Raw genomic sequence first — 56,604 nt, 5'->3', positions numbered from 1 at the left:
GTCGGCTGCCACCAGCTCGGCGAGCCAGGCGGTGCCGGTTCCCGCACCGACGCCTATTCCCAAGCCGCTCAGAATCCGCGCGATGTTTAGCCACGCGACATTTTCGGCGAACAGGAAAAACAGCGCACTGACAACCGCCACAATCATTGCCGCCAAGGCGGCCGGCCGGCGGCCAATGACATCCGATAAGCGCCCGAACATCAACAGCGCCGCCAGGTTGCCCACCACATAGACGGCATAGACCAGGGTAAGCGTGATCTGCGAAAAACCGAACGCCTGTTTATAAATGACGTAAAGCGGCGTCAGCACCGTGCTGCCGGCGAAAAGAACCGCAATCATGGCAGCAACGGCAGATATTGCGGCGCCGCCGCCGAGTTCGTGATCGCGCGTCATGGCTGGGGCATTGACCGTCATTTCGACCTCTTACTGTCCGGGATCGCGACGCCAACGCCTTTTCACGTCATGGGTTCCCTCTGGCCGGACCTGCTCCTGACAGGTTCGGCGCCCTGACCGTGGTTCTCTATGTCGCCCTGCCAGACTTCCGCCGCCAGTCGCTAGGCGTCATGCTATACTGATTGCCGTGATCAGCCGGACAGCAAGTCAAGCGCTGATCGAAAGCCGGCGTTCCTATCCTCGCATCGCTTTCAGCTTTTCCGCCACCGAGGCCGCAAGGTCGGCATAGCGTTCCTCCAGCCGCTCGGCTGCCTCGATCACCGAAAAATCATGGCCGAATTTTTCCAGCGCCATGCGCAGCTTTTCAACGAACTCCGCCTGTTTTTCGAGCGCCGAAAACAGCGTCTTCACTTGCGCTTCGCTGATATCGGGATTGGAAAGCATCTGCGGCACTTCGCGGCTCATCTGGTCGCCGGTAGCGGTCTGTTCTTTCAGGATCTCGATCCAATCGGTCAATTAGCAAATCTCCTTTTTGTCAGGACAGCATGCGCAGCGCCTGCCGATGCGGTCAACCCGAGGACGCCAAAGCGGGCTTGCGCGAGGCCCTCGCCGCGTTAAGCTCGGCACAACTCGAAGAGGACACTATTGCGATGACCACCGACGCCGAAATCCAGAGCGCTTTGCCTGCCCTTGCCTCCGGCAATGTTGCCGTCATCACCGGCGGCGCCAGCGGCATCGGCCTGGCCGCGGCCAAACGATTCGCCGCCATGGGCATGAAAACCGTCATTGCCGACATCGGCGGCGCGCGCCTCGATCAGGCCCGGCAAGCGCTTGCCGCGATCGGCGGCGACGATGCCGTTCGTGCCGTTGACGCAGACGTTTCCTATATCGACGATGTCGACCGGCTGGCGGATGCTGCCTTCGCTGCCTTTGGCGCGGTTTCAGTGCTGATGAACAATGCCGGCGTCGGCAACAATCCCGGCAAACCGTGGGAAAACCGCGTCGCCTGGAGAGAGCTGATGGATACCAATTTCTGGGGCGTCGTGCATGGTGTCCAGGTTTTCGCACCGCGCATGCTCGCGGCTAACACGCCGGGTCTGATCATCAACACCGGCTCCAAGCAAGGCATCACCACGCCACCCGGCAACCTTGCCTACAATGTCTCCAAATCGGCCGTGAAGACCTTCACCGAAGGCCTGGCACACGCGCTGCGCAATGAACCCGGCGCAACGGTTTCGGCGCATCTGCTCATTCCGGGGTTCACTTTTACCGGCCTGACCGAGGGTGCGACCGAAAAGCCCGCCGGCGCCTGGACCGGCGAGCAGGTGATCGACTTCATGCTGGCCGCGCTGGTGCGTGGCGACTTCTACATCCTGTGTCCTGATAACGAGACGACGCGGCCCATGGACGAAAAGCGCATGGCCTGGGCGATCGGCGACATCGTCGAGAACCGCCCTGCCCTTTCACGCTGGCATCCGGACCACAAGGACGCCTTCGCGAAGTTCATGGAAAGCTGACGCTTACGCCGCACGTGACTTCGAGCCACGGTTTTCCGCCGCGGCTTTCTTAGCGGACGTATCGGCGACCTGCCGGTCGTGCCGCTTCGCCGCGCGTTCACATTTCTCGCGGATCTCCTGGACCTCGGATTCGGTCAGATGCTCGATACCGATAAAGGTGTTCTTGGCTTTACCGACCCGGATCAGTTCGTCCAGCTTCGCCTGGATCGCTGCGCCATCACGGTTTTGGGTGTTCTGGATGAGAAACACCATCAGGAAGGTGACGATCGTCGTGCCGGTGTTGATGATGAGCTGCCATGTATCGGAAAACCCGAACATCGGTCCGCTTGCCCCCCAGGCAACAATGATCAGGAAACAGACGGCGAATGTCGACGGCAGACCGGCGAGATGCGCAACATAGTTGGCGATCTTGGTGAAAAGCTTCTCTACCATGGCAGGAGAAACAACCAGCATCCGCTCCTGGTTCCCTTCAGGGAGAGATTTCACCGACGCAGCCGTTCATAGGCCCGCAAGGATCAGGGTATCTCCTGCTCCCAGCGATCTAGGAAGGTCTCGATAGACAGCGCCTGCATGTCGGGAACTGCATTGGCCAGTTTCTCGGGCGGCCAGTCCCACCAAGCGAGGCTTTCGATCCGCGCCGCGATATCCGCAGGGAAGCGTTGGCGCAATTGCCTGGCCGGAACGCCGGCGACAATCGCATAGGCAGGCACGTCGCGCGTCACCACAGCGTTGGCGCCGACGATCGCGCCGTTGCCGATGGTCACATCAGGCATGATCACCGCGCCATGGCCGATCCAGACATCATGACCGATGCTGACGGACTTCGCCCGCCGCCGTTCCCGAAAGCCCGCGTCTACGCCCAGCCAGCGAAAATACTCGTTCGGCCGGTAGCTGACCTTGTGCTGGGTCAGCCGTTCGACAGGATGCTCCAGCGCGTTGATTCGGCTGTTGGCGGCGATAGAACAGAACTTGCCTATGGTCGTGTAGATCGCCTCGGCGTGACGCTCGAAATAGGAGAAATCACCCACTGTGACTTCACGCAGGATGACCCGCTCGCCGATCGAGGCGTAGCGTCCAAGCTTGCACGCCTTCAACTCCGCGGTCGGGTGGATGCGCGGCTCGGAATCCTTGGGGACAAGGTTTTCAGGACGGTCCATTCCAGCGGCTTTACGTCAGCGCAATTGCTCCTGCAAGGCGGGAGCAATTGTCACGTCGCCGATTGGTGCCGCAAGCGGGACCAATCATCCGTCACCTGTTGCCAGAGTCTATTTCGGCTTGCCGTTGGTCCACACCACGTTTTGGCCATAGAGCGGCACGGTGGTGACCGACATTTTCGCCGAACCGTCCTGCACCTGGCGCGAGTGCGACAGATAGATCAGGGTCTCATTGGCTTTATCGTAGATGCGGTTCACCACCTGCTTCTTCCAGATCAGGCTGATACCTTGCTTGAATACCTCCTCGCCGGCCTCGCTCATGTCGATGTCGCCGATGGTGATCGGCCCGGTCTGGCGGCAGGAGATCGAGGAATCGGACGGATCCTCGAACCAATTGCCCTTCTGCAGGCGATCGATCACGCCGCGGTCGAAATAGGAGACGTGGCAGGTCACGCCTTCGACCTCCGGATCCTTGATCGCCTCGACGATGATGTCGTTGCCTAGCCAGTCGACGCCGACCTTGCCGACCTCCTGGGCGACAGCCGCACCAGCACCGACGACAAGGCATGCGGCCAAAGCGCCGCCGATCAGTTTTCGCCCAATCAGTCCTTGCAAGGTTAGCCTCCTGCGGTTCGAGTTTTGCCGACCTCAGGTGGGACGGGCGGCAGCACTTTGCAAGCGGATCACCTTTTGACAGGAAAGCCGGTTGCGGCAACGCGACATCTTTGCGCCCACGAGATCAAACCGTTAAGAGTGTTCGCCGAACAGGCTCTGCGCCGGTACGGCGCCAATGAAATCACGACGGACACCAACGATGATGCGTTCAATACTGGTCGGCATTCTCGTCCTGATGGCGGCAGGCATCGGCTGGCTCACCTTCGACTGGTACCGCGGGCATTATGGCGGCGAGCCCTTCGGCGCACCGTTTTCGCTGGTCGATCAGAAAGGCGCGCCGGTGACCGAGGCTGCCTTTCGCGGCCAGCCCAGCATCGTCTTCTTCGGTTTCACCCATTGCCCGGAAGTGTGCCCGACCACGCTGTTTGAACTCGCCGGCTGGCTGAAGACGATGGGAGATGACGGCAAGAACCTGCGCGCCTATTTCGTCTCGGTCGACCCGGAGCGCGACACGCCCGAAATCATGAACGCCTATATCAGCAATTTCTCCGACCGCATCCTTGGCATTACAGGCGAACCGGACAAGGTCCACGCCATGGCCAAATCCTTCGGCATCTATTCGAAGAAGGTCGATACCGGCAACGGCGACTACACGATGGACCACACGGCGTCGGTGCTGCTGCTTAATGCCAAGGGAGATTTCGCCGGCACCATCGCCTACGGCGAAAGCTCGGACACTGCCATCGCCAAGCTCAAGCGGCTGGCGGAAGGTTGATGCATGATCCCGAAAAATGGGAACCGGTTTTCGGATAAGATCATGCTCAAACAAGACCATCGTTTGACCCAAACGCGGCTTTATTTCACCACTGGAAAGATCGAGGCCGACCGTATCTTCGCGGCGTTCGAAGCAGCCTTCGAGGACGACGGCCTGCCGATTGGCGTGCTCGAAGTCGATGAGGATCGCGACATCCACGAAGTGTCGCTCTACGCCGACGGCGATGTCGATGCCGTCGAGACACGCGTGAACGAGATTCTCGCCGGGCTGGCCCTATCGAGACCGATTGCGCGAGAGCGTCTGCCTGATATCGACTGGGTGACGCGCTCGCTGGAGGGGCTGAAGCCGGTGCGCGCCGGCCGTTTCTTCGTCCACGGCGCACATGACCGCAGCAAGCGCCGCAGCGGCGAGCTCGCCATCGAGATCGAGGCCGGCCTCGCCTTCGGCACCGGTCATCACGGCACCACCGCCGGTTGTCTCGAAATGCTGGAGCAGGTTGTCCGGCGCGAGCGCCCGCGCAACGCGCTCGACCTTGGCACGGGCAGCGCGGTGCTGGCCATCGCGGTGGCCAAGCTCGGTCATATTCCGGTGCTGGCGACCGACATCGATCCCGTCGCGATAAAGGTCGCCGCCGCCAATGCGCGGCTCAATCACGTCAAGGCGCTTGTGGAAACGGTGACCGCGCCAGGCTTCCACCACCCGATCTTTGCCGCGCGCGGCCCCTTCGAGCTCATCGTCGCCAACATATTGGCGCTGCCGCTGAGGCGACTGGCACCCGAAATGGCCGCGCATGTCGTCTTGGGCGGCTCGATCGTGCTGTCGGGCATCCTCGACCGGCAACGCGACGCGGTGATCTCAGCCTATGTCGGCCAGCAGTTCCGCCATGTCAGGACCTTGCATCGCGAGGGCTGGGTGACGATCCACCTCAAGCGGTGACGCCCAGCGCCTAAAACGCAAGCCGCAAGTTCGCTCAGACGTAGGGCGACCTTGCCGCCTTCTTCAGTTCTTCGCGATCGTAGCCGTTCGCTTTCAGCGTTTCGTCGTCAAAGCCAAGCAGAACCCCGCTCACATAGCGGCTCGCTTCGCGCTGGCGCGCTTCGATGAGAGCGTTCATGGCGCTTCTGAAGAATCCGCGTCTGGCTGAAATCATGGACATGATGGTCTCCTTTGCAGGGCAATAAGACTCGTTCCTCCACACCAAAAAAGGTAAGGTCTGCTGACCTATTTGAAAATCGCTGATTCTGCACGGCATCTATGCGCAAACGCAGTGCCACTGGACCAATCCCCGCCGATTGTCAGGGGGCGAACGCTGTAGCACTTTGATCTTGCGCTGATTTCTCCGAACCGAAGGTCCGTGCAGCAAAAGTAGATTCCGGTTTTCGGGGCCATGCGCTACGGTCGCGCCAGCATCCGAGGAGAGGCCATCATGTTCCAGACCTTTGATTCCGCCGGCGACCCCGCTGTCGGCAAGCCGCGTGTGGCGTTGCTGCGCCAATGGCTGGCTGCCAATGGCCTGGATGGCTTCATCGTGCCCCGTGCCGACGAGCATCAGGGCGAATATGTCGCCGACCGCTCGGCGCGGCTAAAATGGCTGACCGGTTTCAGCGGCTCGGCCGGCGTCGCCATCGTGCTCGGTGGCCGCGCCGTCATGTTCGTCGACGGGCGCTATACGCTGCAGGTGCGCCAGGAAGTCGATCTCGACATCTTCTCGATCGAAAGTCTGGTCGACAATCCACCCGCCACCTGGATCAAGGACAATCTCGGCAAGGGCGTCCGGCTTGGCTTCGATCCGTGGCTGCAGACGATAGGCGACGTGAAAGCGCTGAGAGCTTCGGCCGAAAAATCGGGGGCAACATTGGTGCCGCTCGAGAAGAATCCAATCGACTCCATCTGGAAGGACCAGCCCGGCCCACCGCTGGCGCCAGTCGAGCTCCATCCGATCGCCTTTGCCGGCGAACTGGCCAAGGACAAGCTGGCACGGCTGGCCTCGGCCATCGGCAAGGATGGCGCCACCCATGCCGTGCTGACCGACCCGTCCTCCATCGCCTGGGCCTTCGACATCCGCGGCGGCGACGTGCCGCACACGCCGCTGGCGCTCGGCTTCGCCGTGCTCGCCGCCGATGGGTCGCACCAGCTTTTCATGGACCAGCGCAAGTTTTCGCGCACCGTCGCGGCCTACCTGACGCAGCTCGCCGAATTGCACCAACCAGGTGAATTCGAGGCTGTTATCGCAGTCCTGGCCAAGGGCGGCGCAAAAATCGCGCTGGATCCGGTGCTGGCGGCCGAAAAACTTAGGATGCTGGTCGAAGATAATGGCGGCGTGGTCATTTCAGCGCCCGACCCTGCCCGCATCCCTCGCGCGACGAAGAACCAGGCCGAGATCAACGGCGCCCGCGCCGCGCATCGACGCGACGGCGCCGCCGTTGCCAAACTGCTCTGCTGGCTCGACCGGCAGAAGCCTGGCAAGCTCGACGAGATTGCCGTTGTCACCAAACTTGAGGAGTGCCGACGCAGCACCGGCGAGGAAACGCAGATGCCGTTGCGCGACGTGTCCTTCGACACCATCTCGGGCGCCGGTCCGAACGGCGCCATCATGCACTACCGCGTTTCCCGCGCCACCAGCCGAAAACTGAGGGATGGCGAGCTATTCCTGCTCGATTCGGGCGGGCAGTATCAGGACGGCACCACCGACATCACCCGCACCGTGCCGATCGGCAAGCCGACCGAGGAAATGCGTGAACGCTTCACGCTGGTGCTGAAAGGCATGATCGGCATTTCCACGCTACGCTTCCCCCCGGGCACACGCGGCTCCGAAATCGACGCTGTGGCGCGGCTGGCGCTATGGAAACATGGCTGCGATTTCGCCCACGGCACCGGTCACGGCGTCGGCTCCTATCTGGCCGTGCACGAAGGCCCGCAGCGCATCGCCAGGACCGGCACTGAAAAGCTGCTGGCGGGCATGATCCTCTCCAACGAGCCGGGCTACTACAAGGAAGGCTCTTACGGCATCCGCATCGAGAATCTCCTCCTAGTGACGCCAGCCGAGCAGATAGAGGGCGGCGATATCGCCATGCATGGTTTCGAGACACTGACGCTGGCGCCGATCGACACCAGGCTGGTGCGATCCGACCTTTTGACGCGGGACGAGTTGCATTGGCTCGACCTGTACCACGCACGCGTGCTGGCCGAGATCGGACCAATGCTCGACGGCGAAACGCTGGCCTGGCTGGAAAAGGCGACGGCGCCGCTGCCGCACGACCAGAAGTCGTGATTTTCGCAAAGGCGTGTAGCAGGTTTTCGTCTACCCGACGAACTGCCGGGCGAGGATCAGCACGGCGGCACCGGCCAGAAACATAGCCATCAGCCCGCCGCGCAGCGAGACCAGCCCGGCGACGATCAATGCCGTCCATTCCGCCGGTCCGGCGCTCAGCGCGGCCGGCGCGACGAGCGTGGTCAGCACCGCCGCCGGTACGGCGTTCAACCCGGCCTCGACGCGCGGATGGATATTTTCGAAGCGCGAGATCACCAAATGTCCGCCAATGCGGGTGAGATAGGTGGCGATCGCACCGGCGATGATGATCCACAAGGTCGTGCTCATGGCCGCGCCTCGACACCACTGTGATGCGGCGGCAGGATGACCGCGAGCAGCACGCCGGCCACCGCGCCAATGGAGACGTGCCAGGGCGAACCCACCGTTTTGTAGGCGATGATGGAGGCAGCAGCACTTGCGACGACCACCGGTAGCCATAGCGGCCGTTTGCGAAAGCCCATGACCAGGCCGAGAAAATAGATCGGCAGCAGGAAATCGATGCCCAGAGCATGCGTATCGGGGATGAGCTTGCCGAACATCGCGCCGAGCGCGCCTTCGGTTACCCAGAACACATAAACCGGCAGACCAAGCCCCATATACCAGGCGAAGCCGACCGTCTCGCCGGCCTCCGCCTTACGTTCAGCCACCGCGAACTGCGGATCGGTGAGCAGGAAATAGCCTACCGCTTGCTGAACCAGCGGCCAGTGCGCGATGCGCCGGCCGATGCCGGCGGAATAAAGCACATGGCGGAAATTCACGGCGAAGATCGACAGCACGATCAGCCATGGCGCGACATGCTGCCCGAACAATTCGATGCCGACCATCTGGCTGGCGCCGCCGTAGACCATGGCGCTCATCAGGACGGCTTCAAGCACCGAAAAACCATTGTCGACGGCAAGTGCCCCGAACAGCAGCCCGAACGGTGCCGCCGCCACCACGACGGGCATCGAGAGCCGCACGCCTTGCCAGAAATCGCTCTTCGCGCCGTTTTCGGAGATTGCTTCCGCCGACATTGACCACTCCCTCGGGAATGGTCGTATGTAGGTAGCGCCGCCTGCCTTGTCACACCAATTCGCTTGAGCCAAACGATCAGCCGAAATGATCGCCAGGGCGGCGCCAGGTACAAAGCGCCGGCGAATTCGCTCGCTTCAGTTGACGAAATAGCGCTGCCATTCGAAGTCGGTGATATGCGAAGCCTGCCATGCGTCGAAGGCAGCCTGCTCGGCGCGCCGGCTCTCGGCGTAATTGTCGCGAAAGGTCTCGCCGAAGGCCTCGGCGCAGAAATCGGACGTTGCGAAGGCTTCGATCGAAGCGTTGAGCGTGCGCGGCAATTTCGGCTTGTCGAGATTGGCCAGGTTCGATGTCACCGGCGCTTCGAGTGGCAATTCCTTTTCGATTCCTTCGCACCCCGCCGCCAGGACCGCCGCGATTGACAGATATGGATTGATGTCGGCTCCAGGCGCACGATGCTCCAGCCGGCACGCGCCATCGTTCGGCGTGGTGATGACGCGGATCGGCGCGGTACGGTTCTCAAAACCCCAGGCGACGTCCTCCGGCGACCATGCGCCACGATCGAAGCGGCGATAGGAATTGACCGTCGGCCGAAACAAGAGATGCGTTTCCTGCATCCGGTTGAGCACGCCGGCGAGGAAATGCTCAGCGACCGGCGTCAGCCGGTTCGGTCCGGCGGCGAAGGCCGGTTTGCCGTCGCGCCACAGGCTGACATGGTGATGCGCACCGCAAGCGCTTTCCTTGCCCGGCGGCTGGAAGCGAGTCATGAAAGTGGCAACCAGCCCGCGCTCGGCGCACAATTCGCGCAGATGCAGCTTGGCGCGCATGGCGTCGTCGGCCGCCTGCAGTGCCGTCTTCGGCGTCAGCGCGTATTCATACATGCCAAAGCCGTATTCGGTCACCAGAGAGGCGACGCCAATGCCGATGCTTTTCATGCGGGTGATGAACTCGGCAGCGAAATCCTGGTACTCGCCGCTGCGCACAAGGTCGTAATTGACCAGGGAATGGCCCCAGGGCTTCAACTCGCGATAGCGGCCGGCACGCATCAAATCATGGTCGGCGTGAAAAATGCCGAACTCATATTCGAGTGCGAAACGCGTTTCGTAGCCAAGCCTATTCATCCGCTCCTCGACCTTAGCCAGAACGCCGCGCGGATCGAATGGGCAGACCGTGCCGTCGAGCATGTAGGCGCGGGTAATGGCGGAGGCGAATTTCGGCTTCCAGCCGTGCTGGACGACGGTCGCCGGGTCGATGATGCCCTTGATGTTGGGAAAGCCGTTCTCTTCGTTGGCGCTTGCCGAAGCGAAGGCGACGTCGCCCATCGGCTGACCGTCGCCATGGGTGACGCAATAGAGGATGGCATTGATCGCTTCGCCGTAACTCGACAATTTGAGCGGCGCGATCTTCGAGCGAAAGGCGCCTGACGTGTCGACCGTATGGATCTCGATGAATTCGACGCCATCGGCTGCCAGCTTGCTCTGCAACGCCTTAAGCTCGGGCGTGTACGCCGCGACCCTGTCTTCAAATTCCACTTTCAAACCTCCACCAGGAAAACACCAGGCGTCGCTATTTCGCGTGCCTGAAAAATCGCGAGAGCAATTCGTCCAGTTCGTAGCGGCCACTGATGCCGCTTGGCCGGAAGGCCATGCAAAGCACGATGACGACGCCAAGCGCGACCCCGGACAGCCCGAGCAGTTGCGGCAGCTGGATGCCGGCAATCGTCACGCCGGATTCGATGCTGCGGATGAGTTCGAGCCCGACCGAAAGCACGATCACGCCGGTCATCGCGCCGGTAACTGTCGCCATGCCGCCAAGGATGAGCATCGCCAGCGTCATGAAGATCATCTGGAAATAGAACAGCTTCGGGCTGATCGTGCCGGCGAAATAGGCGTAGAGAACACCAGCCAGGCCGCAGATCAGCGCCGACAGCACCCATGAAATCAGCCGCAGGCGCCGGGCGTCGATGCCGAGTGCGGCGGCGGCTTGCGGGCTCTGGGCGCTGGCCCTCAGCTGCAGGCCCCAGCGGCTGTCCTTGAACAGCCGAGCCAACACGATCGCAAAGACTGACATCACCATCATCCAAGGCAAGCCGACGACCTTCGGAATGCCGAAGAAGGCCTGGTTGCCCTTGAACAGATCGGTCCAGTTGAGAAAGACCGAATGGACGATGATCAGCAGTGCCAGGCTGACAATCGTTGCGGCAACGCCCGAAAGGCGGCTGATAACCTTGCCGCTGACCAGGGCCAGAATGCCGACCGCAAGCAGCGCGAGCAGCGCCGATGTGACGGGATCGAGTTCGAGCGTCGCGAAACCAAAAGGTGCGTTTGGAATGGACAGCTTCTTCATCGCCAGCGGCGTCGACAGGATGGCCACGCCATAGGCGCCAAGCCCGACAAAGGCGCTGTGGCCGAGATTGGCGATATTGCTGTTGCCCATGAAGACTTGCAGGCCGACGACGACGATTAGGTTGACGAAGGCGCCGAGCGCCAGAAAGGTGTAGTAGGTTGGCGCGAAGTTCAGGATCAGCAGCCCGATCACTAGCACCGGCAACGACGTCACCAGCCCGCCGACGAGCGAGCGCAGCACCGCGCCGCCGGGCCTTACGACAGAGGCAAGTGCGGTATCTTCGATCGCCTGCGACATCTCGGATCTCGCCACCTCAGATCTCCCCCACCTTTAGATCTCCTTGTCGCCGAGTTCGATCCGTTGGCCAAGCAGGCCTTCCGGTCGATAGACGAGAAGCGCGACGATGATCGCGTAGGTAAGCGCGTCCTTGAAGCCCCCATATTCCTGCGGCAAGGCGACGAGCAGGCCGACTTCGATGAAGCCGAGCAGCATGCCGCCGACCGCCGCCCCGGGAAGCGAGCCGAAGCCACCGATGACGCAGGCGACGAAAGCCTTCAGCACCAGGCTGAAGCCGAGATCGGGTGAGACGCTGCCGCGCCGCGCCATGATGAACACGGCGGCGATGCCGGCCAATGCGCCTGAAATGGCGAAGGCGGTGGCAATCACCCGGTTGGCCCTGATGCCCATCAGGCGAACGGTGGCGAAATCGCGCGACGCCGCGCGGATCGCCAAACCGAGCGTCGACCGGTTGAGGAAAAGCACCAGGGCCATGATGGTGAGGCCGGAGACGATCAATTCCATGACCTGAAGCGACGACACCGCAAACGGGCCGAAGAACCACATCTGGTTCAGGCCATTGAGGATCGAGACCGATTGCGGTTTCGGCGAGATCAGCAGCATGAACAGGTTCTGCACGACGATGCTGACGCCGAAGGCCGTCAGCAATCCTGTCGTCGTTGGCGCATAGCGAACCGGGCGGAACGCCACCCGCTCGAACGCGATGGCCGCCAGCGCCGCCGCCGCGATGGCAAGCAGGACCGCGACGATGGGCGAGGTCAGCCCCAGCGCCGCGGCCAGGAATACGCTGTAGGCCGAAACGCCGATGATCTCGCCATGGGCGAAATTCACCAGCCCCATGATCGAAAACACCACCGCCAGGCCAAGCGCCACCAGCGAATATTCCGCACCGAAGGCCAGTGCGTTCAAAAGTTGCTGCAGAGCGTAGTCCATGCCGCGCCTACCCGCCAATATAGAGATTGAGGAGGCCATGTTCGTCGGCAAGCCCGGACGGCGGCCCGTCGAAGCGAAGCGCGCCGGAACTCATGACATAGACGCGGTCGGCAAAGCGCAGCGCCTGCCTGGCGTTCTGCTCGACCACCAGCAGCGTCAGCCCCTCGGCCTTGAGCTGGCCGATGAAATCGAAGATCCGGACGACGATCTTCGGTGCCAGCCCCAGCGAGGGTTCGTCGAGAAGCAGAAGTTTTGGCCGCGACATCAGCGATCTTGCGATGGCCAGCATCTGCTGCTCGCCGCCGGAAAGCGTGCCGGCTGCCTGCGCGTAGCGTTCGGAGAGGACCGGGAACAAAGCGAGGAAGCGCTCCATGTCCTGACGAACCCCTCTGGGGTCGCGCCGCGTCGCCGCGCCCAGCCGCAGGTTCTCGCCGACCGTCAAATTGGCGAAGATGTGCCGGCCTTCCGGCGTCGATGTCAGGCCGGCGCGAATACGATCCTCGGTTCGGACACGCGATATGTCCTGACCGTCAAGGACGATACGGCCGGCCGACGGCGAGACAAGGCCAGTCAAGGCATTGATGGTCGAGCTCTTGCCGGCGCCGTTCGGGCCGAGCAGGGCGACAAGCTCGCCCTGCCCCACCGACAGCGACAGATCGCGCACGGCGGCGACCGCGCCGTAGCGCACGCTCAGATTCTCGACCTTCAGCACGAATCGGCCCGGATTGTCGCTCGCGGCATGATCAAAACAGCTTTGCCAATCAGTTCAACGCCGGAACGAAGGTCGGCTGCGCGTCGGTGATGAGCACGCGCTTGCCGTTCGAGAAGCCCATCACCGGCACGGCCTTGACCGGATAGCCCTTCTTTTCGGCGAAGGAGATGATCGGCGCCGTCGTGCCGGGATAGCCGCCCGACGCGCGGATCGCTTCGCGTAAGGCCGCGGGCTCGACGGTGCCGGACTTCTTCGCCGCCTCATAGCTGATCTGCACCATGTCAGCGCCGAGCGCATCAAAGATGCCATTGATCTTGTAGCCGTCGGCCTTGCACTGCGCCAGGAAGTGGTCGATCGGGCTGTCGACGCCGGTCGCGCCATGGGTGGCGAACATCACCTTCTCAAGCGAAGCCGGATCGCCGACGGTTCCTTCCAAGGACTTGTCGTCGAAGGCATCACAGCCGGCGACCCAGCCGTCATAGCCATTGGCGCGCAACTGGCGAATGAGGATGCCTACATCAGGCAGCACACCGCAGACATGGATGGCATCAGGCTTTTCAGACAGTGCCTTGATGCTGGCGATCTGCGGCGACCAGTCCGTGGTGCCCCAGGAATAGTTGAGCTTGGAGACGACTTTGCCGCCGAGATGTTCAAACACCTCGCCGAACCATTCCGGCAGTTTTTCGGAGTAGGAGCCGGCATCGGGCGAGACCAGCAGCGCCACGGTGCGCGCACCCTTGCCATAGAGTGCATCGGCCGTGGCCGCCGCATTGATCGGATCGGGCACGGCGCCGGCAATAAAATTGTCGAGGCCTGCCTGCTGCATCTCGATCTGGGTGTTTGGCGCCGAAAACACCGTCGCGCCATAAGGCTCGGCGATCTGGGCGGTCGGGATCAGCGCATCCGGGAACGGCACGCCGGTGATGACCTGGGCGCCGGCGTCGAGGAACTTCTGGCCGAGCGAAACCGAAAGTTGCGGATCGGAACGGTTGTCCTCGATCATCAGTTCGATCTTGGGATCACCGGCGCCAGCCGCCTTGTTCAATTTGTCAGCCATGCAGCGGGCGCCTTCGGCCTCGCTGTAGGGCGCATAGGTGCCGGTCATCGCCACGGCGAGCCCGATCTTCAGATCGGCGGCGCCGGCATGCGTCACCTGCAAGAACCCCGCCGCGGCAATAGCGGCCCCTAAAATCATCCTGTCCATTGAACCCCTCCTTCTCCCTTGTTGTTGCAATTCCAGGCGCCGTCACGATGTCTCGGACTGCCCGACATAAACCTCGATGACACGCGGATCGCGCCACACTTCTTCGGTCTGCCCGGAAGCGACCACCTGGCCTTGGTCCATGACGCAGAGCCGGTCGCACAGCCGGTTGATGAAACGCAGATCGTGATCGATGACGATAGTCGCGCAGCCGACATCACGACGAATGCCCTCGATCGCCACCGCCAGTGTCTCGGATTCATCTTCATTGAGCCCAGCCGCCGGTTCGTCGAGCAGAAGCAGCGAAGGACCGAGCGCCAGCGCGCGGGCGATTTCGAGCCGGCGCTGGCTGCCGTAGGACAATGTCCCCGCCGGAGCATCGGCGAAGCCGTCCAGTTGATACTGGGCCAGCAGCCGGTCGACGCCGATGCGGGCCGCGACATCGGGGCGAACCGAGCGACAGGTGATATGGGCGACTTCGACATTCTGCCGGACGGTCAAATCCCTGAACAGCCGGATGGTCTGGAAAGTGCGGCCGACACCGGCCCGCGCGCAATGCTCGGGACCGTGGCCAGTGATTTCCTTGCCTGCCAGCTTCACGCTGCCGGTGTCCGGCTTGAGCACACCGGAGATGGCATTGACCAGTGTGGATTTTCCCGCACCGTTGGGACCGATCAAGCCGAGGATTTCGCCGGCCGCGCAAGACAGCGAAGTATTGCGCAACGCCTGTACGCCGCCAAAGGTCTTGCTGACTGCCTCAACCGACAGCATCGGTCACATCTCCCATCCCGGCCGATGGCTTTTTCTCCTGTCAGCCGGTCATCAAGGATGCTAGACCCCCGACTTTTCCATAACAAGTATTTTTTTCCATTTTAGAAAATATTCTTTGGCGAGCCGAACTTCCGGCCCCGAAATCCGACCGGCGGATCAGACCCCAGCGCCGGCCGGCAGCCCATCGCGCGGGACCGTGTTCGACATCAGCATGACGACCGGCTCGTCGCCGAGCGCGATATAGGCGTGCCGCATTTCGCCGTCGAACAGGATGCTGTCGCCCGGCTGCAGCACCGTCGGGTCATAGTGGATCGTGTGCAGTTCCAGACTGCCGCTGAGCACATGGATGAACTCCTCGCCCGAATGGCTGCGCCAGCCGCCATTCTCCTCAAAACTCCTTGCCCGCAGCGTGACGCGCCAGAAAATGTTGGTCTTGTCGCGAAAATCGCTGCACAGGACCTCGAATTCCATGGCATTGCCCTGATGCAGGATGCCGCTGCCGGCGCGCGTGATCGAGCGGCGCGCCTGCATGCCCGGCTTCGGGCTGAACAGGAAGGACGCCACCGGCACATGCAGCACGCCGGCGATCATCAGCGCCACGTCGACCGTCAGGCGCGCCTTGCCGTTCTCGAGCTTCGACAGCTGCGAGACCGAAAGGCCGGAGCGCTCGCTGAGGTTGCGCAGCGTGACGTTCTGCTCTTTGCGCGCATCCCTGATCTTGCTGCCCACATTGCCCTGCATCGCCCATGCCCTTGGCTGTCGTGTTTCCAATTCGACAAGCTCTAGCGGCGTGGCCTGAGAGCGTCCAGCGTTTAGACGGCTACGGCTGATTTCGGCCATAAAGACATCGCGACAGTGGCAAAGCTTGTCTCCAGAGTCTGGCTGATGAGCTCGAATTTTTCCGGATCGGAAAGCAGATCGTTGCGGACTTCGAGATAGAGGCAGGGCCTGCCCTGCTCGAGCCCATGCCGGTTCAGCGTATAGCCGACCGCCTGACGCCAGTCGTATGGCGCGTTGTCGCCGATCCTCAAGCCCGCTTCGGCGCCACGCGCGCCGAGGGTGTTGAGAACCGAGGTGACGAAAGGCGACGGCTCGCGCCACAGCACACCGATATCGACGTCGCGCCTGATGCCGCCCATCACCGGAGTGAAGGAGTGTATCGAGACCAGCGCCTGCCTGCCTGCCGCGATCTCGGTGATCGCCTGTTCGACCGGCGCCCAGGCGATAAGCTTGCGCAGCCTGGCGTCGACGGCATCGACCGCGAGATTGCCTGGTACCGGAATGCCGCCAAGGTCAGGTCGCATGAAGTCCCACTCGCCCGCCGGACGGTTGTAGTCGAGGAACAGCCGCGAATAATGCGCGACCACGGCTGGCGCCCGCAATGTCCGCGACAGCCGGCGCGTCAAAGCGTCGATGCCGATATCGACGGCGAAATGCGTGCCGAGATAGGACACTGCCAGGCCAAGGTCATGCCATGGCGCCGGCACGAGATTGCCGGCATGCTCGGCGATCAGCAGATAGGGGCTGGTCGTGTCGGGCAACAGCCGCTCGACGCTGGCTGCGGCCAGCCTCTCGACGGTCGCATCGTCAAGCCCTGCAAGGCCCGCCGCGTTCACCGGACGACCTCCAATTCAACCGATGACGGAGCGGATGTGAAAGGCCTTCGCTGCCGTCGCTTCTGTCAGGCCGGCGCGGCCATTGGTGCGGCCGAGACCTGAATTCTTGATGCCGCCCCAAGGCAGATGCAGGTCGGCGTGGTCGCAGCGGTTGAGATAGACGGTGCCGGCCTCGACCTCGTCGAGCAGGGCCACGCCGCGATCGATGTCCTGCGTCCAGATCGAGGCGCTCAGGCCGAACTCGCTGTCGTTCATCAGGCCGATTGCCCGGTCGTCGCCGTCGACCGATTGGATGCAAGCCACCGGTCCGAACAGCTCGTCACGCATGATCTGCATGCCGTGATCGACCCCGACCAGGACTTCTGGAGCGACGTAGGCGGCGCCAAGCCCTGCGGCCTTGAGCGCACCATCCTGCGGCATCAGCCGCCGCGCCCCTGCCCGCACCGCGCTTTCGGTGAGACCGCGGATCGAGTCGGCGGCGCTCGCCCGCACCACTGGGCCTACCATTGGCTTCTCGCCGATCGGATGCCCGATGGTCCATTTCGCCGTCTCGGCGACAAGGGCGTCGACGAAGCGGTCATGGATCGCCTGGTCGACATAGATCCGTTCGACCGAACAGCAGGATTGTCCTGCATTGGAGTATGTGCCCTCTGCGATCAGCGGTATCGCCGCTTCAAGGTCGGCATCGGCGCGGACATAGGTCGGGTCCTTGCCGCCGAGTTCGAGATGCACCTGGGTGAAGGTGCCGGCGGCGGCGGCATGAACGCGCCGGCCGCCATTGACTGAACCGATGAAGTTCACCGTATTGAAGGCACCGGACGCGATCAATCGCTCCGCATCGGCATGATCGAGATGCAGGCTTTGGAACACGCCTTCGGGACCGCCGGCGGCACGAAAAGCCTCCTCTGCCACCTCCGCGATCAGCGGTGTCTGCGGCGAATGCTTGAAGATCACGACATTGCCGGCTGCAAGCGGCGACGTCACCAGATAGCCCAGCATGGCGGTCGGATAGTTCCAGGCACAAATCGACAGATGCAGGCCGCCCGGCACCAGCCGCGCATAGCGGCGGATGGTCTCGTCGGAGGGATAGGGCACGTCGGCCAGCGTTTCCGGCGCGATGTCGGAAAGCAGCTGTCCGATCAGCGCTAGACGCGGCGTCTCGTCGGCCTGCCAAAGCGGTCGCCCTATCTGCCATGCGACCATCTCGGCAAGCGGAGCGGCCCGGGCTTTCATTTCCTCGCCGAAGCGCAGCAGGATCGCCAGCCGCTCGGCCAGCGGCGTCCGCCGCCAGGAAGGCAATGCGGCACGGGCCCGCGTCACCGCGGATTCGATTGCGGTGCCGTCAGCATAGCCGCGCGTCAGAAAGGTCGAGCCGTCGACAGGAGAGGTCACGGAGAAGGTCCGCGCGCCGGAATGCAGGTTCATGATTTTGAAATCCATCCGAACTGGCAAGTCATCCGGCCACGATACCGTTATTTTCCATTTTGGCAAATTTTTTCTAATACCGCTTGATGGAATTTTTATCCGGCCCTATTGTCCGGCGATCGCGCGTTGGGCGGAGCACATGAGGGCAAGCAGATGATCGTTTATGATTTCACCGGCAGGCACGCGGTTGTCGCTGGCGCCGGTGGCGGCATGGGCGAAGCGATCGCGCTTGCGCTGCTCGAAGCGGGAGCATCCGTTACCGCCATCGACGTCAAGGCCCGCCCAGCCTCCCTCGCCTCCTATGACGACAGGCTCACTTTCGCCCAGGGCGATCTCACCGACGCCGCCTTCGTCGAACAGGCCATCGGCTCGGCGGGCCGTGAGCGCGGTGGCATCGACTATCTCGCCAATGTTGCCGGCGTGCTCTGGTTCGGCCGCGACAGATCGGCTCTCGACATGGACCTCGACGTCTGGGATCAGGTCTTCAACATCAACCTGAAGTCATTCGTGCACACGGCACGGTCGGTCGTTCCCTATATGCGCTCTGGTGGGCGCGGCGGGGCCATGGTCCATTTCTCGACTATCCAGTGGTATCGCGGCGACGCGAACCCGCAGGATGCCTACCAGGCATCGAAGGCGGGCGTCTGCGCGCTCTCCAAATCGCTGGCCATGCAGCTTGCCGGCGACCGCATCCGGTCTAACGCCATCTGTCCGGGCATGGCGCTGACGCCGCTGCAGGCACGCTGGGATACCGAAGAAAAGCGCTCGGCAGTCGCCAGTTACGCGCCGCTCGGCCGGATCGGCACACCTCAGGACATGGCCAATGCCGCGCTTTTCCTGCTCTCCGACCAGGCAAGTTACATCACCGGAATTGAGCTCCCTGTTGACGGTGGTCTCTTGATGCGAATGTAGCGCCACATCCGCGACCGGACCGCACGGAAACCCTAACTCGCCGAAACCTTGCCTTGGATCGCCCGGCCCCAGTCGAGTAGCGGCCTGGCGCACACGGTGAAATCGACAAGTTCGTCGACCAGGGCCGACGTGTGGATTCCGGCCGGGTCGATCGTGTGGCGGACAGCGAAATGCCGGTTGCGGACAGCCTGGGCGAGATCGGCTTCCGTGACATCCTCGAAGCCGCGTGGCGCGCGCTTCATGCATCCATCCGTATCGAATTCGAGTCCGGCCTTCTTCAGTCTCCCGATCAGGCTACGGAATTCCGCTGGGTTCGTCGCGATCGCCTTTCGCATGGCCTGGAGCAACTCCGGGCCCGGCTGCCACCAGGCGACGCTGGCAAAGCAACGGTCGAGCCCGATGTAAACGAAGAACACGCCCTGCTCCATCTTGGTGCCGTCCGGCGACAGGATGGCCGACAGATGGCTGTTATAGGGCCTTTTGTCCTTAGCGAACCGCACGTCGCGATTGATGCGGAACAGCGATTTCTTGCGATCGCCGCGCAAGCCCAGTCCCGCCACCGCGAAGCGTTCGGAGAGCGTTTCGACGAGATCTCCGAACGGCTCATAAAGCTCGCTTTCGTAGAGGTCGCGGTTCTCCTGGAACCACTCCCGGCTCTGGTGAAAGTCGAGCGCCCTAAGAAATGGAATGGCCTTCCGGCCAAAACCGTTGAACGTGCCCGTCATCACGCCTTGCCGATCCGCGCTAGCCAGGCGTCCTCGTCAATCACCTCGATGCCGAGTTCGGTGGCGAGCTTGAGCTTGGAGCCGGCGCCGGGTCCGGCGACGACGAGATCGGTCTTCGCCGAAACCGAGCCCGCGACTTTCGCGCCGAGACGTTCCGCCATTGCCTTGGCTTCCGGTCGCGTCATCTTTTCCAGCGTGCCCGTGAAGACGATCGTCTTGCCGGCGACAGCGCTGTCGGCCGAGACGTTGACGATGTAGGGCTTCGGCCGGACCTGCGCGAGCAGCGCGTCGAGCACGTCGTCGTTGCGCTCGTTGCCGAAGAAATCGCGCAGCGCGTTGATCACCGTGTCGCCAATGCCGTTGATCGACGGAAAAACGTCATGCGGATTCTCGGCTTTTGCAGTCTCCTTGCCGATGCGGATCAGCTCCTCGATGGTCGAGAACTCTCGGGCAAGCACGGCCGCCGTCGTCTCGCCAATGTGACGAATGCCAAGCGCGAAGATGAAGCGATCGAGCTCCGGTTCGCGGCGAGCGTCGATGGCAGCGAAGAGCTTGTCCAGGCTTTCATAGTTGCGATCCTCGACACCGCGCACATTCTTGCGAGTCTTGCCTGATGCCGCCTCGCGTTGCCTCGCCTGCTCCTCGCGCCGCTCGGCCAAAGCCCTGGTGACGGCTGGACGCCGATCCCTGAGCGTGAAGATGTCGGCGGCTGTCTTGATCAACCCCGCATTGAAGAACAGGTCGATGTTTTCGGCGCCGAGGCCTTCGATATCCAGGGCGCCGCGCGACACGAAGTGGCGCAACCCTTCCACGGCCTGCGCCGGGCAGATCAGTTCGCCGGTGCAGCGGCGGCGGGAATCTTCCTTGCCGGTCTTCTCGTTGATCTCGCGCGTCGCCGGCGAGCCGCAGATCGGGCAGACGTGCGGAAATTCGTAGGGCGCGGCATCGGCCGGCCGCTTATCAATAACGACGCTGACGATCTGCGGAATGACGTCCCCTGCCCGCTGGATCACCACCGTGTCGCCGATGCGCACATCGATGCCGTCACGGATCGGCTGGCCGGTGCTGTCCAGGCCCTTGATATAGTCCTCATTGTGCAGCGTGACGTTCTCGACCACCACGCCGCCGACCGTGACTGGCGCCAGTCGCGCAACCGGCGCAAGCGTGCCGGTGCGGCCGACCTGGATGTCGATCCTCTGCACGGTCGTCATTGCCTGTTCGGCCGGGAATTTATGAGCGACAGCCCAGCGCGGTTCGCCAGTGACAAATCCCCATCGGCGCTGCAGCTCCAACTGGTCGACCTTGTAGACGACGCCGTCGATGTCGTAGCCAAGCGACGAGCGCTGCTCCTCGATCAGGTGGTAATGCGCGACCAGTTCCTCGACCGACTTGGCCCGCACCATCAGCGGGCTGATCTGGAACCCCCAATCCTTGAACTTCTGCACGGACTCGTACTGGGTCGGAGCGGGATCCGCCGTCGTATAGCCCCAGGCATAGGCGAAAAATCTAAGATTGCGGCTGGCGGTGACGGATGGATCTTTCTGCCGAAGCGACCCGGCCGCCGTATTGCGAGGATTGACGTAGTCCTGGCCGCCGGCCGCCGCCGACCGTTGCTTCAGTGCCTCGAATTCCGCATAGGTCATATAGACCTCGCCGCGTATCTCGATGACATCGGGCCAGCCCGAGCCTTTCAGATGCTTGGGAATGTCGGCGATCGTCCTGAGATTGGCGGTGATGTCCTCGCCGACGGTGCCATCGCCGCGCGTTGCACCCTGCACGAACACGCCGCCTTCATAACGCAGCGAAGCCGACAGGCCGTCGATCTTCGGCTCGGCCGTGAAAGCGATGTCGAGATCCTTGTCGCGATCGAAGAATCGCCGGCCGCGTTCGATGAAATCGGCGACGTCCTGGTCGGTATAGGCCTTGGCCAGGCTGAGCATCGGCACCGCATGACGCACCTTGGCAAAGCCTTCCGCCGGCGGCGAGCCGACCCGGCGCGACGGCGAATCTTCGCGCACCAGATCGGGAAAGCGTTGTTCGATGGCGAGGTTGCGCCGCGTCAGCGCGTCATACTCGGCGTCCGTGATAACAGGCGCGTCCTCGCCATGGTATCGCCGGTCGTGCTCGGCGATCTCCTCGGCCAGCCGCTTCAGCTCGCTGGCTGCCTCGCTCTCGTTGAGCGAATCGACGGATTTTTCGGACATGAACTGCTTCCCCAAGAATGGCGCGCCACTATAGATCAGGATTTGCCGTAGGGGAGCCAGCCCGCGAGAAAATCAATCCTGAACAGCGGGATGCAGCCATATCCTGACTCTGCCGGAAAGCCTGGATTTCGGCGATGGACCGCCCGTTTCTATGCTGCGGCCGTATTCTCCCGCAGCAGCCGCTCGGCCGCCGCGCGTGCCTCGTCGGTGATCGTCGCTCCGGCCAGCATCCTCGCGATCTCCTCCTGGCGCGCTGCCCGGTCCATCTCGGCGATGCCAGTGGCGACGCGATCGGCGCTGCCGGATTTGGAGATCAGGAAATGCGTCGCCGCGCGCGCTGCCACCTGCGGCGCGTGAGTAACCGAAAGCACCTGCACGCGCTTCGACAACCGCGCCAGCCTTTGGCCGATGGCGTCCGCCACCGCGCCGCCAACGCCGGTGTCGATTTCATCGAAGACCAAGGTCGGCGCCGAACCGCGGTCGGCCAGCGCCACTTTCAGCGCCAGCAGAAAGCGCGACAGCTCACCGCCGGAAGCGACCTTCATCATTGGGCCGGGCCTGGTGCCGGGATTGGTGCGCACCCAGAACTCGACCTGGTCGATGCCCTCTTCCATCCGGCTTTCGGCAACGCTCGTCATTTCGACGATGAATTCGGCCCGCTCGAGCTTCAGCGCCGGCAGTTCGGCCATGACGGCCTTGGTCAGCCCGACGGCCGCCGCATGGCGAAGCGACGACAGCTGCGCCGCCGAAATGTCGTAGGCCTCGCGCGCCGCCGCGGCCTGCTTTTCCAGCCCGTGCAGGCGCTCTTCGCCGGCATCGAGATCGGCAAGATCGGCGACCATCGTGTCACGCAACTGCGCCAGATCGTCGACCGCCACGCTGTGCTTGCGCGAGGCGGCGCGCAGCGAAAACAGCCGCTCTTCCGCCTTCTCCAACCGCTGCGGATCGTATTCGGTGGCGCGAAGGGCTGCTTCGACACCCGACTGTGCCGCGTCGAGCGACAGCATCGCCTCGTCGAGCGACTTGACCACATCGTCGAGCAGGCCCGGCGCTTCCGTCACCTTGCGCTGCAGGCGCCTGAGCAGGCTGGCGAGCTGCGGCAAGGGCGAGGACGGTCCGGAAAGTACATCCTGCGCGTCATGGATTTCCGAGGCGATCTTTTCCGCCCGCATCATCGTGGCGCGCAGTTCCGCCAGCTCGGTCTCTTCGCCGGGCTGGGGATCGAGCTTAGTCAATTCGGCGACCGCGGCCCTGAGATAGTCGGCCTCGCGCGCCGCCGCTTCAACCTTGGCGCGGTGCTTGGCAAGATCCTGCTCGCAGCCTCGCCAATAGCGCCACGCCTCACCTGTCGCACGGACAGTGCCGAGATGACCGCCAAAACTGTCCAGCAATTCGCGATGGGCGCCGGGATCGACCAGGGCGCGCTCGTCATGCTGGCCGTGGATCTCGACCAGCGCGTGACCGACGTCGCGCATCAGCGTCACGCTGGAAGGCTGGTCGTTGACGAAGACGCGGGTACGGCCGTCCGCCGTCTGCACGCGGCGCAGGATGATGTCGCCATCGTCTTCGATGGCGTTGTCGGCAAGCAGCATGCGTGCAGGATGGTTGCGCGGCACGTCGAACACGGCGATGACCTGGCCCTGTGCCGCGCCATGCCGCACCAGCGAGGCGTCGCCGCGGGCGCCGAGCGCCAGCGACAGCGCGTCGAGCAGGATGGATTTTCCAGCACCGGTTTCGCCGGTCAGCACCGAAAGGCCGGACGAAAAGTCGATGTCCAGCTTTTCGATCAGAACGATATCGCGGATCGACAGTCTGGAAAGCATGGTGACGCGCCGCTCAGGCGCCGGTGATCAGCTTCCCGGCCTTGGCGATCCACGACCCGGCATTCTCGCGCGGCTCGAGTCCACCAGTCTGCAGGAGCTTGTAGGAATCCTTGTACCACACGCTGTCGGGATAGTTGGTGCCGAGCACAGCCGCGGCGGTCTGCGCCTCCGATGTCAGCCCCATGGCATAGTAGCTTTCGGTAAGGCGCGCGAGCGCCTCCTCGACATGGCGCGTGTTGGAATAGGTCTCCACCACATTGCGGAACCGCTTGACGGCGGCGATATATTCACGGCGCTCAAGATAATAACGGCCGATCTGCATCTCTTTGCCGGCCAGCTGGTCGTTGGCGAAGCGGATCTTCTCCTTGGCGTCGTCGACATATTCGGAATCGGGCCAGCGCGTCACCAGATCCTGCATCGTCTGCACGGTCTGGCGCGCTTCCTTCTGGTCTTGGGTGACGTCCTTGATTTGCCGGTAATAGCTCAGCCCGATGATGTACTGGGCGTAAGCCGCGTCGTCGGTCGACGGATAGAGCGTGAGGTAGCGCTTGGCCGAACCGATCGCCTCGGTATAGTTCCCCTGGCGATAGTCGGCAAAGGCGCCCATCACCATCGATTTGCGGGCGTATTCCGAATATGGATGCTGACGGTCGACCGCACTGAACTTGCGGCTCGCCTCTTGCAGGCGGCCGGCATTCAGGTTGGCGAGGCCCTGATTGTAGAGAACGTCGGCTGGTTCGGTCTGCTCGACATAGGTCGACAGGTCGACATCCTTCTCGGACGACATGCAGGCCGACAGGATCAGCGATGGAACAACCACCGAAAGCGCCAGGAAAAAAGCCCGCTGCGGCGCTTTCGATTGACCAACTCGCTTGAAGAACATGATTGGATTCCGCCCTTTCGGCGTCATTGCAGTCGTCGTTTCGCTCTGGGGCAGCAGCCATAAACCATAATCGCCGTGCCCGGCAACGCTATCCCCGGCCAATCGCACATTTTTGTGGCGACTTGGCGCGGCCTGCGCACTTACATGATTTCGCCGGCCAATGATGCATTCCTGCAACACAGGCCGATGGTTATAAAAGCCGAAAAACGTTAAGAATCAGACCATCCAGGGCGCGTAAACGGGCGCATAGACGGCGTTCATCTCGGCGGTACGACCGCGCTCGCGGCGTGTCGTCTCGACGATCTCAAACGCCGAACGGTCCGACAAAAGGCGGCGCAGCGCCGCCGCGTTCAGCCTGTGGCCGCCGCGATAGGAACGGAAGCAGCCGATGAACCGGGCGCCGGCCAGCGCCAGATCGCCCATGGCGTCCATCGTCTTGTGGCGCACGAACTCGTTGGGATAGCGCAAGCCTCCCATATTGATCACGCGGTTGTCGTCGCCGATCACCAGGGAGTTTTCCAGCGAGGAGCCAAGCGCATAGCCGGCCGCCCACAGCCGCTCGACATCCTTCATGAAACCGAAGGTGCGAGCCCGCGCGATATCGCGGCGGAAAATGTCGGCGTTCATGTCGGATGCGAAGAGCTGACGGCCGATCGCCGGGCTTTCGAAATCGATCTCGATCTCGAAGCGCGTGCCGTCATAGGGCCTGAACTCCGCCCAGGAGGCACCGTTCTCGATGCGAACCGGCTTGACCACCCTGATGTAGCGGCGCTTGACCGGCAGCGTGTCGATGCCCGCCTGGTCGATGGCCTCCACGAACGCCATGGCGCTGCCGTCAAGGATCGGAACCTCGTGGCCGTCGATCTCGATGACGAGATTATCGATGCCGAGCCCGAAAAGCGTGGCCATCAGATGTTCGACGGTGGCGATATGCTCGCCTGCCGGATCGCCGAGCATCGTGCAAAGATCGGTAGCGCCGACTTCGGAAACGAGCGCACGGAACTCACGGCCCTCGCCTCCGTTCGAAAGCTGGAACACGATCCCCGTATCAGCGTCTGCCGGCAGGAAATGAACGGTAACGGAATTGCCACTGTGAACGCCGGTACCTGTCAGCGTCGCACGCGATTTAAGTGTCGTCTGATAGTCGTGCAAAACAAACCCCATCGCCCATACTGCCTAAGTCCGCTTCATGAGCCCAAGGGCGCGGCTCTTTGATCGGCAGGCGGGCACTTCCCCGAATCCAGCAAACCGACATTGCTCGGGGCGAAGATAGTGTTCCGGCAGAAAGTCTCCAAATCACGGTTTCTTACTTGCTGTAACCGCGATCTGGAGTGGACATCGTCCCGTAAGGGATTGTTTTCTAATGGCTTTTAACATTAACAGGCAAACAATTTCTTATCTGCCTGTTAACAATTGTTACAGACCGTTAACAGGTCAATTGGCCTGGCGGCGCAGGAATGCCGGAATCTCCAGCTGATCGTCTTCCTGGACGGCCCTGCTCTGCGGCGTCAGCCGGCCCTGGTCGTCCAACTGGCCGCGGCGCGGCGCGTAAAGCTGCGGGTCCTGGCTGGCAAGGCGGCGCACTTCGGGCGCTGCCTGGCGCAGTTTCGGCTCGCGCGGTTGCGCCGGCTGCAGCCGTGCAGGCTCCTCTTCGCGGCGGGTAAGGCCGTTCGTCAAGCGCTTGAGCAGTCCCATCGGTCCGCTGTTCTCATGGTCGGCCGGGCGGGCCTTGGCTTCCACTTCGGCTTTCACCACCGGCGGGAAGTCCTCGACGCGCGGCATGCGCTGGGGTGCTGCGGCTACCGGGTGAAGCGTTTCGCGCTGTGGCGCAGGCTGCATCACCTGCTGAACCGCTGGCTGCACCATCGGCTGCGGCTGGGCCGGCGGCGCCTGGAAGATCTTGCTCTGTGGGCGGAAGTCTTCCGCCTGGGCAACCGGCGCGGGACGCGTCATCGCCGCGGCATTCGCCTCGGCAAGCTGAATCGCCTCGGCCACAGGATCGGCGGCGCGTGGTTCGTAGCCTCCCTGCTGGACAGGTGCAGGACGGTTTTCCGTGACCGGAACGGCCGGGCGGCTGACGGGCTTTGGCGGAGCCGTACGGATGGCGATCGGCGCGGCGGCGATGTCAGCCGCCGATTTGTCGATGCCGGTAGCAACCACGGAGACGCGGATGACACCTTCGAGATCCTCGTCGAACGTCGCACCCAGAATGATGTTGGCTTCCTGGTCGACCTCCTCGCGAATGCGGGTCGCCGCCTCGTCGACTTCGAACAGGGTCAGGTCGCGGCCGCCGGTGATCGAGATCAACAGGCCCTTGGCGCCCTTCATCGAGGTCTCGTCGAGCAGCGGGTTGGCGATCGCGGCTTCGGCGGCGGCCATTGCGCGCCCCTCGCCGGAAGCTTCGCCCGTCCCCATCATCGCCTTGCCCATTTCGCGCATGACCGAGCGGACGTCGGCGAAGTCGAGGTTGATCAGCCCTTCCTTGACCATCAGGTCGGTGATGCAGGCCACCCCGGAGTAGAGCACCTGGTCGGCCATGGCGAAAGCGTCGGCGAAGGTCGTCTTGTCATTGGCCAGCCGGAACAGGTTCTGGTTGGGGATGACGATCAGGGTGTCGACGCATTTCTGCAATTCCTCGATGCCCAGATCCGCCGTCTTCATGCGGCGCTGGCCTTCGAAATGGAACGGCTTGGTGACGACGCCGACGGTGAGAATCCCCTTCTCGCGGGCGGCACGTGCAACGACCGGCGCGGCCCCCGTGCCGGTACCGCCGCCCATGCCCGCAGTAACGAAGCACATATGGGTGTTGGAGAGGTGATCGATGATCTCGTCGATGCATTCCTCCGCCGCCGCGCGCCCGACTTCCGGTTGCGATCCCGCACCCAGGCCCTCGGTGACATGCGCGCCGAGCTGGATCAGGCGGTCCGCCTTGGACATGGTCAGCGCCTGCGCGTCGGTATTGGCCACCACGAACTCGACGCCGCGCAAGCCGGCTGTGATCATGTTGTTGACGGCATTGCCGCCGCCGCCGCCGACACCGAACACGGTGATACGCGGCTTGAGCTCGGTGATGTCCGGCTTCTGCAGATTGATGGTCATTGTCTCCGTCCTTTGCCTTTCCCGCCGCTTCGCCGCCGCGGCCGCCTATGGGGCTGTCCCCGTCAATTTAAAAACTGTCTCTCAACCACTGACTCATTCGATGCAGTTTTCCGCCCGTTCCGGTCATCCTGAGACCAGAAATTCCTTTCGCCGGATGGCTCTCGAAATTCGCCATCTGCGGATAGATCAAAAGCCCGACCGGCGTCGAGAAAGCCGGCCCCTTGGCCGCTTCCGGCAGCCCCGCCACGCCGAGCGGACGGCCGATGCGCACATTGCGTCCGAGAATGCGGCGCGCCGCCTCGGGCAGGCCGGAAAGCTGGCTGGCGCCGCCGGTCAGCACCACGCGCTTGCCGACGGCATTGCCGTAGCCGGACCTGTTCAGCCGGTCGCGCAACAGTTCGAGCGTCTCGTCGATGCGCGCCCGGATGATACGCGTCATTACCGAACGCGGTATCTGCAACGGCACCTCGCCATCTTCGCCGATCGGCTGTATCGAGACCAGGTCGCGGTCGTCGGCACTTCCGGGCAGCGCCGAGCCATGCATCACTTTCAGCCTCTCGGCGGCGTCAAGCGAGGTCGACAGGCCCTTGGCCATGTCCAGCGTCACATGGTTGCCGCCGATGGCGATGGCGTCGCCATGGACGAACTTGCCTTCCGAAAAGACCGAGATCGTCGTGGTGCCGCCACCCATGTCGATGCAGGCTGCGCCCATTTCGAGTTCGTCGTCGACCAGAGCGGCAAGCCCGCTGGCATAGGGCGTCGCCACCATGCGCTCGACCGACAGATGCGAACGGTTGATACAAAGCTCCAGATTGCGCAACGGTGCCGCGTCACCCGTCAGCACATGCATGTCGACGCCGAGTTGGTCGCCAACCATACCGCGCGGATCACGCACGCCGCGCTCGGCGTCCAGCGAAAAGCCGACGGGAAGCGAATGGATCACCTCGCGCTCGGCCCGCAGCGCCTGCTTGGCGCCGGCGGCAAGCACACGCTTGATATCGGCCTCGTCGGCCTCATGGCCGCCGAGGTTGATGGTTGCCGAGAAGCTTTCGCTCTTCAGCCGGCCGGCTGTCATGTTGACGATCAGCGAATCGACCGTCAGGCCGGCCATGCGCTCGGCGGCATCGACGGCAAGGCGGATGGCGTGCTCGGCCCTGTCGAGATCGATGACGACGCCCGATTTCACGCCTTGCGATTTCTGGTGGCCGATACCGATCACCTGGATGCGATGCGAGCGCCCGCGCAGCAGCATGCCGTCCTCGCGCGGCTTGAGCTTGGCCACCACGCAGCAGACCTTGCTCGAACCGACATCCAGCACCGTCATGATGCCGGACCGGCGCGACGAGGCGTCGCTGTTGCCGCCAAGCCAGCTCATATTTTCGTCTCCGCCTTGCGCTTCGGCATTTTCGGCTTCTCGTTGAGCGCGGCCTGGCGCTGCGTCGCCGCCTCCGGCGTCAACTGGACAACGAGGCGATCGGAAAGGCGCATGTCGACAGCGGCGATGTCGCGCGTCAGCAACCCGTTCTCGTGGTCCATCCTGACCAGATCGGCGATCGCCTGGTCCTCGCCATCCTCGGGAAGCTTGACCGTGATGCCGTTCTCCAGCTTCAGGTCCCAGCGTCGTTCGCCGATGCGGATATAGCCTTTGACCCGCGCGGCAAGCTCTGGATACTTCTTGATCCTGGCCAGGAAATCCGGCGCCTTGGCCGGGGCGCCGGTGCCGACGATCAGCGGGAGCAGCGCCTGCTTGCCGCCGGAGAATGGCGCGATCACGGCGCCGGACCGTTCGATAACGGAAAGCTCGCTGCCCTGCTGCCAGAGCGCAAAAGGCTCACGCTCCTCGATGCGCACCTCCAGCGTGTGCGGATAGACCTTGCGCACCGCCGCAACCTCGACCCATGGCAGTGTGGCGATGCGCTCACGCGCGGCTTCGGCATCGAAGCCGATCAGCGACGTCCAGCCATCGAGTTGCATCCTGTCGAGAATATCGATCTCGGAGGTTGCGCGGTTGCCGACGACCTTGATCTGGTCGACGGCAAAGCCGGTGCGGGCGGTGACGCCCTGGACGATGACTTCGACATGTCCGCCGACATAGGCTCCATAGGCACTGCCCGACACGACTAGCGCCGCCGACAGCATGGCCGCAGAAAAAGGCGGCACCTCGAAGTCGCCCTCGCCCAGACGCGCCAGTACGCGCACCGGCCGGCGAAGCAGACGCGGCAGCACGAAATGGTCGAACGACAACGACATACCGAACAGCGTCGGCCCGGCCGCGTCCTCTCCCTTGCCCTGTCCCCACTTCAACGCAGACACGAAGCGTCCTCCACCATCCAACTCAACAAATCGCCGAACGAGTGCCCCGCCTGCGCGGCGATTTCAGGCACCAAGGATGTCGGCGTCATGCCCGGCTGCGTGTTGATCTCGAGCCAGACAATTTCGCCGTTCTCGGAGTGTCGATCATCATAACGGAAGTCCGACCGGGAAACGCCCCGGCAGCCGATAGCTTGGTGAGCCTTGAGCGTCAGTGTCTGTATTTTTTGGTAAATATTCGGTGAAATTTTTGCAGGGCATTCGTGTTTTGATCCGCCCGGGACGTATTTTGAATCATAGTCGTAGAAGGAATGGCCTGTCGGGATGATCTCGCAGACGCCGAGAGCCACGTCGCCCATCACGGCGCAGGTCAACTCGCGTCCATGCACGTAGCGCTCAACCATGACGGTATCGCCATACTTCCAGTCGGACGAACCGATGACCTGCGGCGGATGCGACTGGCCTTCATGCACGATGACGACGCCGAAGCTCGATCCTTCGTTGACCGGCTTGACGACATAGGGCGCCTTCATCGGATGCTTGTTTTGGATGGCGAAGCGATTGACCACCTTCGATTCGGCAACCGGGATGCCGACGGACTTGGCGATCTTCTTGGCCTGCTCCTTGTTCATGGCAAGAGCCGAGGCGAGCACGCCGGAATGGGTGTAGGGAATGGCCAGATATTCGAGGACACCCTGGACGGTGCCATCCTCGCCGAAAGGGCCGTGCAGCGCATTGAAGACGACATCGGGCTTGAGCTCGGCCAGCACCGATCCGACATCGCGCGAGACGTCGACGCGAGTGACCTGGTAGCCTTCCTTCTCAAGCGCATCGGCACAGGCATTCCCCGAAGACAGAGACACGGGCCGCTCGGACGAGAACCCACCCAGAAGGACGGCCACGTGCTTGCTTTTCATTTCCCGTCATCCCCTCTCACGGCGGGCCCTCTCACGGCGGGTCTGCATCTCTCGATCAGAGCAGTCCTTGCTCTCACGATTTCCGCGACTTTGAGTCCGAGTCTCCCGGCAGGTTGCCCCCCCAGACGGAAAACGCGGGAAACGCGTCGAACGACTCAAATCAGGAAACGCTTTCAGGCAGAGAATCAGAGAGTTGATTCGCTGGCAAGTGCTTACGATTCCGAGAGATTCACTTTCCGTAAAAACGGCCATAAAAACTGTGCTGTGAGTCTTTGGCGCAACGGTTGCGCGATGATTCACATCGTTTGAAGTTCAAGCATTACATGAACATCAGATCGCGCTAAAGCAACTGTCCGAGGAACTCCTGGACCTCGTGCCCCGGCCGGAAATTGCCGATGCGCTTGATTTCCCAATGCAGCCGGATGCCCGACTTTTCGAGCACACGCGTGCGCACCGTTTCGCCCAGATATTCGAGGTCGTAGCCGGTTGCGGTTCCGGTGTTGATCATGAAGTTGCAATGCATCGGCGACATCTGCGCGCCACCGATCATCAGCCCGCGACAGCCCGCTCTGTCGATCTCCTTCCAGGCCGAGGTGCCCTCCGGATTCTTGAAGGTCGAGCCGCCGGTCTTTTCACGGATCGGCTGCACGGTCTCGCGATGGTGCTGGACGGCATCCATCGCCGCCTTGATCGCGGCCTTGTCCTCCAAAACCCCTTCGAACAGTGCCGATATGAAGATCAACCCGGCAGGTGCTGCCGAATGGCGATAGGCGTAACCCATATCGGCATTGCTAAGCGTGTGCACATTGCCCTTGCGGTCGAGCGCCCGCACCTCGACGACGCGCTGGCGCGTCTCGACGCCATTGGCGCCGGCGTTCATTCTCAGCGCGCCGCCGATGGCGCCCGGAATGCCGTGGTAGAAGTGGAAGCCGCCGATGCCGGCCTCGTAGGCGACGGCGGCAACGCGCTTGTCGGGCGTGGCGGCGCCCGCCTTGATCGTGGTCGGCGCAACCACTTCGGCCTCGCCAAAGCCCTTGGCCGAAAGCCGGACGACGAAGCCCGCAATGCCGCCGTCGCGGACAAGCAGGTTCGAGCCGACGCCGACGATGGTCAGCGGTATTTCTTCGGGCACCGCCCTCAGGAACGCGGCGAGATCGTCCTCGTCTGCCGGCTGAAACAGCGCGTCGGCAAGTCCGCCGGCGCGGAACCAGGTGATCTTGTCCATCTCGGCATTGGGCGTGATGCGGCCGCGCAGGCCGGCAAGCCGGCCGCCAAGCTTGTCGATCAACGCCTGGCCGCGCATCATGGGGCCGTCCCGCCGAGTTCCCTGGGCAGCGCATAGGCCCATTGGGTGATGTTGCCGGCGCCGAGGAAGACGACGAAATCGCCTGGCTTCGCCAGGTCGCGGATAACAGGCGCAATCGCCGCGGGCCCTTCTATGTAGCGCGCGTCGCGATGGCCGCCGGAGCGGATGCGCGACACCAGCGCGTCCGACGTCACCCCGTCGATCGGCTCTTCGCCTGCCGCATAGACCGGCGCCACCATCACCGTGTCGGCATCGTTGAAGCAGACCGAAAACTCGTCGAACAGATTATGCAGCCGGGTGAAGCGGTGCGGCTGGGCAATGGCGATCACGCGGCCCTTGGTGGCATCGCGCGCCGCCTTCAGAACCGCCGTGATCTCGACCGGATGATGGCCGTAATCGTCGAATATTTCGACGCCGTTCCACGAACCGGTACGGGTGAAGCGCCGCTTGACGCCGGCAAACGACGATAGGCCCTTCTTGATCGCCTCGGCCGAAAGCCCGAGCTCATGCGCGACGGCAATCGCCGCGGTCGCGTTGGAGACGTTGTGACGGCCGGGCATCGGCAGGCGCAGGCCTGCGATCGTCGACTGACCACGGGTCTTGCGGTCGCGGATCACCACGTCGAATTCCGAGGTCGGCCCATCCATGCGGTGATTGGTGAAACGCACGTCGGCCTGCGCGTTCTCGCCATAGGTGATGACGCGCCGGTCCTCGATGCGGCTGACCAGCGCCTGCACCTCCGGATGGTCGGTGCACATGACGCCGAAGCCGTAGAACGGCACGTTCTCGACGAACTGGCGAAAGGCTTCGCGCACCTTGTCGAAGGAGCCGTAATGGTCGAGATGTTCGGGATCGATGTTGGTGACGACGGCGATGTCGGCCGGCAGCTTCAGGAAGGTGCCGTCGCTCTCATCGGCTTCGACCACCATCCATTCGCCATCGCCCATGCGGGCGTTGGTGCCATAGGCATTGATGATGCCGCCATTGATCACGGTCGGATCGAGCCCGCCGGCTTCGAGCAGCGTCGCCACCATCGAGGTCGTCGTCGTCTTGCCATGCGTGCCGCCGATGGCCACCGCCTGCCGGAAGCGCATCAGTTCAGCCAGCATCTCGGCGCGACGGACGATGGGAAGCAGTTTTTCGCGCGCGGCCTTCAGCTCCGGATTGGATTTCTTGATCGCCGTCGAGACGACAACCACTTCGGCCTCGCCGATATTATCGGCGTGATGACCGACAAAGCACTCGATGCCCTTGTCGCGCAGCCGTTGCACATTGGCGCTGTCGGCCTGGTCGGACCCTTGCACCTTGTAGCCGAGATTGTGCAGCACCTCGGCGATGCCGCTCATACCGATACCGCCGATGCCGATGAAATGCACAAGGCCGATCGTCTGCGGCATCTTCATGCGTGCGTCTCCTTCCTGAAGTCCGATATGCTTTTCTTCGACGCAATAGCCTCTGTCAGATCGGCGAGCAACCGTGCCGCATCTGGTTTTCCGGCCGATTTCGCCGCCGCTGCCATTGTGGTCAGCCGCTCCGGACCGTCGATCAGGGCACCAATCAGTGCGGCGATACGCTCGGGCGAAAGCGTGGATTGCGGATGCACTTCGGCGCCACCTGCCGCGGCCAATGCCGCGGCATTGGCCGCCTGGTCGTGGTCGAGCGCATGCGGATAGGGCACCAGCAGCGCCGGCCGGCCGATCACTGCAATTTCCGATACGGTCGATGCGCCGGACCGCGACATCACCAGATGCGCCGCAGCCATGCGCGCCGCCATGTCGGTGAAGAAGGGCGACACCTCAGCCTCGACGCCGAGAGCCGCATAGGCCGCCTTCACCCGCTCGACATCGTCGGCACGCGCTTGCTGCGTGATATCAAGCCGCCTGCGTTGTACGTCGGAAAGCAGTCCGACCGCCGCCGGCATTGCATCGGAAAAGAACTGTGCGCCCTGGCTGCCGCCGAACACCAGAAACCGGAAGCGCTGGTTTCCGGTCGAGGCCGTGTAAGGCGTCTTTGCCGCCTCCAGCACTTGCGGCCTGACCGGGTTGCCTGTGGTCACCGTCTTGGCGCCTGCAGTGCTTGAATCTTCCGGCAAAAACCCACCGGCGATGGCATCGACGCGGCCGGCCAGCGCCCGGTTGGCACGCCCCATCACCGCGTTCTGCTCATGGATCAGCGTCGGCACCTTGCGCCGCGTCGCCGCATAGAGCGGCGGCAGCGTCGGATAGCCGCCGAAACCGACCACGACGGCGGGCTTGATCCGGCCGATCACGGCGGATGCCTGGCGCACGCCACCCCAGATTTTCCAGAAGGCGACGAGCACGGCAAAAGGATTTTTCGAGCCGATGGTCGCCGACTGGATCGGATGGATGCCAGCGGCCGGGAACTGGCCGGCAAAACGCTCGGCGCGGTCATCGGTGGCGAGATGCACCGTCCAGCCGCGCCTGATCAGCTCATGTGCCAGCGCCTCAGCCGGGAAGAGATGCCCACCCGTACCGCCGGCCGCCAGAAGGATCGAGCCGCTCGACATCTCACTCCGCCGGCATGGCGCGCGGCGACGGTGCGAAGCCCAACTGCTTGCGCTTTTCCGGCCGCTTGCGCGTCAGCGCCAGCACCATGCCCATCGAGATGGCGATGGCGATCTGCGAAGAGCCGCCATAGGAGATGAACGGCAAGGTCATGCCCTTGGCGGGCATAAGCTGCAGATTGACGGCCATGTTGATGACCGACTGCAGGCCGAAAACCGTAACCAGGCCGCCAACCGCATAGCGTGAGAAATCGTCCTGCTCCTTGAGCGCGGTGCTGAGCCCACGCAGCACGATGAAGGCGAAGATGGTCATGATGAAGAAGCACATGATCAGTCCAAACTCCTCGCCGGCCACCGAGAAGACGAAATCGGCATGGCTGTCGGGTATGACCCGCTTGACGGTGCCCTCGCCCGGCCCGACGCCAAACCAGCCGCCATTGATTAGCGCATCGCGGCCCATGTCGACCTGGAACGTGTCACCCTCGCCGGTCAGGAAGCGGTCGATACGGCCGGCGACATGCGGAAACACCGTATAGGCGGCGAACACCCCGCCGATGCCTGCAGCGCCCAGTGCGATGATCCACAGCCATGGCAATCCGGCCATGAAGAACATCACCCCCCAGGTGCCGAGCACCAGCATGGTCTGGCCGAAATCGGGCTGCGCCACCAGTAGCGAGATGACGAGGGCCAGCAGCAGCATGGCGAACAGATTGCCGGGAATGTCGGGCTGGCGCTTGTGTTCGGCAAACAACCAGGCGCAGATGACGACGAAGGCCGGCTTCAGGAATTCCGACGGCTGGATCGACAGGCCGGCAAGCGATACCCAGCGCCGCGCTCCCTTCACTTCGACGCCGATGTAGAGCACCGCCACCATCAGGAACAGCGTAGCGCACAGCATCACCAGCGCCATGCGTCTGATCTGCCGCGATTCCAGGAAGGAGACGGCCAGCATCACGCCAAGTGCTGGAATGGTGAAGATGATCTGCCGTGTGGCGAAGTGGAAACTGTCTAGGCCGATGCGCTGGGCCACCGCCGGGCTTGCTGCGAAAGACAGCACGATGCCAAGCCCCATCAGCGACAGGAACGCGGCCAGGAACCAGCGATCGATCGTCCACCACCAGGTGGCAACCGGGCTTTTGTCGAGACGGCTTTGCATTATCGTGCCCCTCCGATCGGCTTCACGCCATCGATAGTACTCGCAGCTTGCCTGAAGGCGTCGCCGCGCACTTCGAAATTCTTGAACTGGTCGAAACTGGCGCAGGCCGGTGAAAGCAGCACCACCACCTCGCCGTTGTGATCATCCTTGGCCGCGTCGCTTGCGGCGTGTTCGACCGCTGCCGCCAGCGTGCCGGAGATCTCGTAAGGCACCGCCTCACCGAGCGTCGCCGAGAACGCTGGTGCCGCCTCGCCGATCAGATAGGCCCTGGCGATGCGCGGAAAGAGACCGCGCAACGGCTCGATGCCACCCTCTTTCGGCAGCCCGCCGGCGATCCAGTAGATGCGCGGGAAACTCGACAATGCTGGCGCTGCCGCATCGGCATTGGTTGCCTTGGAATCGTTGATGAACAGCACATGGCCCTTGCGGCCGACCTGCTCCATACGGTGCGCCAGCCCGGGAAAGCTTTCCAGCCCCGTCTGGATCTCGCCCAGATCGAGCCCGACCTTGAGGCAGGCGGCGACAGCGGCCAATGCATTCTGCGCATTGTGCTGGCCGCGCAGCGAGCCGATGCCTTCGAGAAAGGCGACACGGCTGTAACGGCCATGCACCGCCTCCATCAGATCGGTGCCGTCGGCGAAATAGCCGTCGGTCAATGGCAGGCGCTTGGAAATGCGGATGACGTGCCGGCCTGCCCGTTCTAGCCGGTCGGCGAGCTGGGCGCACCAGGAATCGTCGATACCGACAATCGCGGTTTCGCTGCCCGCCGCCAGCCGTTCCTTGATCGCGGCGTAGTGCTGCATCGTGCCATGACGGTCGAGATGATCGGGCGTCAGGTTGAGCAGGACGCCGGCGGTCGGATTGATCGAGGGCGCCAGGTCTATCTGGTAGGACGAGCATTCCACGACATAGTGCCGCCCGGGCTCCGGCGGATCGAGCGTCATCACCGCGCGGCCGATATTGCCGCCCATCTGCGTGTCGCGTCCGGCCGATTTCAGGATATGCGCCGTCAGCGCCGTGGTCGTCGATTTGCCGTTGGTACCGGTGATGGCGATGAACGGTGCTGCCGGCGCCAGCAAGGTCCGCTCGCGGCAGAACAGCTCGATATCGCCGATGATCTCGACGCCTGAAGCGCGCGCCAGCTCCACTGTCCAGTGCGGCTTCGGATGAGTCAGCGGCACGCCGGGGGACAGCACGAAGGCCGCGAACTTCGCCCAATCGGCGCCGCGCAGATCGCCGGTCGCGATGCCGACGGCCGCGGCATTGGCGACGCTGCCGGGATTGTCGTCCCAGGCCAGCACATCCGCTCCGCCCTCGATCAGCGCGCGCGCCGTGGCGATCCCCGAGCCGCCGAGCCCGAAGAGCGAAACGCGTTTGCCTGCGAAGGATGCGGCGGGGATCAAGCGGCCTCCTATCTCAGCTTCAGGGTCGACAGGCCGACCAGCGCCAGGATGACGGCGATGATCCAGAAGCGGATCACCACCTGGCTTTCCGTCCAGCCGAGCTTTTCGAAATGATGATGGATCGGCGCCATCAGGAACACCCGCTTGCCGGTCATCTTGAAGTAGCCGACCTGGATGATGACCGACAGGATCTCGACGACGAACAGGCCGCCGACGATGACCAGCACGATTTCGTGCTTGGTGGCGACCGCGACCGTGCCGATCAGGCCGCCCAAGGCCAGCGAGCCGGTATCGCCCATGAAGATCGCCGCCGGCGGTGCGTTGAACCACAGGAAGCCGAGGCCGGCGCCAATCACCGCGCCGAGGACCACCGCGAGTTCGCCGGTGCCGGGCACGAAATGGATCTGCAGATATTCGGCGAACACCGCATTGCCGGAGAGATAGGCGATGACGCCGAAGGATGCCGCCGCGATCATGATCGGCACGATCGCCAGCCCGTCGAGGCCATCGGTGAGGTTCACCGCATTGCCGGCGCCAACGATCACGAAACATGCAAACGGAATGAAGAACCAGCCGAGATTGATCAGAAATTCCTTGGCGAACGGAAAAGTCAGCGACGACGAGAACGGCGCCTGGCCGTTGTGCATGATCACCCAGGCGGCAATGCCGGCGATGATGAATTCAAGCGCCAGCCGCGCCTTGCCGGAAAAGCCGAGATGCGATTGCTTCGTCACCTTGAGATAATCGTCGTAGAAGCCGATCGAGCCGAAACCCAGGGTCACCAGCAGCACCACCCAGACATAGATGCTGGACAGGTTCGCCCACAAAAGCGATGAGCCGACGATGCCACACAGGATCATCAGCCCGCCCATGGTCGGCGTGCCGGCTTTCTTGAAATGCGTCTGCGGCCCGTCGGCGCGGATCGGCTGGCCCTTGCCTTGCCGCAGCCTCAGCGAATTGATGATGGCCGGTCCGAAGATGAAGACGATCAGCGCCGCGGTGATCAGCGCGCCGCCGGTACGGAAAGTTATGTAGCGGAAGACGTTGAAGACCGAGATCTTGTCCGCGAATTCGACGAGCAGTGTGAACATGCGATTCGGCCCCCGGACCTGGCTCTAGGTCTGTTTGGTGGTTGCGGCTACAGCCGGAAATTTGCCGAGCAATGCGTCGACCAGCTTGGAAAAGCCGATGCCTTTCGACGATTTGATCATCACCACATCGCCAGGCTTCAGCGCCGACAGAAGCACCAGCTTCAGATCCTCGGCGCCGGCCCGATACTCCGTCTTGATCTCATCAGGCAGGATATCGGCCAGCGCCCGCATCTCCGGGCCGGCGAGAAAGACCGTGCGCGTGTCGGTGCCGACGATGAGATCGGCAAGTGCAGCGTGAAGCTTCGCCGAGTGGTCGCCGAGTTCGAGCATGTCGCCGAGCACTGCGATGCGCCTGCCTTCGTCCGACACCGGCGTCGCATTGAGCAGCGCCATTGCAGCGCTCATCGACGCCGGATTGGCGTTGTAGCTCTCGTCGATCAGCGTGATCGAACCCCTGGGGTGGCGCAGCACATGGCGCTTGCCGCGTCCGCGTTCGGCCGAAAGATCGGCCAGCGCCAGCGCCACCCTGGCGATGTCGGCGCCGACCAGATGCGCGGCGCCCAGCACGGCCAGTACATTTTGCACCATGTGGCGACCAGGCGCGCCGACCCTGGCGGTGATTTCCTGTCCACCGATCTTGGCGGCGATGACCGAATGATCGGCATGCAGCGCGCATTTGAGCAGTTTGAAGGTCGCACGGGCATTCTCGCCAAACCCGTAAATGTGCTCGACGCCGGCGGCTCTCGCCATCTTGTCCAGAAGCTTCCAGCGCGGATCGTCGCGGTTGAGAAGGACGGCGCCGTCCGGTTCCAGTCCCTCGAAAATCTCGGCCTTGGCCCTGGCGATCTCGTCCAGATTACGGAAGAAGCCGAGATGCGCTGCGGCGATCAGCGTGATGATGGCGACATGCGGCCGGACCATCTTGACCAGCGGCCGGATCTCGTCCGGATGGTTCATGCCGATCTCGAACACGGCGTAGTCGCAATCCGCCGGCATCCGCGCCAGCGTCAGCGGCACGCCCCAGTGGTTGTTGAAAGACTGGGGCGATGCGTGCACCTTGCCGACTGCGGACAGCACATGGCGCAGCGCTTCCTTGGTGGTGGTCTTGCCCGCCGAACCGGTCACCGCGATGATCTTGGCGTTCGAGCGCGCGCGTGCGGCCAAACCCAGCTTTTCCAACGCGGCTAGCACGTCCTGGACGACGATCATCGGTGCCGTCAGCCGCCCGAGCGACGGCAGCTTGCCCTCGGCGACGACCAGCACGCCGGCGCCGGCCTTGATGGCGGCGGTCGCGAAGTCATGGCCGTCCATCGCCTCGCCCTTGATGGCGAAGAAAGCATCGCCCGGCTCAAGGCTGCGGCTGTCGATCGAGATGCCGCTAATGCCTTCCGGCATCGGCCCGAGCGGCCGTCCGCCCATGGCGGCGACGAGATCTCCGGAGGTCCACAGCAGGCTCATGCTGCGCGCTCCTGGAGCGCGGCGCGGACTTCCTCATGGTCGGAAAAATGCAACGTCTCGGCGCCAATGGTCTGGCCTTCCTCATGCCCCTTTCCGGCCACGATCAGCGTGTCGCCGGCATGGAGCATGGCGACTGCCTCGTGGATCGCCTTGCGCCGGTCGCCGATCTCGACGGCGCCGGGTGCGGCGGCAAGGATCGCGGCGCGGATCGTTTCGGGCACTTCCGAGCGCGGATTGTCGTCGGTGACGATGACGACGTCGGCGAGCCGCGTGGCGATCTCGCCCATGATCGGACGCTTGCCCCGGTCGCGATCGCCGCCACAACCGAACACGACGATGACGCGACCGGTGGTGAACGGCCGCACCGAGGCCAAGACGTTTTCCAGCGCGTCGGGCTTGTGCGCGTAATCGACATAGACCGGCGCGCCGTTGGATGTTGTCCCGACGAGGTCGAGCCGGCCCGGCGCGCCCTTCAATTTCTCCAACGCGATCAGGGCTTTGGCGGCAGGCGTTCCAGTGGAGATGGCAAGCCCCGCCGAAACCAGGGCATTGGCTATCTGGAAATCGCCGGCCAGCGGCAGGTCGACCTCGTGAAGAACGCCATCGACTTCCACCTCGGCACGCTGACGGTGGCGCTCGTGCTCGACCCGCTTCAGTCTCAGGAACTCGCCATGACGGCCGACCGTCAGCACATTCAGCCCCGCCGCCCTCGCCGCCTGGATCGTCGGCGGCGACCATGGATCGTCGGCAAAGATCACGGCCGGCGCGCCCTTCGGCAGCAGCGCGTCGAACAGGCGCAGCTTGGCGCGATGATAGTCCTCGACCGTCGGATGATAGTCCATATGGTCGCGGCCGAGATTGGTGAAACCGCCGGCGGCAAGTTTCACGCCGTCGAGCCGGCGCTGGTCGAGCCCGTGGCTGGAGGCTTCCATCGACGCGTGGGTAACGCCGGCATCCGCCAGTTCCCTCAGCAGCCTGTGCAGATCTACCGGGTCGGGGGTGGTCAGCGAGCCATATTCGTTGCGGCCCGGCGCCACCACGCCGGTCGTGCCGATCGAAGCAGCGGCAAAGCCTGACTGCTCCCATATCTGCCTGGTGAAAGCAGCAACCGATGTCTTGCCGCTGGTGCCGGTCACCGCGACCATGGTTTGCGGCTGCCTGCCGAAGTAGCGGGCGGCACTCAGCGCCAGCGCAAGGCGCGGATCGTCGACGGCCAGAACCGGCACCGGCAGTCCAGCGACGGCGCTGCCCTTGCCGGTCACGATCGCCGCTGCGCCGCGTTTGGCGGCATCGGCGGCATAGGTCGCGCCATCCGCCTTGGTACCGGTGAGCGCGAAGAAGACCACGCCCGGTTTTACCTGGCGGGAATCCGACGAAATCCCGGTAACCTCCGTATCGAAGGAAGCTGTCCCCTCGACAGGCAGGATACCGGCTAGATCTTTCAGCTTCATCGAACCCCGTTCATCGCAACAAAATAGCGCGCAGTTGCCGGCGCGCCCTAAGAATCACTGATAGGAAACCAGCGTTGCGCCATTTTCATGGCTGAAATCTGGCTTCACGCCAAGCATGGAAGCCGAACGTCGGATGATGTTTGCAGCCATGGCGCCGGCATTCGAGGCGGCGGTCGCACCCATGCCGGGCTTTTCCGGCTTCGGTTCGTCGGCGATCGTAAGCACGATGTATTGCGGATCGTCCATCGGAAAAGCCGCGACGAAGGCGTTGAAGTTCTTGTCCTTTGAGTAGCGGCCGTTGACGACCTTCTCGGCCGTTCCCGTCTTGCCGCCGACACGGAAACCGGGAACCCTGGCGTTCCTGCCTGAGCCTTTCTCGGCATTGAGCGCGTAGAGATAGCGCATGCTCTCGGAGGTCTTGTCGCTGACCACTTTCTTGGCCACCGACATCGCCTGTTCCTGCGCACGCCTCAGGAATGTCGGCTGGATCAGATAGCCGCCATTCACCAGCGCAGCACAGCCAACCGCCGTCTGCAGCGGCGTCGTCGACACGCCGTGACCGAAGGCGATGGTGATCGAATGGACCTGTTTCCAGATTTTGGGCTCGGTCGGGCGGGCGACCTCAGGCAGTTCCGTCTGCATCTTCTCGAGGATCCCCAGGCGATGCAGGAACTCGCGGTGGCCCTCGATGCCGACCGCTTCGGCTTCCTTGGCCGAACCGATGTTGGACGAGTAGATGAACACTTCCGGCACCGACAGCACCCGAGCCTTGCCGTGAAAATCATGAATGGTCTGGCGGCCGATCCTGATCGGGCGCGAAGCGTCGAAACGGCTTTCCAGCGTCACTTTGCCGGAATCGAGTGCCATCGCGGTGGTAAAGCTCTTCAGGGTCGAGCCCATTTCGTAAAGGCCGGCCGACATGCGGTTCAAGCGGTCCTTGTCCTGCGCATTATAGGGATTGTTCGGATCGAAATCCGGGACCGAGGCCATCGCCATCACTTCGCCGGTCTTGACGTTGAGAACGACGGCGCCGGCCGCAATGGCGCGGTATTTCTCCATGCCGGCGGCGACCTCGTCACGCACGATATGCTGGACGCGCAGGTCGATCGAGAGCCGCACCGGCTTCAGATCCTTGGCCATGGCAAGGCCCGACGCCTGAAGGTCGCTCAGCCCCTGTTCGTCGATGTATTTCTCCATGCCGGAGATGCCCTGATTGTCGATGTTGGTAAGGCCGACAATGTAGGACGAGGTTTCGCCGGCCGGATAGAAGCGGCGCTTTTCGGTGCGGAAGCCGAAGCCGGGAATGCCGAGCTGCATGATGTCAGATTGTTGCTTGGGCGTCAGTTGCCGCTGCAGCCAGACGAAGCCGGCGCCGCTCTTCAGCTTGTGGTAGGTCTGCTCGTAGTCGATTTCGGGAAGCACCGTCGCCAGCCTTTCGATCGCCTCGTCGGCGTCGACGATGCGGCGCGGTTCGGCAAACAGCGACGCCGTCTTGATGTCCGTCGCCAGCACTTCCCCGTTGCGGTCGACGATGTCGGGCCGAGACGCCGTCACCCGGCTCTGTGGGCCGCCGGACAGGTCGGGATTCTGGAAACCCAGATAGACCAACCGCCCGGTGATGGTCGAATAGATGCCGAAGAACACCGCCATCGTCATCACGATGCGCGTCCTGCCCTTGCCGCCGGTCGCCTTGCGGGCGCCTTCGACCACGATCGATCCGTCTTCCGACTTGGCGCGGCCGTTCAGCAGTCTGGCAATCAAGGGAACCCTGGCGATCGATGGAAACCTGACGATCATTGGACGATGCCTCCGGTCACCACAGGATCCTTGTCACCGCTGTCGGCCATACCACCCAGCCGCTGCGACGACAGGTCCTCGATGGTGACGGGTTTTGCCGGCAGTTCGTCCAGCCCGATGATCTGGCGGGCACTGACCGGCTCGAGCTCGAGTTGCGATTTATAGATCTCGGCCAGCTTTTGCAGGCGCGACGGCTGGGTAAGCAGGCTCCAGTCCGCCTTAAGGAGATCGATCGTATCCTCCTCGTAGCGGATCTGCGCCTGGATCTTGTGCACCGCCGCCAATTGTTCCTCGGCCTCGCGCTTGGTCTTGTAGGTCAGGGCCGCAGCCGAAACCATGACGGCGATCAGGACTATGTCGCTGGTACGAAACACGTGCTCACCTCTCTCCCGGCCGGTCGACGCCGGGAAGTTTTGGGTCAGGAAGTTTTGGAAGCCCGAAAATCGAAAAATCGCCGGCGCGCGCCGGTGCGTCGGTGCGCGCCGCAGCGCGCAACCTTGCCGACCGCGCGCGCGGATTGGCTGATATCTCGGCCTCGCCGGGCGTCACGCCGCTACCCACCTTTTTGAAGGTGGCGCTGCGCGCTTGTGCCTCGGGCAGGTGCCGTGATCCGGTCGCCGCATCGGCGCGATCGGCGATGAAGCGTTTGACGATGCGGTCTTCCAGCGAGTGGAACGTCACCACGGCCAGCCGTCCGCCCGGTTTCAGCACGCGTTCAGCCGCAAACAGCGCTTTGGCCAATTCGCCGAGTTCGTCATTGACGAAAATCCGCAACGCCTGGAAGACGCGGGTCGCCGGATGGATCTTGTCCTTCGGCGCACGGCCGATATGCGTCTCGATCGCATCGGCAAGGTCGAGCGTGCGCTCGAACGGATGTTTTTGGCGACGACTTTCGATCATCCGGGCAATGCGGCCGGCATGGCGCTCTTCGCCAAGGAAGCCGAAGATGCGGGCAAGATCGCCCACTTTGAAGCTGTTGACGACGTCGGCGGCGCTCAGGCCCGCTTGCGCCATGCGCATGTCGAGCGGCCCATCGGCGCGGAACGAAAAACCGCGCTCCGCCTGGTCGATCTGCATGGAGGAGATGCCGATGTCGAGCACGACGCCGTCGGCGTTTTCGACATGCTCGTCCAATGTCGAGAACGGCGCCTGAACGAGCCTGAGCTTGCCGCCCGATTGTTGTTCCAGGACACGACCCGCAGCGATCGCATCCGGATCGCGGTCTATGGCGACGACCGAGGTGCCGCTTGCCAGAATGGCTTTGGTATAGCCGCCAGCGCCGAAAGTGCCGTCGACGATCACCTCGCCCGCTCCAGGAGCAAGCGCCTCCAGCACTTCGGCAAGGAGGACCGGAATGTGACGAGCCGGTCCGCCAGCGGCGTGAGGGTCATCGCCGTAGCCCGCCATCATTCCGGCCGCTCCCCAGGCTTCGTCCCCTGCCGAAGCTGCAAAAGCCGGGCGCGTGCTTCCGCCCCATAGACGGTGAGCCGTCCAGGTTCCCAGATCTGAAAGAAATTGCCGCGACCGACAAATGCCGCTTCCGCGGAAATGCCGGTGTGCTCGCGGATGAAGTCGGTCATCGAGATGCGGCCATCCTGATCGAGCTTGAGAAAGGTTCCATCGCCATGGCAGAAGAACGACATGTCGTCCGCCGTCTGCAAAAAGGGGTCTTCCTGCGCGATGCGCTGCTCGTAGCGGTCGAGCAGGTCGAGCCCGCCGACATCCATCGCCGGACGGTCCAGGCAGCGCAACGCATAGAGTTCCGAATAGCCGCGTTTCTGCACAACCGCGCGGAAATGCGCCGGAACGGACACTCGCCCCTTCGCATCGATCCTGTTCACCGCGCTTGACAGAAACCGGTCCATTACGCGTTACGGCCGCTTGCGCCGCCGCACCCCTCTGCATCTTCCCACCCGCACCGCCGCGGCGCGGTCCCCGTCCAAAACTCACCTCGTTGCGGGCGAAAACAGGCAAACGCACAGCCGCCGCGGCTGCCCGATTGGCGTACGCTTCACCCTGACGCGGAACGAAAGCTTGAATATTGAAATGGGATATCATGGGGCGTTATGGGCGTCAACGGGAATAGGCTTCACAAACGCGCATCACAACCGATGAGAGCAGCTTTGACGGCACTCCCGTCTTTATGCTCCATTAAGCCTAACGAAGCGTTTAGAGCTGCTTGGCCTAACCGGAGGCGGCTTGCCGCGGATCGCCACCACGCATAGCGTCGGCCTGTCCTTTCCGGTCAGAAACAAGGTTGAAACTATGTCCGAAACAACCAAGTCCCGCGCGGCGGCACTTTCCCATCTGCGTCGCGGCAGGCTTGCCAAGGGCGACCCAATTCCCCTGCCCCTAACCATGGCTGCCATTTTCCACGCACCCGGCGACGCCACCGGCTTCGATCAATATGGCCGCTTCAGCAATCCGACCTGGGACGCGGTCGAACACATGCTGGCGCATCTGGAAGATGCTCCATGCGTCGCCTTTCCCTCAGGAATGGCTGCAATCTCGGCGGTGTTTTTTGGGTTGCTCAAATCCGGCGACCGCATCCTGCTGCCCTCGGATGGCTACCACACCACGCGGGCGCTGGCGGACCGTTTCCTGAAACCGTTCGGCGTCGCCTACGACGTCCGGCCGACATCGACCTTCCTCGACGGCGGCTTCGATGGATACCGGCTGGCCTTCGTTGAAACGCCCGCCAACCCGGGACTGGATATCTGCGACATTACGGCTGTCGCCGAAGCCGTGCACAAAGCGGGCGCGATCCTGGTGGTCGACAACACGACCATGACGCCCTTCGGCCAGCGACCGCTCGATCTCGGCGCCGATATCGTTGTTGCCGCCGATACCAAGGCGCCCAATGGCCATTCCGACGTGCTGTTCGGCCATGTCGCCAGCCGGAATCCCGACATCATCGCCGCCGTATCCGGCTGGCGTGAGACCTCAGGCTCCATTCCCGGCCCGTTCGAAGCATGGCTGGTGCATCGTGGCCTCGAAACCCTGGAGGTTCGTTTCGACCGGATGTGCGATTCCGCCGAAATAATAGCGCGGCGGCTGGAGAACCATCGTGCGATCAGCGGCTTGCGCTTTCCGGGACTGGAAAGCGATCCTTCGCACAATCTTGCCCGCGCCCAGATGGAGCGCTTCGGCTTCCTCATCTCGTTCGTGCTCGCCTCGGAGGACAAGGCTGAGGATTTCATCAACAACTGCGCCTTGATGCAGGCAGCAACGTCGTTCGGAGGCATGCACACTTCGGCGGAACGGCGAGCAAAAAGAGGAGACGCCGTTCCGCCCGGTTTCGTTCGCCTGTCGGTCGGCTGTGAGCCGGTGGAAGAGCTTTGGCGGGCGATCGAGGCGTCGCTGGACGGTATCAGCGGCTGAACGGATCGATCACGAAGCCAGATCGTCGGCTTCGATATTACGTCGGCCATGCAGCACCCGCAGGATTTCGATCGAATCTTCGCCGACACGGTACAAGGTAAGATATTCGCCGACGACCAGATGGCGAATGCCAGGTGCAATGTCTTCGCGCGGCGCGCCTGAGAAAGGATAAGTCGCCAGTTGCTGCCAGCGGGCTTCGATCCGGTCGAGCAGTCGGTCTGCTGCAGCCTCGTCGTCTCGCGCGATATGAAGCCAGATCGCGATCAAATCCTCTTCTGCATTTGCAGTTCGGATGATGGGCAGCAAATTCATGCCGCGTTATCGGATTTCAATCGTCTGCGCGCTTCGGCTTTGATTTCGTCGATCGACGCAAATCGTCCCGGTCCGCTGTCGATCCCCTCCTGCACCAGCTTGCGCAACTCCTCGACCGTATAACCGTGCAGGTCGCGCCGGTCCTTCCATTGCCTGAGCGCGTCGCGGATCACCTCGCTCGCCGAAGCGTACTCGCCGGCGGCGACCACATCGTCGACCGCCGCCGCCAATTCCGGCGAAAGCGTGATGCTGCGTTTGTCGACCTGACCCATGAATGCGCTCCTGATATTGCCTGTATATGGTACGATTTAATCGCACCAACTTCAAGAAACGCTTGCTTCTCGGAGGCTCAGCAATGCTGATTCAGTCAATGAAGGGCCTGAACCAGCAGGCGCGCCCGAAGACGCAACCTGCTGATATCAGGGAATTCACAGTAGAATCTGGAAGGAATTACCAGCTGGCCTGTAAGCCGGGTTCTGTATGGCCCTCGCCCCTTGCGGCGCGAGAACGTGGCGGCCATTCATCTTGAGCGCATGTTGCCATGCGCCTCACGCAACCTACCCGGACGGTGAGCCGGAAACAGCCCTCGAGGGTTTCCCCTCGCACCGCCCCTATTCGGTCTTGCTCCCGGTGGGGTTTACCGTGCCGCTCCTGTTGCCAGTCGCGCGGTGGGCTCTTACCCCACCCTTTCACCCTTACCACGACGGATCGTGGCGGTTTGCTTTCTGTGGCACTTTCCCTAGGGTCGCCCCCGCCGGCCATTAACCGGCACCGTGTCTCCATGGAGCCCGGACTTTCCTCACCCGCAGCCTTTCGGCTTCGCGGGTGCGGCCGCCCGGCCAGCTGGCAAGGCGTATAAAGGGGTTCACGTCCGAAAACGCAAACAAAAAAGCAGTTTCCGGCTTCTTATGCCGGCGCTCCAAGCGCTGCCAACTGCACCTTGACCTTGCCGCAATAGGCCGCGGATATCGGGTTCATCCGCTTGGCGCCATGGCCGGCATTGTATTTGAGGATCGTGCCGCAGGTTGTGCCGCCGCCGAGGTTCCGCGCCATGGCGAGGTATTTCATGCCGTATTTGATGTTGGTCTCGGGATCGTAGAGACCCTTGATCGAGCCGCTGTAACCCATCATCCGCGCCGTCGAGGGCTTGATCTGCATCAGGCCGATCTCCCCGGCACTGCCGACCTGGTTCGGCTGAAAACTGCTCTCGATCATGATGACGGCCTTGGCGAGCGAGACCGGCACACCATTGTTGGCGGCATGACGCTCGATGATGGTTGAATACTGGCCACTGCCGCCAGCGGCCGCCGCCTTCGGCGCCGCCGCCCGGCTTTTCCGGCCGATCGACGCGGTCGTACTCTGGTCGATGCGGGTCCTGTTGCGCTTCACACGTCGCTTGGAGATTGCATTTTTTGCAGAGACTGCCTTTTTCACTTTTACGCCAGCTTTTTCCGTCTTTGCGGATGCTGGCTTTTTCACCTTGACCGCAGCAGCTTTTACCGCCTTTGCGGAGACTGTCCTTTTTTCCTTCGCATCTTGGCCGGCTTTCGGCGTGGCGGTTTTATCTGGTGCGGTAATGAAACCCTGGTCGGCCCGCTGGCTCAATGGAGCGCCATTCGCCGTGCTGAAGGCAAAAGTCATTACGCCGGCAGCAACAGCTGCCGTTAAAACGGTCAATTTCTGCATGGGGTCCTGTTCTGTTTGAACCACGCGAAGAACTTCACGCAGCTACGCTAACTCAACGTCGGAACATCTGCGGGGCTGTAGGTCCGACAACTTGCACGGATCGCCTTTGACGGTCGAATTAGCGGCAAAGAAGGCAAGGCAAGTCACTTTGAGTGACAGGTTGTAACTTAACGGCCAAGGGAAAGACTACTTGGACGGACCTGCCCTTACGGAAGCAAGCAGCTTTTCCAGGGTGCGGATTGTCGAACCGTCGGCCACGCCATCGACCAGACGTTGGCGGAAGTGTCGCTGAAAAGCCTCGACGACGATTTCGGTCTGCCGGTCGAAAGCGCCTGATATCTCGACGCCATAGCCGTAGAGCGCCAGCATCGATTGCAACGCCTCGACCTCGGCAGACGCATCGCCGGCCCTCAGCACCGCGCCGCGCCTGACGGATGCCGCTTCGACGAGATGGCCGACACCGGCCTCGAACAGCGTCTTCCAGGGGAATTTCTCGCCCGGATCGACCTTGCGCCCCGGCGCCACATCGGAATGGGCGAGCACCCGTTGGGCCGGAATGGAGTGGCGCTGAACAATTCCCTTGCACAGGCCGATGACGGCATCGATCTGCCGTTTCGGAAAGTTCCGATAGCCCAGCGAATGCCCCGGATTGACGATCTCGATACCGACCGAACAGGAGTTGATGTCGCTGCGTCCGAACCAGGAACTCTTGCCGGCATGCCAGGCACGGTCGCATTCCCGGACCATCTGGACGATGCGGCCGTCCTCATGGACGAGATAGTGCGACGAAACCTCGCTCGTCGGATCGCACAGCCAGGCTTCGGCGCCGGCGCCGGTCTTCATGCCGGTGTAGTGCAGCACGATCATGTCGGGTTTGGTCGTCTCGCGTCGTGGACCGAAATTCGGCGATACCCTTACCTCGGCGCTCGGCTCATCGGGCAGGAAGCCGCTCATGCGTGCCGCAGGCCTCGTTCGATCATCTCATAGGCTGCGTTGATCGCCGCTATCCTGCTCGTTGCGATCTTGATGAATTCCTGTGGCAGGCCGCGTGCGATCAGCCGGTCGGGATGGTTGTCCGAAACCAGCTTGCGATAACGCTTTCGGACCTCTTCGAACGGTTTTCCCCGTTCGATGCCAAGCACGATATAGGGGTCAGCCGCACCCAGGTCGACGTGCCGCGCCAGAATGCTCTGGTAATGCGCTTCCTCGATCCGGAAGATCTCGGCGATACGATGCAGGAACTGGCCTTCGCGCTCGTGGACCAACCCGTCGGCCTTGGCGATATGGAACAGTCCGTCGAGAATGTCCTCCAGCATCACGCAGTTCGAATGACCGGAGCCGCAAAGCTGCGCCATGCGTTCGGCATAGGTCTCAAATCCGGCAATGTCGCGCTTGGCCAAATCGTAGAGCCGCGCTACGTTTCGCGTCTGCTCCTTCGGCACTTCGAATATCTGCTGGAAGGCGCGCACCTCGTCCTGCGTGACGATGCCGTCGGCTTTGGCCATCTTGGCCGACAGCGCGATCATCGCCACCGAGAAGGCGACGCGCCGGCGCAGATCCGGATCGCCGGAGAAAACCGTGCGCACGGCCTCGACCACGTCGGCGACACCCGACGAGGTTGAGGACGAAACGCGCGTGATGAAGTCGCCGAGGCGATCCCAAATCGACATGGGCACTTATTAGGGCTAACCGGGCACCGCTATCAAGCGAAGACAATGCCGCAGGGCCGGCTAACCGATTTCGCGGGATGCCTGACGCGCGTGTCTCGAAAACAGATGCTAGGAAGGCCGGCATGATGCCGGCCTTCCCAAATCTTCAGCCAGCTAATCTACTGCGCCGGCGCAGGAGCAGGCTCTGCCGGAGCCGGCTCGGCCGGCTTCGTGGCGTCAGGGGCCGGCTGCATCGGCTGCTCGTTTGCCGGCGGATTGGTGCTCTGCGTGGTGGTGGCGTCCCCGCCCGTGCCGCTGTCGCTGCAAGCAGCAACGCCGAGCAGGGCAAGCGCCGAAACCGACGCAAGAACGAGTTTCTTCATGATATCTCTCCTCTAATCACGCCCCCGCTAACGGTGACGATCGAGGAGAGAATGCATCAGACGGCTATGAGTTTCGTAACGTTGCATTTCCGCATGTAACATCATCTGCTTTTGCCGTTGCCGGGGAAGCCATGGCGAACTAACACCAGGCTACTGGGAAATTAACACATTGAATCAATAAAATGCCTGGGAGAGCTGACGTGATCGCCAAATGGGACTTCTGGATCGACCGCGGCGGCACCTTTACCGATGTCATCGGCCGTGACCCGCAGGGCAGGCTGCACCCACGCAAACTGCTGTCCGAGAATCCTGAAGCCTATGCCGACGCCGCCATCCAGGGCATTCGCGATCTGCTCGGACTAAAATCCGGCGCTCCGATCCCGTCCCGCCTGATCGGCGACGTGAAGATGGGCACCACGGTTGCCACCAACGCGCTTCTGGAGCGCAAGGGCGACCGTGTTCTACTGCTCATCACCAGAGGGTTTCGCGACGCGCTGAGGATCGCCTATCAGGCGCGGCCCGACATCTTCGCCAAGGAGATCATCCTTCCGGAGCAACTCTACGAACGCGTCATCGAGGTCGACGAACGCGTGCGCGCCGACGGCAATGTCGAACGGCTGCTCGACATTGCCGCCTGCCGGCCGGCCATTGAGCAGGCCAAGGCCGACGGCATCGATGCCGTGGCGATCGTCTTCATGCATGCCTGGAAATATCCCGACCACGAAAAGGCGGTGGCAAAAGTCTGCAGAAAACTGGGGTTTTCGCAGATTTCGGTCAGTCACGAGGTCTCGCCACTTATCAAGCTGGTTGGCCGCGGCGACACCACCGTGGTCGACGCCTATCTGTCGCCGATTTTGTCGAGATATGTGCAGAAGGTGGCGGAAGAACTGGGCGTCCTCTCCCCCCTCGAGGGGGAGATGGCTGCGCAGCAGCCAGAGGGGGTCGCCCAAGGCAGCGCGAGGCGTCAAGGAACGTCGAACCCAGTCGAGCCGACCCCACCCGGCGGCTCCGCCGCCACCCTCCCCTCAAGGGGGAGGGAAAGCCCCCGTCTCATGTTCATGATGTCATCCGGCGGCCTCACGGCCGCCGACATGTTCCAGGGCAAGGACGCGTTGTTATCAGGCCCGGCCGGCGGCGTCGTCGGCATGGTCGAGACCGCAAGACTCGCCGGCTTCGACAAAGTTATCGGCTTCGACATGGGCGGCACGTCGACGGACGTGGCCCATTATGACGGCGACTATGAGCGCGCTTTCGACACCGAAGTTGCCGGCGTGCGCATCCGCGCTCCGATGATGCGCATCCACACCGTCGCGGCCGGCGGCGGCTCGATCCTGCATTACGAGGCCGGCCGTTTCCGCGCCGGCCCGGATTCGGCCGGCGCCAATCCCGGCCCGGCCGCGTACCGGCGCGGCGGCCCGCTGGCCGTCACCGACGCCAATGTCATGCTGGGCAAGCTGCAACCCGACTTCTTCCCGGCGATCTTCGGCCCCGGCCAGAATGAGCCGCTCGATGTTGAGACCGTGCGGGTGAAATTCGCGGCGCTCGCCGCCGAAATCGGCGATGGCCGGCCGCCGGAAGCGGTCGCCGAAGGCTTCGTCACCATCGCCGTGGAAAACATGGCAAACGCCATCAAGAAGATCTCGGTACAGCGCGGCTACGACGTCACTGAATACCTCCTGAACTGCTTCGGCGGCGCCGGCGGCCAGCACGCTTGCCTCGTTGCCGATGCGCTCGGCATGGAGGCGGTGCTGATCCATCCCTTTTCCGGCCTGCTTTCGGCCTATGGCATTGGCTTGTCCTCGGTCTTTGCCTCCCGCCAGCAGGCGCTGCTCAAGCCTCTTGCCGAAGAGTCCCGAACCGAGATCGGCAACCTCATTGCCAGCTTGAGAAAGGCCGTCATCGCCGAACTCTCGGTGCAAGGCATCGCCGAGGACGCTGTTGCCGCGAAGCCGGTGCTGCATATTCGCTATGACGGCACCGACACGACACTGCCGGTGAATTTCGAGGGAGATTCGATTTTCCAGGCCAGACGTGATTTCGAAATCGCCCACAAGGCGCAATTCGGCTTCGTTTATGACGACAAGCCGATGATCGTCGAGACGGTCGGCGTCGAAGGCACCGACACCGGCGGCGCCGGCCGCGACGAAAGTGATTCAGAAACCGAAGATCTCACGTTAAACCCTTCGCAGACCCGCAAAATCTTCGCCGAGGGCGCCTGGCGGGATGCCGGCATCTTCCGCCGCGAGACGCTCAAACCAGGGCACAAGATTGCCGGCCCTGGCCTGATCATCGAACCGAACCAGACCATCGTCGTCGAGCCGGGCTGGCAGGCCGAGATCACTGCCAAGAACCATGTGCTCCTGCGCCGCATTGAGAAAAAGCACCGGCAGGCGGCGCTCGGCACCGGTCTCTCCGGGAAGATGGGGGCCGATCCGGTCATGCTGGAGGTGTTCAACAACCTGTTCATGTCGATCGCCGAGCAGATGGGCGTCACGCTGCAGAACACCGCTTATTCCGTCAACATCAAGGAACGGCTGGATTTCTCCTGCGCCGTCTTCGACCGGAACGGGGCGCTGGTCGCCAACGCGCCGCACATGCCGGTGCATCTCGGCTCCATGGACCGTTCGGTCGAGACCATCATCCGGCTCAACTCCGGCGACATCCACCCCGGCGACGTCTTTGCCCTCAACGCACCCTACAATGGCGGCACGCATCTGCCTGATATCACGGTGGTGACGCCGGTTTTTGCAAGCGCTGACCTAATCTCCTCCCTTAAGGGGGAGATGGCCGCAAACCGGCCAGAGGGGGTCCTCTCAGGAGGCACCTCAACAACGTCGAGCACTGCCGCGGCGACCCCCTCCGGCGGCTTCGCCACCACCTCCCCCTCGAGGGGGGAGGAAATCCTTTTCTACGTCGCCTCGCGCGGCCACCACGCCGACATCGGGGGCACGGCGCCCGGGTCGATGACGCCGCTCGCCACCACGGTCGATGAGGAAGGCGTGCTGTTCGACAATTTCCGCATCGTCGATCGCGGCCGGTTCCGCGAGAAGGAACTGGAGACGCTGCTCACCGATCACCCCTACCCGGCGCGCAACCCGCACCAGAACATCGCCGACCTCAAGGCGCAGATCGCCGCCAACGAAAAGGGCGTTGCCGAGCTGCGCAAGATGGTCGCGCATTTCGGCCTTGGCGTCGTCGAGGCCTATATGGGCCATGTGCAGGACAATGCGGCCGAAAGCGTGCGCCGCGTGCTGGAGCGGTTGCCCGACAGCTCCGTATACGAGTATCCAACCGACACCGGCCAGATCATCAAGGTGAAGATATCGGTCGACCGGCAAAAGCGTGAGGCGACCGTCGACTTCACCGGCACGTCGCCAGTCATGAAGAACAATTTCAACGCCCCCGAGCCGGTCGCCCGCGCAGCCGTGCTCTATGTCTTCCGCGTCATGGTCGAGGACATGATCCCGATGAATGCCGGGTGTCTCCGCCCGATCAACATCGTCATCCCCGATGGTTCGATGCTGAAGCCCGCTTACCCTGCTGCCGTCGTCGCCGGCAATGTCGAGACCTCCCAACATGTCACCAATGCGCTGCTCGGCGCCATGGGCGCGATGGCCAACGCGCAAGGCACGATGAACAACCTCACCTTCGGCAACAAGCAGTACCAGTATTACGAGACGATCTGCTCCGGCTCGCCGGCAGGCCGGATGAACTCGGGCCGCGGCTTTTCCGGCACGTCCGGCGTCCACACCCACATGACCAATTCGCGCCTCACCGACCCGGAAGTGCTGGAACTGCGTTTTCCCGTCCTGCTCGAGGATTTCCACATCCGAGAAGGCTCCGGCGGCAAGGGCAGATGGAGTGCCGGCGACGGCACCAAGCGCACCATCCGCTTCCTCGAAAAAATGGAATGCGCCATCCTGTCCTCGCATCGCAACCGCCCACCGCAAGGCCTCGACGGCGGCGGCGATGGCGAAGTTGGCTCGACCAAGGTCCGCCGCAAGGATGGCCTCGTCGAGGTCCTGAAAGCTTGCGACCAGACGGTGCTGGAGGCCGGTGACGCCATCATCGTGACGACACCGACGCCGGGCGGATTTGGCGAGGCCTGAGCCAGCTTCAACAGGTTGTCACCGGCCTGTCATGACCCTGCGCTACCCGCTTGCGGCAAAGCAAACGGGGAATCGCCTTGCCATGACGGACATTTCCGGAGAACTGGTTTTTCGCCGCGGCAAGGAAGTTGGCAAAGCCGTCTACCAGAACCGCCCATTGTCGAAGGCCGGCCTCTCCGAACGGCTCTTCGCCTTGCTGTTTTCCGGCCTTGTCTATCCGCAAATATGGGAAGACCCCGATGTCGACATGGAGGCGATGCAGCTTGGCCGGGGCCACCGCATCGTCACCATCGCCTCTGGCGGCTGCAACATCCTCGCCTATCTCACCCGGTCGCCCGAGAGGATCGATGCCGTCGATCTCAACGCCGCCCATATCGCGCTGAACCGCATGAAACTCGAAGCGGTGCGCCATCTGCCCTCGCAGGGCGACCTGTTCCGTTTCTTCGGCGCCGCCGAGACCCGTCACAATTCGCAAGCCTACGACCGCTTCATCGCGCCGCATCTCGACCCGGTCAGCCGCCATTATTGGGAACATCGCAACTGGCGCCGGCGTCGGCGCATCGCCGTCTTCGACCGCAATTTCTACCAGACCGGCCTGCTCGGCCTGTTCATCGCCATGGGCCACCGCACCGCCAAATTCTTCGGCGTCGATCCGGCCGGCATCATGCAGGCTAAAAGCCTTGCCGACCAGCGCCGTTTCTTCAATGAGGAGCTGGCGCCGGTCTTCGAAAAGCCGCTGCTGAAATGGGCTACCTCGCGAAAAGCCTCGCTGTTCGGGCTCGGCATTCCGCCGGCGCAGTACGATTCGCTGATCACCTCGGGCGACGGCACCATGGCCAGCGTACTGAAAGCCCGGCTCGAAAAGCTCGCCTGCGATTTTCCGCTGGAGAACAACTATTTCGCCTGGCAGGCTTTTGCCCGCCGCTATCCAAATCCCGGCGAGGCGGCGCTGCCGGCCTATCTCGAGAAGCGCAACTACGAGACGATCCGCAACAATGTCGACAGCGTCGCCATTCACCATGCCAACCTGATCGAATTCCTCGCCGGCAAGGACGCCGGTTCGGTCGACCGCTTCGTCCTCCTCGACGCGCAGGACTGGATGACCGACGACCAGCTCAATGCGCTGTGGGCCGAGATCACCCGCACCGCGTCCACTCATGCCCGCGTCATCTTCCGCACCGCTGCCGAACCCAGCCTGTTGCCGGGCAGGGTCTCGAATTCGCTGCTCGACCAGTGGAACTATGCGGACGAAGCGTCGCGCGAATTCTCGGCCCGCGACCGTTCGGCCATCTATGGCGGTTTCCACCTTTATGTGAAGCAGGCCGCATGAGCACGACCGAACTGCCGGCCAGGCACGCCGAACCGCCGGCCGGGCACGGCAAACCGCCGGCCGGGCATGCCGAGCTGATGGACGGCGTCTATCGCTGGCAGCGTCATTTCTACGATCTGACCCGCAAATATTACCTACTCGGTCGCGACCGGCTTATCGCAGGGTTGGATGTACCCGCTGGCGGCACCGTGCTCGAACTTGGTTGCGGCACCGGCCGCAATATCGTGCTTGCCGCCCGACGCTATCCCGGCGCCCGCTTCTTCGGTCTCGATATTTCTGCCGAAATGCTGGAAACGGCCACTGCTGCCATGGCCCGCGAGGGCCTGTCCGGCCGCGTCAAGCTGGCGCGCGGCGACGCCACCGATTTCGACGCGAAAGCGTTGTTCGGCGTTGAGGATTTCAATCGCATATTCGTGTCATATTCGCTGTCGATGATCCCCAGTTGGGAGAAGACGATTTCAGCGGCACTTGCAGCCCTGTCACCCGGCGGCTCGCTGCACGTCGTCGATTTCGGCCAGCAGGAGGCCCTGCCCGGCTGGTTCCGCACACTGCTGCGCGGCTGGCTGAGAAAATTCCACGTCGAGCCGCGTGAAGCGCTGCGCGACGTCCTGGAATCGGA

The 56,604-nt window shown here is 62.9% G+C and carries 53 protein-coding genes and 1 other RNA gene (2 of these 54 running past the window's edge); 9 read left to right on the top strand and 45 right to left on the bottom strand.

What is annotated here, in order from left to right; all coding sequences use genetic code 11:
- Positions 1-414, bottom strand: partial view of an MFS transporter gene (locus AC0L26_RS18535; RefSeq protein WP_473633847.1) — the beginning only. The gene continues 795 nt to the left of window position 1, outside the view; the window shows 414 of its 1,209 coding nt (coding positions 1-414); it begins with the start codon at positions 412-414; its stop codon lies beyond the left edge, outside the window.
- Positions 415-627: 213 nt separating this feature from the next.
- Positions 628-909: a hypothetical protein gene (locus AC0L26_RS18530; protein WP_354488224.1), complete on the bottom strand. Its 282-nt coding sequence runs from the start codon at positions 907-909 to the stop codon at positions 628-630.
- 134 nt (positions 910-1,043) lie between these two features.
- On the opposite strand from AC0L26_RS18530, the gene AC0L26_RS18525 reads away from it, so the two are divergent.
- A complete protein-coding gene (locus AC0L26_RS18525; RefSeq protein WP_473633846.1) occupies positions 1,044-1,910 on the top strand; it encodes an SDR family NAD(P)-dependent oxidoreductase in 867 nt (288 codons plus the stop codon).
- 3 nt (positions 1,911-1,913) lie between these two features.
- Here AC0L26_RS18525 and AC0L26_RS18520 read toward each other — a convergent pair whose 3' ends face one another.
- The 3 genes from AC0L26_RS18520 to AC0L26_RS18510 all read right to left on the bottom strand — a co-directional run bounded on the left by AC0L26_RS18520 (position 1,914) and on the right by AC0L26_RS18510 (position 3,670).
- Positions 1,914-2,342: a low affinity iron permease family protein gene (locus AC0L26_RS18520; RefSeq protein ID WP_473633863.1), complete on the bottom strand. Its 429-nt coding sequence runs from the start codon at positions 2,340-2,342 to the stop codon at positions 1,914-1,916.
- 83 nt (positions 2,343-2,425) lie between these two features.
- On the bottom strand, positions 2,426-3,067 hold the full coding sequence (locus tag AC0L26_RS18515; protein WP_473633845.1) for a DapH/DapD/GlmU-related protein: 642 nt from the start codon (positions 3,065-3,067) through the stop codon (positions 2,426-2,428).
- Positions 3,068-3,175: 108 nt separating this feature from the next.
- Positions 3,176-3,670: a CreA family protein gene (locus tag AC0L26_RS18510; protein WP_473633862.1), complete on the bottom strand. Its 495-nt coding sequence runs from the start codon at positions 3,668-3,670 to the stop codon at positions 3,176-3,178.
- Between the two features lie 208 nt (positions 3,671-3,878).
- Here AC0L26_RS18510 and AC0L26_RS18505 point away from each other — a divergent pair, with 208 nt between their 5' ends.
- Positions 3,879-4,454, top strand: a complete 576-nt coding sequence (locus tag AC0L26_RS18505; protein WP_473633844.1) for an SCO family protein — start codon at positions 3,879-3,881, stop codon at positions 4,452-4,454.
- Between the two features lie 63 nt (positions 4,455-4,517).
- Entirely contained in the window at positions 4,518-5,390 is an 873-nt protein-coding gene (locus AC0L26_RS18500) for a 50S ribosomal protein L11 methyltransferase (protein ID WP_473633861.1), read from the top strand.
- Positions 5,391-5,424: 34 nt separating this feature from the next.
- Here the strand turns inward: AC0L26_RS18500 and AC0L26_RS18495 are convergent, their stop codons facing one another.
- On the bottom strand, positions 5,425-5,610 hold the full coding sequence (locus AC0L26_RS18495) for a hypothetical protein (protein ID WP_473633843.1): 186 nt from the start codon (positions 5,608-5,610) through the stop codon (positions 5,425-5,427).
- Positions 5,611-5,880: 270 nt separating this feature from the next.
- Between AC0L26_RS18495 and AC0L26_RS18490 the strand changes: the two genes are divergently transcribed.
- A complete protein-coding gene (locus AC0L26_RS18490) occupies positions 5,881-7,725 on the top strand; it encodes an aminopeptidase P family protein (RefSeq protein WP_473633842.1) in 1,845 nt (614 codons plus the stop codon).
- A 30-nt stretch (positions 7,726-7,755) separates the two neighbouring features.
- Here AC0L26_RS18490 and AC0L26_RS18485 read toward each other — a convergent pair whose 3' ends face one another.
- The 11 genes from AC0L26_RS18485 to AC0L26_RS18435 form a co-directional block, all read right to left on the bottom strand.
- A complete protein-coding gene (locus AC0L26_RS18485; RefSeq protein WP_354488215.1) occupies positions 7,756-8,052 on the bottom strand; it encodes an AzlD family protein in 297 nt (98 codons plus the stop codon).
- Entirely contained in the window at positions 8,049-8,777 is a 729-nt protein-coding gene (locus AC0L26_RS18480; RefSeq protein ID WP_473633841.1) for an AzlC family ABC transporter permease, read from the bottom strand. Before AC0L26_RS18480 ends, AC0L26_RS18485 begins: the two co-directional genes overlap by 4 nt.
- Before the next feature lie 135 nt (positions 8,778-8,912).
- Positions 8,913-10,307 carry a glutamine synthetase family protein gene (locus tag AC0L26_RS18475; RefSeq protein WP_473633840.1) on the bottom strand — a complete coding sequence of 465 codons (1,395 nt, stop codon included), beginning with the start codon at positions 10,305-10,307 and terminating at the stop codon, positions 8,913-8,915.
- Positions 10,308-10,341: 34 nt separating this feature from the next.
- Positions 10,342-11,433, bottom strand: a complete 1,092-nt coding sequence (locus AC0L26_RS18470) for a branched-chain amino acid ABC transporter permease (RefSeq protein WP_473633839.1) — start codon at positions 11,431-11,433, stop codon at positions 10,342-10,344.
- A gap of 18 nt (positions 11,434-11,451) precedes the next feature.
- Positions 11,452-12,351 carry a branched-chain amino acid ABC transporter permease gene (locus AC0L26_RS18465; protein WP_473633838.1) on the bottom strand — a complete coding sequence of 300 codons (900 nt, stop codon included), beginning with the start codon at positions 12,349-12,351 and terminating at the stop codon, positions 11,452-11,454.
- Positions 12,352-12,358: 7 nt separating this feature from the next.
- Positions 12,359-13,063, bottom strand: coding sequence for an ABC transporter ATP-binding protein (locus AC0L26_RS18460; protein ID WP_354488209.1), 705 nt, complete (start codon positions 13,061-13,063; stop codon positions 12,359-12,361).
- A 49-nt stretch (positions 13,064-13,112) separates the two neighbouring features.
- Positions 13,113-14,267, bottom strand: a complete 1,155-nt coding sequence (locus tag AC0L26_RS18455; RefSeq protein WP_473633837.1) for an ABC transporter substrate-binding protein — start codon at positions 14,265-14,267, stop codon at positions 13,113-13,115.
- A gap of 42 nt (positions 14,268-14,309) precedes the next feature.
- A complete protein-coding gene (locus tag AC0L26_RS18450; RefSeq protein WP_473633836.1) occupies positions 14,310-15,035 on the bottom strand; it encodes an ABC transporter ATP-binding protein in 726 nt (241 codons plus the stop codon).
- 156 nt (positions 15,036-15,191) lie between these two features.
- Entirely contained in the window at positions 15,192-15,776 is a 585-nt protein-coding gene (locus AC0L26_RS18445) for a helix-turn-helix domain-containing protein (protein WP_473633835.1), read from the bottom strand.
- A gap of 71 nt (positions 15,777-15,847) precedes the next feature.
- Positions 15,848-16,651, bottom strand: a complete 804-nt coding sequence (locus tag AC0L26_RS18440) for an N-formylglutamate amidohydrolase (protein WP_473633834.1) — start codon at positions 16,649-16,651, stop codon at positions 15,848-15,850.
- Between the two features lie 15 nt (positions 16,652-16,666).
- On the bottom strand, positions 16,667-18,076 hold the full coding sequence (locus tag AC0L26_RS18435) for an aldehyde dehydrogenase family protein (RefSeq protein WP_473633833.1): 1,410 nt from the start codon (positions 18,074-18,076) through the stop codon (positions 16,667-16,669).
- 153 nt (positions 18,077-18,229) lie between these two features.
- On the opposite strand from AC0L26_RS18435, the gene AC0L26_RS18430 reads away from it, so the two are divergent.
- Positions 18,230-18,988 carry an SDR family NAD(P)-dependent oxidoreductase gene (locus tag AC0L26_RS18430; RefSeq protein WP_473633832.1) on the top strand — a complete coding sequence of 253 codons (759 nt, stop codon included), beginning with the start codon at positions 18,230-18,232 and terminating at the stop codon, positions 18,986-18,988.
- 32 nt (positions 18,989-19,020) lie between these two features.
- Here AC0L26_RS18430 and AC0L26_RS18425 read toward each other — a convergent pair whose 3' ends face one another.
- The 21 genes from AC0L26_RS18425 to mraZ all read right to left on the bottom strand — a co-directional run bounded on the left by AC0L26_RS18425 (position 19,021) and on the right by mraZ (position 45,000).
- Complete coding sequence (locus tag AC0L26_RS18425; RefSeq protein WP_473633831.1) at positions 19,021-19,713, bottom strand: DUF2461 domain-containing protein; 693 nt, start codon at positions 19,711-19,713, stop codon at positions 19,021-19,023.
- Entirely contained in the window at positions 19,713-21,917 is a 2,205-nt protein-coding gene (ligA, locus tag AC0L26_RS18420) for an NAD-dependent DNA ligase LigA (protein WP_473633830.1), read from the bottom strand. The genes AC0L26_RS18425 and ligA overlap by 1 nt, the downstream gene beginning before the upstream one ends.
- A gap of 149 nt (positions 21,918-22,066) precedes the next feature.
- A complete protein-coding gene (gene recN, locus AC0L26_RS18415) occupies positions 22,067-23,740 on the bottom strand; it encodes a DNA repair protein RecN (protein ID WP_473633829.1) in 1,674 nt (557 codons plus the stop codon).
- Positions 23,741-23,753: 13 nt separating this feature from the next.
- Complete coding sequence (locus tag AC0L26_RS18410) at positions 23,754-24,623, bottom strand: outer membrane protein assembly factor BamD (protein WP_473633828.1); 870 nt, start codon at positions 24,621-24,623, stop codon at positions 23,754-23,756.
- Between the two features lie 216 nt (positions 24,624-24,839).
- The gene (lpxC, locus tag AC0L26_RS18405; RefSeq protein WP_473633827.1) at positions 24,840-25,787 is read right to left on the bottom strand and encodes a UDP-3-O-acyl-N-acetylglucosamine deacetylase; all 948 of its coding nucleotides are present in this window, start codon (positions 25,785-25,787) and stop codon (positions 24,840-24,842) included.
- Between the two features lie 270 nt (positions 25,788-26,057).
- Entirely contained in the window at positions 26,058-27,722 is a 1,665-nt protein-coding gene (gene ftsZ / locus AC0L26_RS18400) for a cell division protein FtsZ (protein ID WP_473633826.1), read from the bottom strand.
- A gap of 67 nt (positions 27,723-27,789) precedes the next feature.
- Complete coding sequence (gene ftsA / locus AC0L26_RS18395) at positions 27,790-29,097, bottom strand: cell division protein FtsA (protein WP_065010306.1); 1,308 nt, start codon at positions 29,095-29,097, stop codon at positions 27,790-27,792.
- The gene (locus AC0L26_RS18390; RefSeq protein WP_473633825.1) at positions 29,094-30,035 is read right to left on the bottom strand and encodes a cell division protein FtsQ/DivIB; all 942 of its coding nucleotides are present in this window, start codon (positions 30,033-30,035) and stop codon (positions 29,094-29,096) included. The genes ftsA and AC0L26_RS18390 overlap by 4 nt, the downstream gene beginning before the upstream one ends.
- Positions 30,023-30,949, bottom strand: a complete 927-nt coding sequence (locus tag AC0L26_RS18385; protein ID WP_473633824.1) for a D-alanine--D-alanine ligase — start codon at positions 30,947-30,949, stop codon at positions 30,023-30,025. Before AC0L26_RS18385 ends, AC0L26_RS18390 begins: the two co-directional genes overlap by 13 nt.
- Before the next feature lie 340 nt (positions 30,950-31,289).
- Positions 31,290-32,255 (bottom strand): UDP-N-acetylmuramate dehydrogenase, encoded by a 966-nt coding sequence (gene murB, locus AC0L26_RS18380; RefSeq protein WP_473633823.1) that lies wholly within the window; start codon positions 32,253-32,255, stop codon positions 31,290-31,292.
- A complete protein-coding gene (murC, locus tag AC0L26_RS18375; RefSeq protein ID WP_473633822.1) occupies positions 32,252-33,658 on the bottom strand; it encodes a UDP-N-acetylmuramate--L-alanine ligase in 1,407 nt (468 codons plus the stop codon). Before murC ends, murB begins: the two co-directional genes overlap by 4 nt.
- A complete protein-coding gene (gene murG, locus AC0L26_RS18370; RefSeq protein ID WP_473633821.1) occupies positions 33,655-34,782 on the bottom strand; it encodes an undecaprenyldiphospho-muramoylpentapeptide beta-N-acetylglucosaminyltransferase in 1,128 nt (375 codons plus the stop codon). The genes murC and murG overlap by 4 nt, the downstream gene beginning before the upstream one ends.
- 1 nt (position 34,783) lies before the next feature.
- Positions 34,784-35,935, bottom strand: a complete 1,152-nt coding sequence (ftsW, locus tag AC0L26_RS18365) for a putative lipid II flippase FtsW (protein WP_473633820.1) — start codon at positions 35,933-35,935, stop codon at positions 34,784-34,786.
- On the bottom strand, positions 35,935-37,338 hold the full coding sequence (murD, locus tag AC0L26_RS18360) for a UDP-N-acetylmuramoyl-L-alanine--D-glutamate ligase (RefSeq protein ID WP_473633819.1): 1,404 nt from the start codon (positions 37,336-37,338) through the stop codon (positions 35,935-35,937). The genes ftsW and murD overlap by 1 nt, the downstream gene beginning before the upstream one ends.
- A gap of 8 nt (positions 37,339-37,346) precedes the next feature.
- Positions 37,347-38,429, bottom strand: a complete 1,083-nt coding sequence (gene mraY, locus AC0L26_RS18355) for a phospho-N-acetylmuramoyl-pentapeptide-transferase (protein WP_473633818.1) — start codon at positions 38,427-38,429, stop codon at positions 37,347-37,349.
- 24 nt (positions 38,430-38,453) lie between these two features.
- Complete coding sequence (locus AC0L26_RS18350; RefSeq protein WP_473633817.1) at positions 38,454-39,887, bottom strand: UDP-N-acetylmuramoylalanyl-D-glutamyl-2,6-diaminopimelate--D-alanyl-D-alanine ligase; 1,434 nt, start codon at positions 39,885-39,887, stop codon at positions 38,454-38,456.
- Entirely contained in the window at positions 39,884-41,338 is a 1,455-nt protein-coding gene (locus AC0L26_RS18345) for a UDP-N-acetylmuramoyl-L-alanyl-D-glutamate--2,6-diaminopimelate ligase (protein WP_473633816.1), read from the bottom strand. The genes AC0L26_RS18350 and AC0L26_RS18345 overlap by 4 nt, the downstream gene beginning before the upstream one ends.
- A 54-nt stretch (positions 41,339-41,392) precedes the next feature.
- Positions 41,393-43,135, bottom strand: coding sequence for a peptidoglycan D,D-transpeptidase FtsI family protein (locus tag AC0L26_RS18340; protein WP_473633815.1), 1,743 nt, complete (start codon positions 43,133-43,135; stop codon positions 41,393-41,395).
- A complete protein-coding gene (gene ftsL, locus AC0L26_RS18335) occupies positions 43,132-43,509 on the bottom strand; it encodes a cell division protein FtsL (protein WP_352936830.1) in 378 nt (125 codons plus the stop codon). Before ftsL ends, AC0L26_RS18340 begins: the two co-directional genes overlap by 4 nt.
- Before the next feature lie 4 nt (positions 43,510-43,513).
- Positions 43,514-44,545 (bottom strand): 16S rRNA (cytosine(1402)-N(4))-methyltransferase RsmH, encoded by a 1,032-nt coding sequence (gene rsmH / locus AC0L26_RS18330; protein WP_473633814.1) that lies wholly within the window; start codon positions 44,543-44,545, stop codon positions 43,514-43,516.
- Positions 44,542-45,000: a division/cell wall cluster transcriptional repressor MraZ gene (gene mraZ, locus AC0L26_RS18325; protein ID WP_473633813.1), complete on the bottom strand. Its 459-nt coding sequence runs from the start codon at positions 44,998-45,000 to the stop codon at positions 44,542-44,544. The genes rsmH and mraZ overlap by 4 nt, the downstream gene beginning before the upstream one ends.
- A gap of 400 nt (positions 45,001-45,400) precedes the next feature.
- On the opposite strand from mraZ, the gene AC0L26_RS18320 reads away from it, so the two are divergent.
- Positions 45,401-46,516 carry a cystathionine gamma-lyase gene (locus AC0L26_RS18320; RefSeq protein ID WP_473633812.1) on the top strand — a complete coding sequence of 372 codons (1,116 nt, stop codon included), beginning with the start codon at positions 45,401-45,403 and terminating at the stop codon, positions 46,514-46,516.
- A 9-nt stretch (positions 46,517-46,525) separates the two neighbouring features.
- Here the strand turns inward: AC0L26_RS18320 and AC0L26_RS18315 are convergent, their stop codons facing one another.
- The 7 genes from AC0L26_RS18315 to AC0L26_RS18285 form a co-directional block, all read right to left on the bottom strand.
- Entirely contained in the window at positions 46,526-46,828 is a 303-nt protein-coding gene (locus AC0L26_RS18315) for a type II toxin-antitoxin system RelE/ParE family toxin (protein WP_473633811.1), read from the bottom strand.
- Positions 46,825-47,100 (bottom strand): type II toxin-antitoxin system ParD family antitoxin, encoded by a 276-nt coding sequence (locus AC0L26_RS18310; protein WP_123151966.1) that lies wholly within the window; start codon positions 47,098-47,100, stop codon positions 46,825-46,827. The genes AC0L26_RS18315 and AC0L26_RS18310 overlap by 4 nt, the downstream gene beginning before the upstream one ends.
- A gap of 177 nt (positions 47,101-47,277) precedes the next feature.
- Positions 47,278-47,675, bottom strand: an RNA gene (gene rnpB, locus AC0L26_RS18305) — RNase P RNA component class A.
- A 59-nt stretch (positions 47,676-47,734) separates the two neighbouring features.
- Entirely contained in the window at positions 47,735-48,514 is a 780-nt protein-coding gene (locus AC0L26_RS18300; RefSeq protein ID WP_473633810.1) for a lytic transglycosylase domain-containing protein, read from the bottom strand.
- Positions 48,515-48,700: 186 nt separating this feature from the next.
- Positions 48,701-49,468, bottom strand: a complete 768-nt coding sequence (locus tag AC0L26_RS18295; protein WP_473633809.1) for an N-acetylmuramoyl-L-alanine amidase — start codon at positions 49,466-49,468, stop codon at positions 48,701-48,703.
- Entirely contained in the window at positions 49,465-50,184 is a 720-nt protein-coding gene (locus AC0L26_RS18290) for a TerB family tellurite resistance protein (protein WP_473633808.1), read from the bottom strand. The genes AC0L26_RS18295 and AC0L26_RS18290 overlap by 4 nt, the downstream gene beginning before the upstream one ends.
- 158 nt (positions 50,185-50,342) lie before the next feature.
- On the bottom strand, positions 50,343-50,546 hold the full coding sequence (locus tag AC0L26_RS18285; protein WP_473633807.1) for a hypothetical protein: 204 nt from the start codon (positions 50,544-50,546) through the stop codon (positions 50,343-50,345).
- Positions 50,547-50,746: 200 nt separating this feature from the next.
- Here AC0L26_RS18285 and AC0L26_RS18280 point away from each other — a divergent pair, with 200 nt between their 5' ends.
- The 3 genes in view from AC0L26_RS18280 to AC0L26_RS18270 are tightly spaced (at most 31 nt apart) and all read left to right on the top strand, a layout consistent with a single transcriptional unit that may run on beyond the window.
- Positions 50,747-54,655 carry a hydantoinase B/oxoprolinase family protein gene (locus tag AC0L26_RS18280; protein WP_473633806.1) on the top strand — a complete coding sequence of 1,303 codons (3,909 nt, stop codon included), beginning with the start codon at positions 50,747-50,749 and terminating at the stop codon, positions 54,653-54,655.
- A gap of 31 nt (positions 54,656-54,686) precedes the next feature.
- On the top strand, positions 54,687-55,985 hold the full coding sequence (locus AC0L26_RS18275; RefSeq protein WP_473633805.1) for a BtaA family protein: 1,299 nt from the start codon (positions 54,687-54,689) through the stop codon (positions 55,983-55,985).
- On the top strand, positions 55,982-56,604 hold the 5' portion of the coding sequence (locus tag AC0L26_RS18270) for a class I SAM-dependent methyltransferase (protein ID WP_473633804.1). Its footprint extends 85 nt past the window's final position; 623 of the gene's 708 nt are visible here — the first part of the coding sequence; its start codon is at positions 55,982-55,984; the stop codon falls past the right edge of the window. The genes AC0L26_RS18275 and AC0L26_RS18270 overlap by 4 nt, the downstream gene beginning before the upstream one ends.

The sequence above is a fragment of the Mesorhizobium sp. WSM4823 genome, assembly GCF_055811195.1.
The sequence above is the reverse complement of the archived record's forward strand: the minus strand, read 5'-3'. Positions and strand labels throughout refer to the sequence as shown.

Excerpts from the sequence above, each read along its gene's own strand:
- AC0L26_RS18525 (WP_473633846.1), top strand. The coding sequence starts at position 1,044 with ATGACCACCGACGCCGAAATCCAGAGCGCTTTGCCTGCCCTTGCCTCC.
- AC0L26_RS18520 (WP_473633863.1), bottom strand. The coding sequence starts at position 2,342 with ATGGTAGAGAAGCTTTTCACCAAGATCGCCAACTATGTTGCGCATCTC.
- AC0L26_RS18515 (WP_473633845.1), bottom strand. The coding sequence starts at position 3,067 with ATGGACCGTCCTGAAAACCTTGTCCCCAAGGATTCCGAGCCGCGCATC.
- AC0L26_RS18505 (WP_473633844.1), top strand. The coding sequence starts at position 3,879 with ATGATGCGTTCAATACTGGTCGGCATTCTCGTCCTGATGGCGGCAGGC.
- AC0L26_RS18495 (WP_473633843.1), bottom strand. The coding sequence starts at position 5,610 with ATGTCCATGATTTCAGCCAGACGCGGATTCTTCAGAAGCGCCATGAAC.
- AC0L26_RS18490 (WP_473633842.1), top strand. The coding sequence starts at position 5,881 with ATGTTCCAGACCTTTGATTCCGCCGGCGACCCCGCTGTCGGCAAGCCG.
- AC0L26_RS18485 (WP_354488215.1), bottom strand. The coding sequence starts at position 8,052 with ATGAGCACGACCTTGTGGATCATCATCGCCGGTGCGATCGCCACCTAT.
- AC0L26_RS18480 (WP_473633841.1), bottom strand. The coding sequence starts at position 8,777 with ATGTCGGCGGAAGCAATCTCCGAAAACGGCGCGAAGAGCGATTTCTGG.
- AC0L26_RS18465 (WP_473633838.1), bottom strand. The coding sequence starts at position 12,351 with ATGGACTACGCTCTGCAGCAACTTTTGAACGCACTGGCCTTCGGTGCG.
- AC0L26_RS18455 (WP_473633837.1), bottom strand. The coding sequence starts at position 14,267 with ATGGACAGGATGATTTTAGGGGCCGCTATTGCCGCGGCGGGGTTCTTG.
- AC0L26_RS18450 (WP_473633836.1), bottom strand. The coding sequence starts at position 15,035 with ATGCTGTCGGTTGAGGCAGTCAGCAAGACCTTTGGCGGCGTACAGGCG.
- AC0L26_RS18445 (WP_473633835.1), bottom strand. The coding sequence starts at position 15,776 with ATGCAGGGCAATGTGGGCAGCAAGATCAGGGATGCGCGCAAAGAGCAG.
- AC0L26_RS18435 (WP_473633833.1), bottom strand. The coding sequence starts at position 18,076 with ATGAACCTGCATTCCGGCGCGCGGACCTTCTCCGTGACCTCTCCTGTC.
- AC0L26_RS18430 (WP_473633832.1), top strand. The coding sequence starts at position 18,230 with ATGATCGTTTATGATTTCACCGGCAGGCACGCGGTTGTCGCTGGCGCC.
- AC0L26_RS18425 (WP_473633831.1), bottom strand. The coding sequence starts at position 19,713 with ATGACGGGCACGTTCAACGGTTTTGGCCGGAAGGCCATTCCATTTCTT.
- ligA (WP_473633830.1), bottom strand. The coding sequence starts at position 21,917 with ATGTCCGAAAAATCCGTCGATTCGCTCAACGAGAGCGAGGCAGCCAGC.
- recN (WP_473633829.1), bottom strand. The coding sequence starts at position 23,740 with ATGCTTTCCAGACTGTCGATCCGCGATATCGTTCTGATCGAAAAGCTG.
- AC0L26_RS18410 (WP_473633828.1), bottom strand. The coding sequence starts at position 24,623 with ATGTTCTTCAAGCGAGTTGGTCAATCGAAAGCGCCGCAGCGGGCTTTT.
- lpxC (WP_473633827.1), bottom strand. The coding sequence starts at position 25,787 with ATGGGGTTTGTTTTGCACGACTATCAGACGACACTTAAATCGCGTGCG.
- ftsZ (WP_473633826.1), bottom strand. The coding sequence starts at position 27,722 with ATGACCATCAATCTGCAGAAGCCGGACATCACCGAGCTCAAGCCGCGT.
- ftsA (WP_065010306.1), bottom strand. The coding sequence starts at position 29,097 with ATGAGCTGGCTTGGCGGCAACAGCGACGCCTCGTCGCGCCGGTCCGGC.
- AC0L26_RS18385 (WP_473633824.1), bottom strand. The coding sequence starts at position 30,949 with ATGAAAAGCAAGCACGTGGCCGTCCTTCTGGGTGGGTTCTCGTCCGAG.
- murB (WP_473633823.1), bottom strand. The coding sequence starts at position 32,255 with ATGATGCGCGGCCAGGCGTTGATCGACAAGCTTGGCGGCCGGCTTGCC.
- murC (WP_473633822.1), bottom strand. The coding sequence starts at position 33,658 with ATGAAGATGCCGCAGACGATCGGCCTTGTGCATTTCATCGGCATCGGC.
- murG (WP_473633821.1), bottom strand. The coding sequence starts at position 34,782 with ATGTCGAGCGGCTCGATCCTTCTGGCGGCCGGCGGTACGGGTGGGCAT.
- ftsW (WP_473633820.1), bottom strand. The coding sequence starts at position 35,935 with ATGCAAAGCCGTCTCGACAAAAGCCCGGTTGCCACCTGGTGGTGGACG.
- mraY (WP_473633818.1), bottom strand. The coding sequence starts at position 38,429 with ATGTTCACACTGCTCGTCGAATTCGCGGACAAGATCTCGGTCTTCAAC.
- AC0L26_RS18350 (WP_473633817.1), bottom strand. The coding sequence starts at position 39,887 with ATGAGCCTGCTGTGGACCTCCGGAGATCTCGTCGCCGCCATGGGCGGA.
- AC0L26_RS18345 (WP_473633816.1), bottom strand. The coding sequence starts at position 41,338 with ATGAAGCTGAAAGATCTAGCCGGTATCCTGCCTGTCGAGGGGACAGCT.
- AC0L26_RS18340 (WP_473633815.1), bottom strand. The coding sequence starts at position 43,135 with ATGATCGTCAGGTTTCCATCGATCGCCAGGGTTCCCTTGATTGCCAGA.
- rsmH (WP_473633814.1), bottom strand. The coding sequence starts at position 44,545 with ATGATGGCGGGCTACGGCGATGACCCTCACGCCGCTGGCGGACCGGCT.
- mraZ (WP_473633813.1), bottom strand. The coding sequence starts at position 45,000 with ATGGACCGGTTTCTGTCAAGCGCGGTGAACAGGATCGATGCGAAGGGG.
- AC0L26_RS18320 (WP_473633812.1), top strand. The coding sequence starts at position 45,401 with ATGTCCGAAACAACCAAGTCCCGCGCGGCGGCACTTTCCCATCTGCGT.
- AC0L26_RS18315 (WP_473633811.1), bottom strand. The coding sequence starts at position 46,828 with ATGAATTTGCTGCCCATCATCCGAACTGCAAATGCAGAAGAGGATTTG.
- AC0L26_RS18310 (WP_123151966.1), bottom strand. The coding sequence starts at position 47,100 with ATGGGTCAGGTCGACAAACGCAGCATCACGCTTTCGCCGGAATTGGCG.
- AC0L26_RS18300 (WP_473633810.1), bottom strand. The coding sequence starts at position 48,514 with ATGCAGAAATTGACCGTTTTAACGGCAGCTGTTGCTGCCGGCGTAATG.
- AC0L26_RS18295 (WP_473633809.1), bottom strand. The coding sequence starts at position 49,468 with ATGAGCGGCTTCCTGCCCGATGAGCCGAGCGCCGAGGTAAGGGTATCG.
- AC0L26_RS18290 (WP_473633808.1), bottom strand. The coding sequence starts at position 50,184 with ATGTCGATTTGGGATCGCCTCGGCGACTTCATCACGCGCGTTTCGTCC.
- AC0L26_RS18285 (WP_473633807.1), bottom strand. The coding sequence starts at position 50,546 with ATGAAGAAACTCGTTCTTGCGTCGGTTTCGGCGCTTGCCCTGCTCGGC.
- AC0L26_RS18275 (WP_473633805.1), top strand. The coding sequence starts at position 54,687 with ATGACCCTGCGCTACCCGCTTGCGGCAAAGCAAACGGGGAATCGCCTT.